This window comes from Streptomyces sp. NPDC040718 (assembly GCF_055593565.1).
The window spans coordinates 1-41,742 of the sequence record NZ_JBVIXO010000027.1 but is presented as its reverse complement, the minus strand read 5'-3'; the positions used below and the strand labels follow the sequence as shown (position 1 = coordinate 41,742).

The following is a 41,742-nucleotide window of genomic DNA, read 5'->3' as shown; positions in this document are numbered from 1 at the left end:
GAACTCGCCGGCATCTACGACCTGACGCTCCTCAACAAGGTCCTCAAGGCCGCCGGCAAGCCCGAGGTCCCCGACGCCGGTCTCGGCGCCAAGTAGCCTCCCCCGGCACACCGCCCACAGCATCACCGGCTCCGCCGAGGCAACGGCCTCCGCGGGGCCGGTGCCGTCGTGCGTGGCGGACGAGTCGACCTCCTGCGCGTGTGCAGTGCGGCCCTTGCGGCCCCATCAGGCCAATGCGCAGGGTCTTGGGCTGCTTCCCCGCTACCTCTGCGCCCCCGTCCCCGTTGTCCCCAGCGATGATCACCGCTCGCCCCGTCCATCCGGTGCGGGTGGTGCCACGCGCCAAGAAGGGACACCCCCGCCGCATGAGCACGCACCACCTCGGCCGAGCGGCCGTCGTACTGGCCGCCACCCTCGCCCTGGCCACGTCCACGTCGGGGCTCGCCGCGTACGCCGCCCCCACCGACACCACCCGCGGCGGCGGTGGCGCGGCACAGTGCGAGGCCGGCCCGGGCGGCTGGAAGGGCGACGGACTGTGCCTGAACGCCGCGGACAACCGCAAGGTCGACGCGTACGTTGCACGCGCCCGCGCGGCGGAGCCGTCGATCAGCAGTGACGTCCGGGCCGCCGCCGGCCTCAGCGGGGCGGAGCTCGTCGGCTTCGACCACCGCCTCAAGTCCCCCGACTCCCTGAAGCGGAAGGTCGCCACGGACCTCGGGGAACATCCGGAGCGCAACACCGACGACGTCCTGGCGCGGTTCGGCGACGCGGTGCGCTACACCTTCCAGTGGCCCGACGAACGCTACGCCGCCGGGGTCACCATCGCCTCGCAGGTGCTGTCGGCCTGGGGCAGCGACTCCACGAAGTGGTCCAACACCTGGGGCCGCGAGAAGGGCTACAAGGGTCTCAACACGGGCTGGCGTGCGCCCGGGTCGCGGCAGCTGTTCGAGGTGCAGTTCCACACGCCGGCGAGCAAGTACGCCCAGGAGGAGACGCACAAGCTGTACGAGGAGCAGCGCCTGCCGTCGACCGGCCCCGAGCGCAAGAAGGAGCTCCAGGGCCAGCAGGACGCGATCTTCGCCGCGGTGCCCGTCCCCGACGGGGCTCCCGCCCTCGCACCCCCCGCCCCGCCCGCTCTGACCCCGGCCGCCTGACGCGCACCGAACGGACACGGCTCCCTCGACCACCCAGCGGTGACGCCCCAGGCGCTGTGAGGAGTCTGTGCGCCCTTCGGGCGCGGGCCTGCGCGACGGTGCGAGGTCGCGCCCCGGGTGCGCCGGTCCGGCCGGAGGCGGTCAGTAGGGGCCGGAGTCGTGGTAGCTGGTGGTGGCGGTGAGGCCGGAGGTGCGGCCCACCGCGCGGACGTGGATGGTGCTGCCGGCCTTGATGGCTCGCAGGACGCCGTAGTCGATCCTGCCGCCGCTGTCGGCCCGCCTCGGGCCGTACTTCGTCTCGCCGTGGCTGTCGGGCCAGGTGTAGTACAGGTCGACCAGCTCGCCGGGCGCGAACCCGCTGCCGTACACGCCGCAGCTCGCCCCGTTGCTGCACGGCAGCCCGTTCGGAACGAGTCGGGCCGGGCCGACACGCGGGCTGGGGCTGCCGTCCTCGGCCGGCTCGGGGGTGGCTCCGGACCCGGTGCCGCCGGTCCCGCCGCGGCCTTCGGCGGAGCCCGAACCGGCACCCGGGTCCTGCCGCGGCAGGGCGAACGTGCCGTTCCGCACTGCGGTGAAGGCGAGGGCGGCGAGCAGCAGCGCCGCGAGAGAGACCAGGAAGTTCTTCACGGCCGTTTCCTTCCGGGTGAATGTGAAGTCCGGGGCGGCGGGTCGCTCCGGAGCGCCTAGGACGGTGCCTGCTTGTAGATGTGGTGGAGGCCGGCGCACATCACGTCGGAGGAGCCGATCCACATGATCGTGAAGGTGTGTCCGCCGCTCTTCCTGGTCACGGCGTCGGCGCAGTAGGCCGGCTTGATCCCCTCGGGTGCGATGCCCTGGTCCTGCGGCGGGAACGGCAGCCGCTTGGGCAGCCAGCAGGCCCCGACGTCGACGATCCCCTTGAGGTCCTTCCGTACGACCGCCACCATGCCGATCGACCAGCGCGTGGCGGTGTGCTGGTACACCCCGACGGCCAGGCGGTCGGTCTCGTAGGCGCACTGCGCGAGGTCGTTGGCCGCGTCCAGCTTCCCGACGAACCGGCCGATCCCGCTGCGGAACTTCGTGTACTGCGGGCTGCCGCTCGTGGGGACGAAGCCGAGGATCCGGTCGGCCAGCCCGGCGAGGGGCAGGCAGGGGTTCTGGTTGATCCTGCCGACCCCGTCCGCCGGCGGGAAGGCCGGCAGCTGGGACCGGGTGAGGGGTCCGGGGGTGGGACAGGTACCGGCGGCGCCGCTCCGGCCGGACCCGGAGGAGGGCTCCGGGTCGGGGGACGCCGCGTCGGGCTGCCGGCTCTCGCCGCGGTCCGGGCCGGGATCCGGCCGCTGCGTGCATGACGCGCCCGTCAGTGCGACGACGACCGCCAACGTCACGGCCGCGACGACGGTGCCCTGGCGTGCTCGCATCATGTTCTCTCCCTGGGTGTCGCGAGGTGTGCGTCCGGCCGGGGCGGCGGGTTCTCTCCCGAGCCGCCTCCGGGTGGTGCGCGGACCACAGTGGCGTGCGCGGGTCGCCCGGGGCATCAGTACTGCCACTGAACCGTGGTACGCAGCCGCCGCCACCGGCGCCCACCGGGTGCGGCTGCGGGATACTGCCCGGGTGGGAAGCGAACTCATCGGCAGGGCATCCGAGTTGGCGGTCCTTGCCCAGCGCCTGGAGGCGGCGGCGCGGGGCTCGGGATCCGTGGTGCTGCTCGCGGGGCCGGCAGGCGTCGGCAAGAGCACGCTCGCGGCCGAGGCGCTGCGCCGGCACGCCGACCGCGAACGCGTCACCGTCGTACGGGGCCACTGCCCGCGGGACTCGGTCGCACCACCCCTGTGGCCGTGGCAGCAGGCACTGCGCTCGGCCGGGGTCACCCTCGGGTTCCCCGGACCGCGACAGGCCGAGCCGGGTGCGACGGAGCCGGCCGACGCGGCGGCGGCGCGGTTCCTGGAGCTGGCCCGTCTGGGTGAGGCGCTGGCCGCGGCGGCCGCCGAACGCGCTCTCGTCGTCCTGTTGGAGGACCTGCACTGGGCCGACACCGCCAGCCTCGATCTGTTGCGGCAGCTGACCGGTGAGGTCACCGGCCGCGGGCTGCTCGTCATCGGCACGTTCCGGGAACCGGCCCCCGAGGAACCCGCCGGAGCGCTGGCGGAGCTGGGCCGCTACGGTGCCGAGACACTGCTCCTGGCTCCGTTCACCCCGGCAGAGGTCGCCCAGTGCGTCGGGGAGGCGGACGCGGCGCAGTGCTACAGGAGGACGGGTGGGCTGCCGCTCCTCGTCAGCGCGCTGCGCACCCGCGCGGGCGGCCTCGGCACCGTCGTCAGCGGCCTGCTGAGCGGACTCACCTCCGAACAGAGGGACGTGGTGCGGGCGGCGGCCGTCCTCGGCGAACCGCTGGACACGGACCTCCTCGCACCGGTACTGCCGCAGCTCGGCGCTGCCGTCGTCACCGGGGCGCTGGAAGCGGCCTGGCACGCCGGGATCCTCACCGCGGAGAACGGCACCGGCGGCGGACGCGCCTACCGCTTCGGCCACGACCTGGTGCGCGAGGAGCTCCTCAGCCGGACCCGCCCGGACGCCTCCCGGGCTCTGCACCGTGCGGCCGCGCGGGTACTGGAGCGGACCGGGGACCCCGGCGAGGCGGCCCGTATCGCGGCACACTGGCGGCACGCCGGCCCGGAGCCCGCGCACCGCGCCGCCGCGGCGCGCTGGTCGCGGACCGCGGCGGATGTGGCCCGCCGCCGGCACGCCTACGCGGACGCCGCCCGGCACATGGCCGACGCCGCCGCCGTCCTCGACGCGGCGGACCCGGGGCGGGCGTCGGCGCTGATCGACCTGGCCCGCGCCGAGTACCTGGTCGGGAACTATCCCGCCGCCCTGCGGCACTGCGACGAAGCCTCCGACGCGGCGATGGGCGACGGCCGGCCCGCACTGCTCGCCGAGGCCGCCCTGGTGGTGCAGGGAGTCACGTACCCCCACGCCTCACGGGCCATCGCCCGGCTGTGCGAGGCGGCCCTGGCCGTCGAGGACCTGCCCGACGCGCTGCGTGCCCGGGTGCTCGCTCAGCTCGCCACCGTCTCGGCCGATCTGGGTTCGCTCGGGGCGGCAGCCGAACAGGCCCACGCCGCACTCGAACTGGCCGGGGCCAGCGGTGACGGCCGGGCCGAGCTCGACGCCGCCCGGGCGCTGCAGATGATCCTGGCCCATCCCGACGACACCGCCGAACGCCTGCGCCTGGGCGAGTTGGCCGTGTCCAGGGCCGAGCGGCTCGGTGACCCGCTGGCCTCGGTCCTGGGCCACCAGTGGCGTGTTCAGGCCGGATACCTGCTCGGCCGGCTCGACCTGGTGGACGACGCCGTCCGCGGCATCGAGGCGATCGCCGACCGCTCGTCGCTGCCGTTGACCCGCTGGCACCGGCTGCGCGTGGGTGCGGCTCGGGCGGTGCAGGAAGGACGGTTCGCGGACGCCCGCGGCGCCAACGAGGAGGCCACCGGACTCGCCCGCGCCGGTGGCGACCAGTACGCGATCATGATGGGTTACGTACTGCAGCTGCAACTGGCACTGGTGCGCGGCGACGCGTCGGAACTGTGCGAGGAGATGTGGCACGACCTCGACCGCGCGCCGAAGAACCCGCTGATCCAGTCCGTGCGGGCACGCGCGCTGTTCGCCGCCGGGCGGCCGGACGAGGCGCGGGAGGCCTACGGCCGGCTGCGCCCGCTGCTCCCGGTCCCGACGGCGAACCCGACGTGGCCCGCGCTCCTGCTGAACCTGGTCGACCTGATCGAACCGGCCGGTGACGCCGCCGCCGCACGGCTGGTGTACGACCAGCTCGCGTTGTTCAGGCCGTACCCCGGAGCGCTCGGCACACCCACGGCGTACTTCTCCGGCACGGTCAGCCGCGAACTCGGCCGGCTGGCCCTCACCGCCGGCCGGCCGGACCGGGCCGAGGAGCTGCTCCGTGAAGCACTGGTCCGCAACCGGTCCCTCGGCGCGATCCCGTACGTGGCGCTGACCTGCCTGGACCTCGCCACCGTGGAACGCGACAGGGGCGCCCTCGCCGATGCGGCCGCCCTCGCCGGGGAGGCCCTGGCCGTCTCCGACCGGCTGGACCTGCCCGGCCCCTCCGCCGCCGCCGCACGCCTCATCGCCGAGATCGCCGCCCTGCGCGACGACGCCGGGCCGCTCACCCCGCGCGAGCGGGAGATCGCCGAACTCGTCGTGCTGGCGCGCACGAACCGTCAGATCGCCGACGACCTGGTCATCTCCGTGCGTACGGTGGAGAGCCACGTCCGCAGCATCCTCGCCAAGCTCGGACACTCCAACCGGACCGAGATGACCGCGCGGTACGAACGCGGCCACGCCGGTCCGCCGCCGCCCTGAGGGACGGGCCGACACGGTGTACGGACCAGCCGTCCACCGGAGGCCGGCCCGGCTGAAGGCCGCGTACGATCCCGCGAACACGTTCCGGGTCAGCCACAACATCCGGCCGGACCGGGGATCACGACGCCGCTAGCACCGGCAGGTCCCGCGGTCCGTTGGCGATGAAGGGTTCCGGGCGAGGGGGCTCGCGCAGGTGACCACCCGGGTCATGGACGGGCAGGTGCCGGACTTCCCGGCCCACCGGTTCGACGCGGTGATCGGCAGCTTCAGCGTCTTCATCTGGACGCACGGCGCCGCCGAACTCCGTCCCTACCGTACGCTCCTCCGCCCGGGCGGGACCTTCGCTGCGAGCGCCCCTTCCTTCTTTCCGACCGGCACGGGCAAGTGGGGATTCCTTCCCGAGGCCGTCCACGACCTGCTGCTCCCCCACCTGACCCAGCCCAAGGACGGCGATTCCTACGACTGTCCCTTCACGAACATCCACAACAACTGGCTGGTGACCCCCGACAGCGTCGGGACGACCCTGACCGAGGCCGGCTTCGTCGACGTGACCGTGCAGGAGGAGGACCTGCCCATCGTCGTGGACTCGGGTGCCGAATGGGTGAAGTGGACCCGGTCGCACGGGATGCGCCGGCTGTGGGACCGCATGGACGAGGGTGAGGCCCGGGAACTGGCCGCGGAGGTGGCCGGACGCCTGGACGGACTGCGCTCCGCCGACGGCACCATCACGCTGCCGACGCCGATCGTGTACATGCGTGCCCGAGCCCCTCGGGCCTGACCGTCATCCCGCGGACGTCACCCGCCGCAGACCGGCGTACTCCAACGCCGCGTACACCGCCACGACCAGTGCGCCGATCAGCATGAACACCACGCCGAAGCCCGTGAGGGGCACGAAGTCGGCGGCGGCCACCACCAGGCAGGCGACGGCGGAGAAGAGGTTCACCCCGATCACGGCGCGCACGAGTCCGGCCGGGATCACCGGATAGCCGGCGATCAGAGCGAGTGCGGCCGCCCCGCCGAGCTGGTAGAGCCCGAAGCCCACGGAGAAGGCCACCGGCATTCCGGTCGCGCCGCCGAGGGGGCCGCTCGCCGCGATCAGCACCGCCGCCATGACCGCGGTGCTGATGCTGTCGACACGCAGGACCAGCCGCAGGAAGTGGTCGGACGGCCGCCGGCCGGCCGTGCCGGTCTTGGCCATGGGCATGGTCTGTGTCATCGCGAGACTCCTTCACTGCGGGATGTGCCCCCACCGTGACACGGGAGAGGTCGCGGACTCCATGACCTCCGAGGTCATGGAGTCCGCGACCCCGCGGGTTACCGTGTCGGACATGAAGACGGATGACGTGCCCCGCATCGGGCTGTTGTTGCGCGACTGGCGCCGGCGTCGGAACTACAGCCAACTCGACCTCGCCCTGCGCGCCGACACGTCCACCCGGCACCTCTCCTGTGTGGAGACGGGCCGGGCCAGGCCCAGCCGGGACATGGTGCTGCGCCTGGCCGAACACCTCGACGTCCCGCTGCGCGACCGCAACGGCCTGCTGCTGGCGGCCGGTTACGCTCCCGCCTACTCGGAGAGCCCCCTGGACAGCGACCGCATGACGATGGCCCGCCAGGCACTCACGAGCATGCTGGCGGGGCACGAGCCGTACCCGGCGGCCGTCGTCGACCGGGTCTGGGACATCGTGGAGTGCAACCGGGCCATGTCGGTCCTGATGGGCAGTGTCTCCCCGGCCCTGACCGGCGGGGGAGCGAACGTGATGCGGCTGATCCTCCACCCGGACGGACTTCCGCGGCACTGCCTCAACTTCCCGGAGGTGCGGGCCCACGCGCTCGGCCGCCTGCTGCACCAGGTCAATGCCACGGGCCACCCCGAACTACGGGCCCTGTACGCGGAAGTGTCCTCCTACCCGGCCCCGGAGGGCGCGGTCCCTCCGCCAGGCCCGGTCGACCCCACGGGCATGGTCGTCCCGCTGCGCATCCGTACGCCGTTCGGAGACATGGCGCTGTTCAGCATGATCGCCACCTTCGGAGCACCCGCGGACGTGACGCTGTCCGAACTCGCGGTCGAGACGTTCTTTCCGATGGACGAGGAAACGGCCCGGATCCTGCACGAACACGCGGCGGCCTCCGCGGCGGGGACGGCACCGGCCGTCCCGCAGGACGGCGTCACTGCTCCTGCGGCGGCTTCCCCTCCGCCGCCGACACCTCGACGAACTCGACCTGGCCCTTGCCGTTGAGGCGCAGGATCGGGACGGCCTTGTTGCGCGGATTGCCGTTGTTCTGGAAGGAGATGAAGCCGCCGGCCCCGGCCACCTGCTGGGTGCCGTCCATCTGGTGGAACATCCGGGCCACCGCGTCACCGGCGACCTGCCCCTGCCAGCGGGCGGCCATCTGGATGCCGTGGGCCGCGGTGAGGACCGCGTCGTGACCCATCAGCGCCCCGCCGTCCGCACGGGGGTCGTGCGGGAACCACTGGTCCAGCAGCCCGCCCGGCTGGAAGTTCTTCGCCGACGGCGCGGACACCGCCTGCGGCGCGGAGCGGTACATGTCGGGGTGGGAGAGGCCCGTGTAGAGCACCTCGATGCCCGTCTCGGCGGCGTGGGCGAGCTGCTCGGCGCTCAGGTTGGTCGTGTCGTCCCCGGTGAACACGGTGAACTGCAGGTCGGTGCAGCTGCGGTTGGAGAGCGCGTCGAGGAAGTGGGTGAGGTGCCTGCCGCGCCCCGCGAAGTAGACGAGCTGCGGGCGCTGCTGGCACAACTGCCCCGGGATGTAGCGCAGTTCGTTCTGCCAGGCACTGCTGACGGAGGAGTCGTAGGTCATCCGCTCGGAGACGAGCCTGTGCTTGTCGCCTTCCTGGAAGGCCTTGGTGAACGCGGTGCCGAGGGTCGAGGCGTAGAGGTTTCCCTCCGCCACGTCCTGGAGGACGACGGCGGTGGCGACGCCGCGCCGTTTGAGGTAGCCGGCGGCCGCGTACGCCTCGTCCTCGTTGGTGGGGGCGATCCGGACGAAGCCGTTGATGCCCTGGATGTTCGTGGCCGTCATGGTGGCACCGACCATGGCGATGCCGTTCTCGGAGAGGCGCTGGATCGCCGCGAGGTTCTCCTTGGTGCTGGGGCCCAGGCCGGCCACCGCGACGAGCCGGTCCGGGGTGTCCTTGCGGGCGATCAGCTCGTCGACGGTGTGCTTCCACCGCGTGGACCTGCTGCCCGGGTTGGCGATCAGCAAGCGGATCTTGGGGGTGGCGGCGAGGTCGCCCTGGTTGTGCCGGTACTGGGCGAGGTAGGCCCCCTGCAGTTCGTGGCGGACGCCCTCGGCGGAGTTGCTGTCCTCGGCCGTGGTGGTGAAGGAGGTGAAGTACGCGACGCTGACGTACGGTTCCTTGTCTGCGTTGGCGAGGACCCTGCGGTTCTCCTCCTCGATCTTCTTGCTGACGGCGTCGAGGTGCGGTGCGAAGACGTAGGAGCCGTCGGTCACCCCGACGCACTCGTCGTCCGGTCCCTGTTCCACGACTCCGTCCCCGCACCTCGCCTGGCGTTCCTGGAGCCAGCCGGCCCCGAACCAGAACGCCGCGGCCAGTACGACGGAGGCCGCGGCGGCGAGGGCGACGCGGCGCACGACGTGCAGGGGCCATTCGAGTCTGGGCACGCGCTCAGCCCTCCCAGCCCGTGGTCTGGGGATCGCGCCAGTGACGGTACCGTTCCGCCTCGTTGAACAGGGCCACGATGTCGTTCCTCCGCAGTTGGGACAGCTGGGTGTAGCCGTCGGCCATCAAGTCGCCCAGCCGCATGGCGGGGTCGGCGAGCGGATCGCTCCACACCCAGCGGGTGGTCACCAGGGTGTGGATCACGGATTCGGTGTCCATGACGCGCCCGGGCCCGCGCTGGACGAGCCCGGCGAGGAGTTCCAGCGGTCCACTGCCGGCGGGCAGGCGGTTCGGCGCGGCGGTGACCGTGTCGAGCTCGGAGATCCACTGCGCGGCCGGTACGGCGGTGAAGCGCCGCGCCAGGTGGGCGGTGACCTCCTCGGTCCGCCCGCGGGCGAGCTGGTGGTACATCTCCTGCACCGGTTTGCCCTCGTCGCGGTAGTACTCGGCGAGGAGTTCGTGCACGGCGTCCCACCTCTCCGGACGTGCCGCGAGCCGCCACAGCAGCAGACGGCGCAGCCAGGGGTGGAGTACGGGGACGACGGCGACGGGCCCGTTCAGCAGCCAGCGGGAACGGATGTCGCCGAACAGTGAATCGTCCGGGCTGAGCAGCCGGGTGGCGACGGAGAAGTCGCGGGCCGCCGCGCATTCGGCGAGGGTGGCGCGCTGGGTCCCGTCGAAGTCGCGCAAGAGGTGCCCGAGGGCGGTGTCGGCGAGGGAGGCGGAGTCCTCGCCGGCACGCAGCGGCCGGTCCGGCAGGGTGCGCAGCCAGCGGTCCTGCTGGGGCCCGGAATCCCGAGGGGGCCCGGCCTGGCGGAGTACGTCGAGTACCTGGTGGACGGCGCGCGGCAGTCCGCCGGTGAGGCGGTGCACGAAGGGGGTGAGCCGGGTCAGCGGGGCCAGCTCGCTGTTCCCGCCGAGCTGGAGTTCTATCCGGATCCGCACCTCGTCCAGGTTGAGGTCGCGCAGGCGTAACGGGTACCACCAGGAGTCCTCGCTGTCGCGGGTCGGCCGATGGGCGTTCCAGTCGGCCAGGGAGGCCCGGTCGGGGCCCCGCAGCTGCCAGGGCCAGGACTCGCCGGTGGCCGGGCCCCAGCGGGGCAGCCAGCGGTTGGAACTGGCGACGACGGTCAGCGGGTCGCTCGCGTGGCCGGCGACGACCGTCTCGTCGTGCCGGGCACGCAGCAGCAGGTCGAGGAAGCGGCGGCCGTACTCGGTGTGGGAGTTGTCGAGGAGCAGCAGGTAGGAGCGGGGCATGAAGTTGCGGGCGGTGTTGCGTCTGAGGTCCTCCAGGAAGGCCTGGAAGAGGACGAGGTCGAGCCGCTCCTGCTCGTTCTCGTCGCCCTCGTGGCGCCAGAGGTTCAGCTCCACGAGGGCCTCCATGGGGTCCGCACTGCGGGTCATGGGGTGGCGTCCGTACCAAGTGGCCCCGGCGGTGAGCCGATTGCCCGGCCTGCCGCCGAACAGTCCGGGCATGGTACGGCGGCCCCGCCGCAGGGCGTCCTGGAAGAGGGCGTGCGCGGCGGTGGAGGCCCCTTCGGGCATGCCGACCGCGCCCATGGCCACCTCGAAGAAGGCGGCCAGGTAGTCGCCGTGGCGGGCCTCGTTCTCCTCCTGGAACCGGTCGAGCTGCCGCCGCACCGCTCGCCGGCCGTCGGGAAGGCTGCGCATGCGCAGCTCCTGGTCGGAGGCGAGCAGGCCGAGGCTGAGCAGCGGGAAGTGGGAACGGCCGTAGCGGGGCAGTTTGCGTTCGAGCTGGCGGGCCAGGAGTCCGAGGGCGTAACGCGGCAGCAGGGACTGGGCCCCGCCGAAGTTGACGAAGGCGAAGGGGTAGTCGGGCCCGAAGTGCTCCATGAGGGCGCTGTGCGCCTCGCTGGCTCCGCTGCCCGCGGGCCCGAGGAGTACGGTCAGGGGCCGCTCGGCCGCCGGATCCTCCTTCAGGCATGCGTCGACCAGCGACAGGATGCCGCTGCGGCCCCGCAGTCCCATGCCCGTACCCGGCTCCATCACGCGTGATCCCCCCCGGGACGACGTTTCCGAGAAGTAGAGACTGCCATCCGAAGCCGGAGTCAGACAGGGGTTTCGGCCACTGGAATCGTTCCGCTCCGCGACGCCTGCCCCGCGCGGGCCGCGGGACCCTGGCATCGGCAATCCCCCGCCAGGGTGACAGGACCCTGTTCGAGCGAGTTTCAGCGGCGTCACCACAGGCCCGCCAAGCCCCGCACGACGGACCGGAACATCCGTTCACCATCCGCCCCCGATCCGGGCGTGACCGGCCCGATCGGGCGCCGTTCATGGAGCACCAGTACCAGCCGTGCGCCCATCCGGAGGACTCCGTGGATCCGCTGCCGAAGCACCCCGACGCTCCTGCCGCAATCCCGACCGGCACCCCAAGCGCCGCCAGATGATTCGGCAGCGGCCCTGGGCGTGCCCAGGGGGCCGACCCTGACCCAGCTCATGATCGTCGCCGCGGTCCAGGGAGCCGCAGGCGTACTGCACGACGCGGCGGCGATCAGCCTCCTTCCCCAACGCCGCCTTCGCCCGTCCCGCCCTGTCCACGGCCCGGCGCCCCGGTGGAGCGGCCGGCCGAACCTGCGCGCCGCGTTCCTCGACGGCTACGGCCGCCACCTCACCCCCGTCGAGGAGCTGCGGCTGAACGGCGGGGCCGCCTTCGACGCCGTCTCCGGCATCGCCTGCGCCGCCTGCACGCCACCCACCACCCTTGGTCCGTGGACCCCGCCCGCCCGTTCGAGAGAGGAACTTCCGTGTCCGAACCCCGCCCCGCCACCCCCGAGGACGCTGCGGAGATCGCCCGCCTGCGCTCGGAGAACATCCTCGGCGAACCCCTCGACGCAGCCTGGCCGGCCACGTGCGCCGACCAGCTGGCCTTACGCCTCCAGGACGGCGGCGACGCCCGCGCGTACGTCGTCGACGCGCCCGACGGCGGCCTGGCCACCTGCGCCCCCGGCCTGGTCCACCCCGTCCTGCCGGCCCCGAAGTACCCCAAGGGGCTGGCCGTGCGGATCCACGCGGTGGCCACCGACCCCGCCCACCGGCGCCGCGGCCACGCCCGGGCCGCGCTCGCCGCGCTCCTCGACCACCTGGAGCACGAGGGGGTCACCCTGTACGACCTGTACGCCGGCGCCGGATCCGCCCCGCTGTACGAAGGGCTCGGCTTCGCGGCCGACCCCGCGCTCATGCGCATGACCCGCTTCCCCGCCGAAGGGACCGCGTCGTGAGCGGGAAGTGGCTTCCTCCGGAGGAGTTCGCCGCGACGCTGCCGAAGGCGGCGGTCTTCGGAGCGGTGTTCTTCACCGACGAGGACGACCGGCCCGTCCAGCTGCGCGCCACGTACTCCAGCGCCCACCCCTGGCAGTGGCCCGGCGGCGTCGCCGAGGCCGGCGAGCGGCCCTGGGAGACCGCCGTGCGCGAGTGCCGGGAGGAGACCGGACTCCACGTGGCGGGACCCCCGAAGCTCCTGGCCACGGTGTTCGGACTGCCGGGCAAGGCCTGGCCGCTCGCCTCCGTCGGGTTCGTCTTCGACGGCGGCCGGCTCTCGGCCGGTCAGCTCGCCGGGATCGTGCTGGACCCGGACGAGCACGACGAGGTCCGCGCCCTGACCGTGCCGGCATGGCAGGAGCTGATGCCGGGACGGGACCACGCACGGCTCGAGGCCGTGATGGCCGCCCGCGACGCGGGGATCCCGGCGTACTTCGACACCTGGGACTGGGAGGCCTGATGGGCATCGTCTTGACCTCCGGCCCACGGATCGCCGCGGTCCCGGTCGCCGACGACGGCCTCTCCCTCCACCGGGCCCACCTCCCGGCACGGCCTTTCGAACCCGCTTGAGCAGCCCCGACGAACAGGGAGCCCCCACCGCCATGAGCACCACGCACACCGCCCAGGACTGGCACGCCCACTACGAGGCCGGCCGCGACTTCCGACCGCTGACCGACACCGAGAAGGCCGTCCTGACCGCACGCCTGGCCCTGGCGGAGGACGCCCGGGGTGCCCGGGCCCTGGACGTGGCCTGCGGGACCGGTTGTTTCTGCAGAGGCCGTGTCCCCCGCTGGTCGTGTCGCTTTACGAGGCGGCCCATCCAGAGCTATGACGAAGCCCACACTCTACTGGGTGTGCCTCCCCAGCCTCGATGAAAATCCGCCCAACTGCTCGGCTGTGCAGGTCGGTTGCGTCGATGTGGCTCCTCCCCTCCCTTGGCGTGCGTGCGGGGAACCGTCAGAATCTGAAGGTGACAGAGATCTCAGAGGATGCAGCAGTTTCGTCGGTTTGGGACCAGCAGAGCATCTGGTCTCAGAGTGCGAACCGACTCAAGGTGTCGGTCGAGCGGGCACGCGTGTTGGCATTGGCACTGGGCATTGCCGCAGCAGCCATGGGGACGGCGGCGTCCCAGATGATGAGCTGGAACTCCCTACTGGGCAAGACACTCGCCTTTGCCGCCGCGGCGGCTGCTGGAGCGGCTCCCCTGGTGGCACAGCGCGGCGGCCCGAATCGGTTGAGCGATTGGACGCGCCTGCGGGCCGTATCCGAGGCGCTCAAGGCCGAGGTGTATACCTATCTGGCGAGAGTTGGTCCTTACCGCACGGCGACGTCGCCGACAGCACTGCTCGCCGAGCGCAGCCGCAGCTACCGTTCCGACGGCATCGACCTGGTGCGTTACACCACCGGGATCGCAGCACGGCCGCGATCGGTCCCGGCGGTAGTCGATGCCGGCACCTACGTGGAGTATCGCCTGCGACAGCAGATCGCGACGTACTACCGGCCCAAAGCGGAGGCGATGCATCGCAGGGTCCGATTCGTCGAACGGATCGAGTTGCTACTGGGGGGCTTCGGGGCGGTACTCGCTGCTGCCGCGGGTGTCTTTTCCGTGGAGCGGGCGGCAGCGTGGATTGCCGTTATCGCCTCGGTCTCGATCGCGGTAACCGCGCATGCAATCGCTCAGCGGTACGCGTATCAGCAACTTGAGTTCACGCGCACCGCCGAGGAACTGGAACGTCTTCTTGAACGATGGAGCACGACGCCTCATCACTCTGCGGAGTTCGCTGACGCATTCGTCGCCGAGTGTGAAGGTGTCATCTCCGTCCAGAATGAGGCATGGATGATCCGCTGGAACGTGGGGTAAACCGTTCCGTGAGCGGGGCGGCTTTCAGCATGGTGACCTGTAGTGCTCCCTCGGTGCCACGTCTTGCCAATCGGAGTTGCTGAGTGGGCCCGTGAGTATTCCGCACAGAGCCGCCGACCACGCCGAAGGGTCTACACGGATCCTCGTGATGCCGTTTCCGTCTGCGACGTCAACCCGGGTGGCATCGGGGCTGAAACCGACAGCCGCGTCGCGGTGTGTCACGAACAAGTCAGGACCAACCTGTCGTTGACCTGCAACGTCCCACAAGGTTAGAGCCACATCGGAAACATCCCCATCTCCGATCACAACCAGCGTGAGACCGTCGGGACTGAACAGCACACGAGAGGCGCCTCCTTCGGGTACGAGGCTTTTCCCGATCTTCTTTTGGGTAGTGACGTCCCACAACGTCACGGAGCCACCACCAAAATCGTCATTGTTGTCCTCACCGACTGTCGCGAGGACGCGTCCGTCAGGACTCAGCGCAGCGTTCCTGGCGTTGCGGACTTTGAAGGAGAGCTGGTTTCCAGAGTCGGTATCCCACAAACTGACGGTCAGTTGACGGTCGGTGAGAGTCAGCGTCGCCCCGTCCCCGCTAAGTGCAGCCTGATCAGCGAATCCGTTACTGGCGGGATCTGGGCCGTAACTATGGGTCTCATGTCCGGTTGATAGATCCCACTCTGCAACCCTGGATTCCCCCTGTAGCGTGCCGTACAGCTCTTTACTGTCGGGGGAGAAAAGCAGCGTCGGGAGACCGCTCTTCAGACCGGGCGTGTAGTGCATTTGGGCTACACGATGACCACTAGGCACCTCGAAGACTTCGACCGGGGAGCGTTGGGCGGCGCCTGCACGTTCGGCCACAGCGAGCAGTGATCCGTCCTCGTTGAACGCCAGGGTCGTGCCTGTCTCGGCAAGGCGGATCGTGCCGGTGAGGGTTCCTGCGCGGCTATCCCGCAGTTGCACCACGGGCTGTTGAGAGTCCGCCGTGGCGAAGGTGTTCGTGCTGGGACTTACGGCGAACGCATTGAATGGGGTCTTGGCCTCGGGGAGGGCGTGGTGCTCGGCGAGCCGTCCGGTAGTCGTGCGTTCCCAGATGACCACTGACCCATCCTTGGTCACGGTTGCAACCCGTTCTTCATCAGCAGTGGCCGTTTCGCGGGCACCGTGCGTGTCGCTGTACTGGGGCTCGACAGGAGCGTCCGCTCGGACGGAGTGGGCAGCTTCCTTTTGGTCGGTCGTGGTCCGCAGCCTCTTGTGTGACTTCAGGTCCCACAGCTCCCAGCGACTCATGTCTGGCGAGTGGACTACCGCATGCCGACCATCTTCCGTCAGGAGACCGTAGTTCAGCGACATATTCTTTGATGGAATCCAAGGTTGGGAGGATCCTGGCTCATAAACCCTGGCCTCACCTACAAGGTCCGCCGTCTCACCGTAGTTCACCACCACACCGTCATCTGAGGTGTAACCTTCGAAACTCCAGCCCGACGTGGAGATCGTTTGCCGAGTCCCCAGGTCTGGCAACCCGAGCACTTGCACACTCTCCTCCCTTCCGCAGGTGACACTCTCCCCTGAGGGCGCCATTTCGGCCACATCGCACGAAATAGTTTTTAAAGTGCGATGGTTGGGAACGTCCCACACGGCAATCGATGCTCCAGCGCCGAATGATCCTCCAGCCATGAGAATCTCGCCATTCGGACTCAGCCCGCCACCGCTGTCACCGATTGAACCTGTGCCTCCGGTCCTCGGGACTGAGAAGCTTTCCTTGATTCGCAGATTACCGGTGTCCACTAGGTCGACCTGCTCGCCATGCTGTCCGGTCCGCAACGCCAGAGTCTTGCCATCGGCGGTAAGGGAACGCGCCCCGCCGTCACTCCAACTGAGCAGAGTTCCTTGCAAAGTTCCTCGACTGCGTGCCGTATTCGCATCCCAAATCTGGACGTTGCCGTAATCCCGCTCGATAAAGAGAAGTCCTCCATCGGGGCTGAAGGACAGCCGTGACACCACACCCTTCTTAGGCGGAATGATGGTGCGTACCTTGTTGAGGCTCGCCAGGTGTGAGGCCAATGCGCTCCGAGCCTCGGCCGTGGACTCCTGCCCGTAGGCGGCCAAAGCCAACTGAACGGCCTTCTCCGGTTCGGTCTTGGACAGACCTAACGAGGCGGCGGCGAGCTTCCGAGAGAGCGCCGTACGTCGCTGGGTCTCAGCGTCCCCCTGTGCAGATACGGCCAGCGAGCTTAGGCCGACCACGGCCGCAGTGACGACGGCAACGCCCGCCCGGAGCCGCCTAGCACGCCGCTTGACCGCGCGCCGACTATCACTGAGATATCGGATCTCTCGCTCGGTCAGGCCAATTTCGTGTTCTTCACCCCAAGAGTGCTCTTCCCATTTTTCAGCAAGAGCTAGCTCCTCGGCGCGGAGCAACAGGCCGTCTTTGCAGCCACTCTGCCACCATTCGTGAGCTAGATTACCCAGGCGTGTGTGGAAGGCATCCCAGCGATGGCGTTGCGTGACGAAGGAAACGATGCGGTGAATCCCTCGATCAGAATCTTCATCGCTTCCCTCAATCATGTGGAAGCTCTGGTACGAGCGGAGCGGTTCCCAACCATGCTCGTTCATTGCGGCCGTGACGCCCGTGGCCAGGTTCGGGTCGATGATGACAGGCAGAATCCGCTTGTGTAAATCGATTGCCTTCATGCACTCGTCCCGACAGTAAGGGGATCGCAGTGAATCCTCGCTCACGAGAAGGATGAAGGCATCGGAGGTTCGGATTCCCTCGTCGATAGCCTGCCGCCACTTCTCGGAGGGCTCGATCGCCTCCCAGTCCACCCAGACGTGGCGCAGCTTGCCTTCCAGACTCTCTCGGATCCCACGGGCGACGGCGCCATCCTTGCGTGAATAGCTAAGGAACACCTTGCCCGTCGCTTCCGGCAACGGGGCGTCCGCCCGCGGCTCGGAGGAGGCGTCGCTGAACGGGTCCGATGCTGTGCCGAGCCGTGATGCGAGATCCCGGAGGAGAGCCGAGGAGAGAGTTGCAAGCAGTCCGGCGCCGGCAACCAGCCCCACCCAGTACTGCTGATGTTCGTATGTCGGCCCGAACAGGCTGGCGGAGAACTGCGCGTCGAGCCAACGTACCGCGTCTGCAACTTGCTCCTTGGCTGGAGCAACTTCGGCTGTGCCGAACGCAAGTGGGCGGCCGACGGTCCGCAGGACCCAGGCGCCGCCACCCGCTATCCCTGCAGCAACGAGGGCGTGGGTAGCGAGAAACCAACCCGAGGTGCGTACAGACCGTCGGCCTCCCCGTCCGATGTCCTCCTGCCCGCGGGGAACACCTTCCACCGTTATTTGAATCCCAGCCCACCAGGCGGTGCCCACGATTCCGAGGGGCAGGAGCGTCACGGCCTCCCAGAAGTAAAAGCTTCCGGACGGTGCCACGGTGACCTGCCATGCCAAAGCGACGGCAGTGGCGAACGGCACCGCGAGGGCCTCCGGCCGCAACAGACGTTGCCAAGCCCAGGAAGCCCCAAGCTTGCCGATTTTCCCGGCCCTCCATATGGCTACCGGCGAGGGACCTGGGAAGTACACAAAGAACGGCATGTACAGCCCTAGGAGTGCAGCCGATGGCCCGAAGAACGGGTATAGGAGCACCCAACTGACCAGGCAGGAGGCAAGCCAGGCCGCTGTCCTCTCGATGCCCGGCCGACGCTCCCTTGAAGTCGATTCGTCTGGTGAAGAATGCGCCTCGCGCGCCACACCTGCCCCCATGTGCGATCGTCCACCTGCAAGACGAAGCGCAGCCTACCGATGCTGGCAACCGGTTGGCGTCGTGTCCGTCGATCCGACTGGCCATACGCACAAGCGGGTTACAGCACTGAAACCGAACGAGGAGTGTGTCTGGAAGCCGCATGGCGGGCGTGGTCGATGAGACCGCTGAGCTGCTCGGGGCGCGGGCAGCAAACCTCCCATGCGGGGAGGGCTTCAGCTGCATGACCCGTACGGCGCCGTTCCCGCCCTGCCCGGAGGGAGCCTGCGGACGTTGCCGACAGCTGCGGTTTGTTCCCGTAGACGCTCGATCTCCAGGTGCTGGGCGGCAATCTGAGAGAGGGCACGTCGCTTGAAGTCCTTGAGCGTCTCCAACTCGGCATCACGCTGATCCAGCCGGGACTTGAGTGTGGTGTTGGCCTCTTTGAGCCTTTCGATCTGCGCAGCCCGGGGATCAGGGACCGAGCCGGCGTCGCGCAGGGCGGACAGGCGTCGTTCGAACTCCTGGGCCAGGTGCTGATACGGCCCTGGCCGGGTGGTGCCGTCGCGGTTCTTCTTGGCGTAGAAGGCTGTGCGGGGCACACCGGCCTCGCTCGCAAGCGTCCGCAGATCGCATTTGCCCCCGGGCGGCAGGTCGCCACGCAGTAGCCGGTCCATCGCGGCTCGGATCGCCTCCTCGTTGCGGGCTCGGGTGTCCTCGCTGATACGTCCCATGTCACGCTGCCGGTCTGGTTGCGGCGTCGATCTCGGCCAACACCCGTAGGTCGCGATCGAGTTCCCTCTGCAGGCGTGCCTTCTCGTCCTTCTGTCCACGCCCGATCTTGCCGATGAACACCTTCTTGTTCTCCGCGCTGGAGGCCCACACCGGCCTGTGTGCGCGATGATGGGTGGCCTGTGGGCAGCGGGCCGAGTCGCACATGCCGACCAGCGGCTTGTCCGCTTTCGGTGTGCCGGCCAGAAGCAGGCACAGCGCTCTGGAGGGATCGGCGAACCAGCAGTAGTTCGCGATTCCCAGGTGCAGGGTCTTCGCCCGGCGGGCCAGGAGTTGGATCACCTCCTCGTCCCCGGGACGGGTACCGGGTGACGATGTCTGCATCGCGAGGATCTCCTCATCGACGGATTTGAAATGGTCAACCAGATCGCGGGCACCAGGCCCGGCAGGACGGATCCCGTTCTGGTAGTCGCGAAACGCCGCCAGGGTAAGGTTCTTGTTGCGGGCCTGCTCCTCCGCGCTGACCTCCGCCATGAACTTGGCCTGGGAGCCGCCAGGGCTGGCGGCGTAGCCCTCGGTCGTGACGATCGAGACATGCTTGAGGTGGATCTTGGCGGCCAGCAGGCCGCCGGGCCGGTGCGCGAGTGCCACGGCCAGGGTACGGCGAGTGATGCGCATATTGATCTTGTCCTCGGGAATCGGCTCCAGGCCCAGGCGCTGTCCCTCGGGGCCGTTGACCCACCGGCGCAGCTTGGCGCAGCGGTTGGCCATCGTGGTGCGGCCGAAGACGTGCTTGGTGGGCCGACGGGGATCCACCAGTTGCACGGCGAGGGCGACCGCGTCGTAGGCGGGGGCCACGGTGACCCATTCCTCCCACACCCCGCCCAGTTTCTCCTGGCCCTTGATCAGCTTGGTCCGCAGGCGGTAGCGCATGCGTCCGGCGCCGAGGTCCTGCGGGGGGACGCACGCGTCGAGCGGCATCGCCGCCAACTCGCTGTTGCGTACGCCGGTGAGCAGGGCGACGACGACCTGGCAGGCGGTGCGGATCCGCTCCACCATGTGGCCCGCTTCTTCGGCGGTGGCGAAGCCTTCGGTCCACGGAACTGTTCCGGTGCCGTCGGCGCGGTCCACCTGGGCGGCGTTCCACGCCCATCTCGGCCGCAGTCCCACCGCCGCTAAGGTCTGTTCCAGCAGGGGACGCAGCGGGGGCAGGTACTGGTAGGCGAAGGACGTTATCCCCGCCTCCCGGGCGATGGAGAGCACGTTCACCGCGAGCAGGGGGTCCTCGGCGGACCAGCCCTCGTCGGTCCGCGAGCTGACCTCCCTGGCGCCGACCGGCTCCAGGGGGACGCCCTGGTCGAGGTGGGTACGTATGGCCGCTTCCAGGCGCTCCAGTTGAGTGCCCTCGCTCTTCCAGGGCGCCCCGTCGTCGTACTGCCGCACGGTGCGGATCAGTTCGAGCATGTGGGGACCGAGCGTCTGTACGATGTACAGGGCGGCGGCCAGCCAGGGCCGCAGTGCCTCGTCACGCAGCGGCTGGGCGATGTTCTCTCCGGCCCGCTTGCAGCCCGCGATTTCGTAGGGGCTTCGGCCGGCCCACGGGACGAACCCTTCGGCGAAGCGGTCCGTGGTGAACAGTTCGCTGTAGAAGGCAGGTTCCTGTACGACCTGGGCCGCGGCCATGCGTGTGCTCTGGCCGGACGGGCGCAACGGGCCTTTGTGCGTGCCCCGGGTATGCCGACGGGACTCGTAGAAGCCCTGGCAGTGCTCCTGTGTCACGTGTTCCAGTGACGTGACGCCGCGCTCGGTGAGCCAGTTGAGCCACCGCCTCAGCTCGTCCAAACGGTTTCCGCAGGTCTTGAGGTGGAGCGGGATACGGAACGCGCTGGGCAGGCGCCGCACTGCCTCGTGCCCCGGGGCCATGCGCGCGAACATGTACTCCTGGGCAAGGGTCCGCCACTTCGGGCTGTGGATGCCGGTGAAGTCCACTCGGGCCTGGGCCGGCTGCAGGTGGGCGGGCAAGTCCTCCAGATCGGCGAAGTCCCAGATCAGCTGGCCGACCAGCGGCCGGATCCCGCCCGGACGAACCGCCAGGCCCACGACCTGGCAGATGTCGACGTCCGCCAGCGGACTGGCGTGATGGTGGCCCTGGGACAGGACAGTGGTTGTGATGCGGCTCATCATCGCGTCGCCTCTTCCGGCCGCAGGGGCAACTCGTCGTCGGTATCGGTCACTTGAGCGGCAGCCTCCAGCAGCGTCGCGGAGGGGAAGTGGACATCGGGGGCGAGAATCTCGGCTACCCGCTGGTCGTACGGGCCGAAATTCCGCATGAACTCCTCGGCAGTCCTCTGGTCCCACTGGCGGGCAAAGAACGCGCGCAGGCGCATCAGGTTCGGCAGGTGCCGCGGAGTGAACAGTGCCAGCGGGCAGAGCAGGCAAACCCATGGACGGGCGGGACACGGCTTGCCCTTGGGCCCGTGCAGTCCCGACAGGTGGTCGCCGCAGGCAGCGCTGAAGACATCGCGTTCCCCGCGGACGAGCTCGGCGAGCGCCGTGTCGTCCAGTCCGAGAGCGGCGACCTGCTCGGGGTAATCCCGCACCAGGGTTGCGGCGTCCTCGGTGGCAATCACCATCGGCGTCTCGGCCTTGCGCAGCATGTCGTTCTGCGCCTCGATGATGATCTCCTCGACCAGAGCCTGCTGCTCGGGCGTGCCGGCGCCGAGGTAGTGGTCGGCTTCGACCTGCGGGCTGCGGTTGGGATCCAGCGTCGCACGTCGGCTGCCCGCCCAGGCGCGGCGGTCCCGCATCGAGTCATAGGTCGTCCGGATCCGGTGCAGATGCAGTTGCAGCGGTCCGCCGCCGTCGGCCAGGAGCCCTTGCGAAAGGACCCACTTCTGGCTGGTCTCGTTGGTGGTCGCCGTGGTCACCCAGTGGTGCACGCCGCGGGGTACGTAGCGCACCCACAAGGCGTCGCGCATGTGCGCCGGAGCGAACCTCCGGGTTACAGAGGAGTGGTCCAGCCACTGCTCCAGCAGCCGGCTGGCCCGCTTCGTCAGAGTCCGGCTCTCCTCGGCCGTGCGGCCCTTGATGTAAGAGAGCAGGACGGTCGACTCGCCGGCCCAGTCCACATCACCCAGCCCGAGGTCGTCCAAGCCGTCGGGCACGATGCCGGTGTAGATGCCCAACAACAGTCGGTAGGCCAGCACGGTGGAAGCATCGGGGAACAGCATCGCCGAGACGGCGACCTTGCGGTACGGGAACTGCTTCTCCGGCAGGCCGGAGAAGTGGCCCGGCGACCAGTCGGCATATGGCGTCGCCTCCACCGGTCCGAACTGCGCATAGGCCCAGTACACGTTGGCCTCGCTCCATCCGCCCTTGAGCGGATCCTGTCCGTCTTCAGCGGCTCTCCTTGCTCTGCCATAGGCGGAGTACGAATCCGTGACGACCGTCTCGCATGCCTTGGCGAGTCGGGCCCACTCGCTCTCGGTGTACGGAGCGAGCGTGTTCTCGGACTGGCGCTGGATCTGGAAATGGCGGCCGTCCACCATTGCCCGAACATCCGCTTTCAGCAGTCCGTGGAGATCGTCGGCGCGGGCGAGCATCCGTCGGCTGAGGGACTCCAGTGCGGCACGGTGGGCACCTCGCAGCCAGTGTTGGGCCAGGTGAGCACGTGTCAACTCGGCCGCGCCGCCGGTAAATCCCTGGTCGGCCAGACCGTTGGTCAGTGCGCGGATCGCCGCGGTGTAGTCGTTGAGTGTGCGCTTCGCGTCGATGTCGCCGTGCGGGTGTACGAGATCGGCGAGCCCCAGCAGCATGTCCTGAGCGAGGGCAGGGTTCCGTGTGGCGTAGGTCTTGCCGCCCGCCGTGACGTTCACCATCATCGACACGCTCGTCCCGTCGCTGAACACGGCCGCGATGCCCAGTGGGTCCTCGAGTACGGTGGCAGGCATCAGATGTCCTCGCTGTCGTCGTCTGCGTCGTCGAACTCCGCTTCGGCCTCGCGGACGGCCGACGCTGGCAAGAGCCCGGTGGCCTCGCCGACCCGCTGGTGCAGTTCGGCGAAGATTCGGGTCGTATCCAGGCGATTGAGATAAACTTCCGTGGTCAGGACACTGGAGTGGCCAAGAAGGTCGCGCAGGACCAGCAGCGGCTCGGTGGTCTTGAGGTACAACGCCAGTCCCGCGTCCTCATCGCTGTCCTTGACCAGGCGTGCGGCCCGTTCGTAGTAGCCGCGTACCAGCTTGGCCATGGTCTGCATGGCGAAGGTGTGGCGCCCGCGGTGGGGGGTGACATGGGGGAATCGCGGTTCGTAGCGTTCACGGATCCGGTCCGACGCGCGCTCGAACACGGTGTTCCAGTCGGTGAACGGGCGCCCCGGGCCGCACACGGAGAGCAGCATCGACCCGCCTCCGGGCGCGACGAGGCGGCGACGTTCGGGCGGGCCCAGCGTTTCCCAGGTCGTCCAGGTGCCGTTGACCCTGCCGCCCAGGGCCGTCACCTCGGTCACGACGAGCGGTTCGCCCCAGCGCCGCGGCGGCATCCAGGTTGATCCCTGAACTGCTGCGGCCCGCTCAAACTCCAGGTAGTTGTGCAGCTCAGCCAGCGCGTCGTAGTTGATCCATGCGTTTCGGAACTTGCTGCCCTTGGTGATGCCCTCTGGCAGCGGGACGAGCACTGGCACCTCGCTGCGACGGCTGGGCAACTTCGGTACCTCGCAGGCCAGAAGGTAGGAGAATTCTTGCTTGCGCGGCCCGGAGGAGAAGACAAACCGGCCAACCGCCGCGTTGCGGGCCATCTCGCGGCCGCGGTAGCCGCGTTCCACCGATCCATCGGGCTGCAGCCGGGCCAGGCCCTTGTGGAACAGGTCGGCGAACTCGTCTTCCAGGTACTTGATGGTCACGTGGGGCTTCGGCTGGCGGCGCCTGGCGGAGTTCCGGCGGACCTCCCGCCGCTGCCCGGAGAAGACGGCCGTGGCCTGCCGGTAGGTGAACGGCAGGGAGGTGGTGTAGCCGTTCTCGATCGCCCAGGCGTAGAAGATGCTGAGCATGGTCATGTGCTGGTTCCAGGTGGTGACCCTGAACCTCTGTCTGCCGCTGATGGGGCCTTGCGAGCGGTAGACCGCGTAGGCGCTCAGCAGCGCCTTGAGCCGCTCTCGACTGTCGAAGAGGCCGACCCCGTGTTCTTCTCCGAACTCCGACCACTGGCGTACGGCGCCGACATACGATGTCCAGGAGTTCGCCGCGGGGCATCCGTTAGTCGGAAGCTCGCAGGCCCACCGGTTCACGATCGCTGAAGTACGCAAGCCGTGCTCGTCTTCAAACCGAAGGTCGTCATTGAAGACGAGCACCATCCCCTCAGGAATAACCGGCTTGAACTCCAAGCCCCAACTTTCCCAGCCCTCTGATGAGTAGAACGCCTGTTCCATGCCGGGGATGCTAGCCAAAGAGACACCCCCGGCTCCCTCACAGCTGCTGGCCAGCGGGAGGCTCGGCCATCAAAGAGACACTGCACTTATGTCGAAACAAGACCGGCGAGCTCGCCCGCCTCCTGGCCACGGCCGGGTACATGGTCGACGCGGTGGACTGGGCCGAGTCCGCCATCGAGCGGGCCGCCGCCGCACCGTCCGACGGAATCGCCTACCACCGGCTCGACATCACCAGCGGGGACATCACCGCCCTCGCCCCGTCCGCCGGGCCCGGATACCGGGCCATCACCATGCGCAGGGCCCTGGCCCACCTGCCCGACCGCACCCGCACGGTCACCGAACTGGCCGCCCTGCTCGACGAGGACGGCACCCTGTGCGTGATCACCCCGCACGCCGACCGGCACCGGCAGGAGCTGCGCGGAATCTGCCTGGACGACGCCGAGATCGACCTCCTCACCGCCGGCTGGCAGCACACCGACCGCATCGAGGCCGGCGACACCACCATCCTGCTGCTCAGCAGGCCCAAGACCGACCCGGTCGCCTACAGCGAGAAGCGAACCCCGAAGCCGACCGCGATGGCCGGTGTCGCGGTCGTCGTCACCAACGACCGCGGGCAGGTCCTCCTCGGCTGGAACCACGCCCGCGCCATGTGGGAACTCCCCGCCGGGAAGGTAGAGCCGGGCGAGGCGTTCGAGGCCACCGCCGTACGCGAACTCGCCGAAGAGGCAGGCCTGAACGCCCGGCCGCAGGACGTGCTCCTGCTGGGCACGCTGTGTGACGCCACCCACGGCTTCACCCGCATCACCGAGATCGCCCGCATCACGGACCACACCGGCCGGCCCGCGGCACGGGAACCCGAGCTGGTCAGCCGCTGGGAATGGCACAGCCCCTCCGCCCTGGGTCATCTGCCGCAGCCGCTGTTCACGGCCTCCGCCCAGGCCCTGAACGTCGCATGGCCGGGCCTGCTGCCCGAGGTCCCGCCCGCACACCACACCCCCAGGCCCGTCGGCCACGTACCGCCGGCCTCGGGCGAGCCGGCTGCGGCGGTCCGGCTCCGCGAGCAGTCGGTCCGGAACCTGCCGTCCGCCCTTCCGGCTCCTTCTCAGGGAGACCGACGCCGATGAGCAGCACCACCCCCACCGACCACCCCCACCGCCGAGGGCCGGCTCGGCGACACGTCGCACTGGCCCCCGTGCCCCTGCCCAGCCTGCTCGGCGTCTTCGCCCACCCCGACGACGAGTCCCTCGTAGCCGGCGGAGTCCTCGCCCAGCACGCCGACTCCGGAGCCCGGACGGCCGTCGTCACCACCACCTGGGCGCCCGACAGCCACCGCGCCGCCGAACTCGCCGCCGCCACGGCCGCCCTCGGCGCCGGCGAACCCCGCATGCTGGGGTACGCCGACCACCGCATCCCCCACTCCGCCCCCGGCCGCCCGCGCCTGTGCGACGCACCACTCGACGAAGTGATCGAGGCCCTCGTGCGGCACATCAGGCAGTTCCGGCCCGACCTCGTGGTCACCCACGACGCCTACGGACAGCTCACCGGCCACCCCGACCACCGCCACACCCACCGCGCCACCACCCTGGCTTTCAGCGCCGCCGGGTTGGAACACCTCTACCCCGAGGCCGGGCAGCCCTGGCAGCCCGCGGCCCTGTACGCGGCCACCCACCCCCACTCCGCCCTCGGCTACCTGGGCCCCGTACTCACAGGCGTGGACAAGTCGCTCCTGAGCGTGCCCGACGAAATGATCACGGCGACGGTCGACGTGCGGCCGTGGCTCGCCACGAAGTGGGCCGCGATCCTCTCCCACCGCAGCGAAGTCGCCAAGGAACGCCCCCTTCCCGCCCTCCTGTCCCGCCTCCCGGACACGATCCGGAACAAGATCATCGGCACGGAGCACTTCTACCGGCTCCACTCCGAGAGTGCAGTCAGGGGGCTCACCCAGCTCGCGCCATAGGGCGAACTCCGCAAGGCCATCCCGGCAGGAGTCATCCACCGCGACCGGCGATGGGGGCACAGCCCTTTCCCCTAGCCTGGGTACCGGTTGCCTACCCGGCCACATCGACCAGGAAGAGAGCATGGTGACGACCGTCCTCATCGCCGGAGGGGCCGGCTACACCGGTAGCACCGTCGCCTCTGCCTGGAGGCAGGCATCACCCCCGTGATCCTCGACGACCTCAGCCGAGGGCGGAGGGAGTTCACCAAGGGATTCCGGTGCGCGACGCACTGCTGACGGACTGACCGTCCCGCGCCGCCTTCACCCCTCCTGCACGTTCGGGGTGGGGTGGAGGCCGGCTTCGAGGGCGAGGAGGCGGCCCGGGACCGGACGCGCGCGGCTCGCCCGCATCAGGGGCGCAGCCAGATCGGATTGTCCGGGCCTCTGGCCGGGCTCGTCCGTACCGCGGAGACGGGGCGCCGCTTGCTCCGTGTGGGCCACGGCGGGCCGTCCCATGGCTATCGGAGGCCCCGACGGGGCACCTGTGGGGCCGTGACAGAACGAAGGAACCACCGGTACGCGGTCGCCGTAGCCCGCCAGGACGGCCGCCGGCAGTGCACCCGACTGGACCGCACCGCGCTCACGGGCCTGGCCGAGGCGGTCGCCGCGGTACGCGGCGCGGGGACCTCGGACGCGTCGTTCGGGTTCTTCAACGCGGACGAGGCGTTCTTCCTGATCCTGCGCGTCACGCCGGCCGGAACGGCCCTGCTGCTGTCCGACGCACGGGCGGCGCACCGGCACACGCTCGCCGCGCAGGCACTGGACGCCCTGGGCTCCGCCCCGCCCGACGAGGACGCGCGGGGCGGGCTCCCGGTCGGGGACCTGGGCATCGTCTCCGACCTGGGGCTCACCGCCGACGGAATGACCGCCGTGCTGGCGGGGCCGGACAGCCTGCCGGACGACCAGCTGCGGGTGATCGCGGAGCGGTGCGGGTTCGCCGCCGAGTTCGACCGCGTGAAGGCATGAGCGGTGGTGCCGGGCGACCGCGGCCACGACCACGACCACGACAAGTACCGCCGCCTCGTCCGGGACCTCGGCGTGAAGCCGCTGATCGCCCGCCGGGGCACCGAGCACGGCTCGGGCCCGGGCACACGCAACGCTGGGTCGTGGAGCGAGCATTCGCCCACCTGCACTGGTTCCGCCGCCTGCGGATCCGCTGGGAGATCCGCGACGACATCCACGAAGCCTTCCTCCCCCTCGGATGCGCACTGATCTGCCGGCGACGCCTGCACTGCCGATGGAAGTTCGAAACAGGCCCGGCCGACGTTTGCGGCCCGGTGGCCGACCTCAGGCCGGCTTGCGCCACACGGAGACGTGCTTCGCGGAGTCCTGGGTGAACGGAGACCCGTCCCAGTCCGCAACGCGACGTTCCAGCTCGAGCCCGGCGATCCGCGCCATGAGGTCGAGCTCCGCCGGCCAGGCGTACCGGTGCCGGGAGTTTTCGCGGCGGTAGCGGCCGTCGTCGCCGTCGCGGGTGAGGTGGTGCGAGACGAGCATCTGCTCGACCAGGTCGAAGGTGTCGAAGCCGAGATGCTGCTGAGAGACGTCGAACGGCACCGCGACCTGGCCGGGAGGCAGGAGCCGCAGCGGCGGCACACCCAGCTCGATGACGAACCGGCCGCCGGGCTCCAGATGCCGTGCGGCGTTGCGGAAGCACTCGACCTGCTCGTCCTGCGTGAGCAGGTTCGTGATGGTGTTGTAGACGAGATAGACCAGGGTGAACCCGCCGGGAACGACCGTGGTGGCCATGTCCCCGATGACCACCGGCAGGGTGCCCTCGTCGATCTTGCGCCGCAGCACCGCTGCCATGTGCTCGGACAGTTCGACGCCCACCACCGGCACGCCCCGTTCTCGGAGCGGGACGCCCACCCGTCCGGTTCCGATGGCGAACTCCAGCGCCCGGCCGTCTCCGGCGAGCTCGGCGAGGAAGGCGAGGGTCGGTCCGAGAACGGCGGCCGAGGACGCCTCGGCCTCCTCGGCGTCGTAGCGGTCGGCGGTCGCGCGGGTCCACAGTTCACTGCTCGTCACGGGTAGCCACTGTGCCGCGTGCCGCGGCGCGCTGTCGACGCATTTGAGTTCTCCGCGGCTCAGCGTGCACCGCCCGCAACTCGTCGTCGCCTCGCCAGGGCTTCGGCCGTACCGCCCCGCACCCCGGAGTGGAGAAACGGGGCCGAGCGGCCCTGGACAAGCCTGTGCAGGCAGCCGCCGCTGTCGCGCAGCTCAGCGTTCGCAGACCGAGGAACCGACCGTTGGCTGAACGTCAGGCTCAGAGGCTGTCCCACAGCTTGCGCCAGAAGTTGTCGCGGACGTCGCGCAGCCAGTGGTCGGCGGAGCAGGTCAGCCTGGCCGCGCCCGGGAAGGGCTGGGGGACCGGCCGGCCGCACCACTGGCACGGGCGGACGCGGCGGGCCTCCGGGAAGCGGGACCAGGACCAGGACCTGAACCGGTCCCAACGTCCTCGCTCCTGCTCGGGGTTCGATGTGGGCATGACCCCAGTGAACCCGTGCCCCCGGCCCGGCGTCACGGTCGGAATACTCACAGCGCCCCGTACCCGCTACTCATTTCGGGATCCGCACCTGGGGCCGTTGATCCGCGCGACGAGATCCGGCGCCAGGACGCGGCCGGATCCTTTTCGTCCTCTTGACGATATGACGGCAGCCCTCTTATCGTCGCCTTGACGAGATAGAGGGGGTTCCCATGGCCGACATCACCCGGCGCCTCGGCTGGCGCCATCTGCGATCCGCACCCACCGCTCACATCCGCCACCACAAGCGCGGCCGGCTGGTCCACGACGGACGGGGGCTCAGCTTCTGGTACCGGTCGCTGTCGGCGGCGCTTTCCGAAGTACCGGTCGACGACCGGGAGCTGGCCATGGCCTTCCACGCCCGCACGGCCGACTTCCAGGACGTCACGGTGCAGGCCACCGTCACCTACCGGATCAGCGACCCGGCCTCAGCCGCGGACCGGCTCGACTTCTCCGTCGACCCGGACACCGGCAGCTGGCGCGGCGCGCCCCTGGAGCAGATCGCCACCCTCCTCACCGAGACCGCGCAGCAGCACACACTGGACGTACTGGCCCGGACCCCGCTGGCCGCCACCCTGGCGGACGGCGTCGCGGCCGTGCGGCAGCGGGTCGCCGACGGTCTCGCCGCCGAGCCCCGGCTCCCGGCCACCGGCATCGACGTGGTGGCCGTACGGGTCGTGGCGATCCGCCCCGAGGCCGAGGTGGAGCGCGCCCTGCGCACCCCGGCCCGCGAGCAGATCCAGCAGGAGGCGGACCGGGCCACGTACGAACGGCGGGCCGTCGCCGTCGAGCGCGAGCGGGCCATCGCCGAGAACGAGCTGGCCAGTCAGATCGAACTGGCCCGGCGCGAGGAGCAGCTGGTCGACCAGCGCGGCACCAACGCCCGGCGCGAGGCGGAGGAGAAGGCGGCGGCGGACGCCGTACGGACCGAGGCCGAGGCGGCCCGCAAGGTCCGGCTGGCCCGCGCGGACGCCGAGGCGGCCCGCGAGACGGGCGCGGCGCGCGCCGAAGCCCAGGCAGCCTGGCTGCGGGTGCACGGCGAGGCCGGCCCCGGCACGCTGCACGCCCTGGCGGCGACCCGGCTGGCGGAGAACCTGCCGCGGATCGACAGCATCACCCTCTCCCCCGACGTCCTCACCGGACTCCTCGCCCGGCTGGGACGTCCGGACGGCGGGGCGGACGAGTGAGCCTGGCCCCGCGTGCGGTGCTCGTGCACCGCACGACCGAGTACGAGGAGCTGCTCGCGCGGCACGGGACGCACGGGCAGGCCGCGTTCTTCCTCTCCAGCCGGGGCCGCTCGATCGACGAGGTGGCCCGCCGCCACGACCGCGCGCAGCGGGCGCTGCGGGAAGTGGCGGCGGCGGTGCCGCTCACCTGGCGCACCACCCGGGTCGAGCGGGCGGACCTGGACCGCTTCCTGTTCGGCCCGGAGGACGTGGTGGTCGTGGTGGGGCAGGACGGGCTGGTCGCCAACACCGCGAAGTACCTCCTCGGGCAACCGGTGGTGGGCATCGACACCGACCCGGGGCGCAACCCGGGGATCCTGGTCCGGCACCGCAGCGCCGACGCCGCCGCCCTGCTGGGCGCCGCGGTTGCCGCCGGGGGCCGGGCGGAGGAGCTGACCATGGTCGAGGCCGTCGCCGACGACACCCAGCGCCTTCTCGCCCTGAACGAGATCTACCTGGGCCCGCCGGGCCACCAGACCGCCCGCTACCGTCTGGGCCCCGACGGCGAGGAGGGCCCGGGCGAGGCCCAGGCGTCCTCCGGTGTGCTGGTGGGCACCGGCACGGGAGCGACCGGCTGGCTGCGCTCCCTGTGGCTGGAGCGCGGCAGCACGGCGGCGCTGCCGGCACCGTGCGACCGGCGGCTCCTGTGGTTCGTACGCGAGGCCTGGCCGTCGCCCGCGACCGGAACGACGAGGGTCACCGGCGAGCTGGGGCACGGGCAGGGGCTGCGGCTGACGGTGGAGTCGGACCGGATCGTCGTGTTCGGCGACGGGATGGAGGCCGACGCCCTGGAACTCACCTGGGGCCAGAGCGTACGGCTGGGCATCGCGGCGACGTCGCTGCGCCTGGTGACGTGAGCGGCCTCCCGCCGGTCAGGTCAGGTTTCAGGTCAGGTCAGGTTTCAGGTCGATGCGACGATGTCGATCCGGACCCCGCTGGGATCGGTGACGACCAGGTGTTTCCGGTCCGGGTCTCCCGCCGCCCCCAGCGCTGCGAGCCGCGCCCACTCCTGCGGACGGTCCTCCACGGTGAGGGTGAGCCGTACGGCGCGCACCGGCCGGCGGAGGGCTTCGGGCAGGTCCGGATGCGCGTGGTCGAGCAGGGCGAGCTCGTGGCGCGGCGAACCGGGCCGGCTCAGGCCGGCGTGCCACGGGGTCACGTGGGTGGCGGTGAAGCCGAACAGTCTGTTGTAGAAGCTGCGGGATTCCTCCGGCCGAGAGGTGCAGATCACGGGACAGAAGCTGCTCAGCATGGAACGCCATCTCCGTTCGCGTACCAACAGTGTGCGAACCGAAGCTAGTGACGCGCCGTTCGGCATGTCAACACGGCCCCTCCCCCTCAACTCGGCCGCTGTGCACAGGACATGGCGGCAGCCGGACCAACGCCACGCAGGGATCGCCCGCCGGGGCCGGCGAGCAGGACCGGGCGTGACGCACGGGCGGGCGCGTCGTTGTGATGAAACGACCGCATACCCGCCCCAGAACGGTGCCGCGATGACCTCCTCCGCCCTGACCGGCTTCTATCCCGTGCTCTGTACCGAGCGGCTCGGCGAGTCCGTGGCGTTCTACACCTCGCTGTTCGGATTCGAGACGACCTATACCAGCGACTGGTACGTCAGCCTGCGGCGGCCCGAGCCGCCGCACTACGAGCTCGCCCTGGTCTCCGCGGGGCACGAGACCGTGCCGGAGGCCTTCCGCCGGCCGGCGCGGGGGCTGCTCCTCAACTTCGAGGTGGCCGACGTGGACGCCGAGTACGCGCGCCTCGTGACCGGGGCCGGACTGCGACCGGAACTCCCGCTGCGCAGCGAGGCGTTCGGCCAGAGGCACTTCATCGTGGCCGCCCCAGACGGCGTCCTGATCGACGTCATCACGCCCATCGCCCCGACGGCCGCCTACGCCGCCGGCTACCAGGACGGTTCCGGGGCCGGGGGCTGACGGGTGCGGCCCGCGTCGTGGGACGCGGGCCGCACCGGCCTCCGGCCTGCCCCGGCAGGGTCGGTGAGGCGCGTCACGCCTCCACGTTGACGGCGGGGACGGCGCCGTCGGCCGGACCGTCGGAAGCGACGGGGTCCCCGTCCGTTCCGGTGGCCGGCGACTTGATGACGACCGCCACCAGCACGGCGGAGGCGAGCGCCACGAGCGCCCCGATGCCGCCGATGAGGTTCAGGCCGTCGGCGAAGGCTTCCCGGGCAGAGGCCAGCAGGGTGGTCGCCGCGTCCCCCGAGAGGCCCCGCGCCGCCTCGACCGCTCCGGCGAGCGTGTCACCGGCGGCCTCCGGCGCACCCGCGGGGACGTCCACCCCACCGCGGTACACGGCGGTCCCGAGGCTGCCGAGCAGGGCCACGCCCAGTGCCATGCCGAGTTCGGTGCTCGTCTCGGAGAGGGCCGCGGCCGAGCCGGCCTGCTCGGGCCGGGCCGATCCGACGACGATGTCCGTGCCCAGGGCGATCAGCGGACCGCCTCCGGCGTAGACGAGGGCGAAGCCGGTCACCACCTGGGCGATGCCCGAGGAGCTGTCGGCGGTGCTCAGCACCAGGTGACCGACGCCGGACAGGGCCAGGCCGGCGGCGACGACGTACGCGGGACGGTACCTGGCCGCCGCCATCGGGGACACCACCGCCGTCACGATCAGCGCGAACGCCGCGGGCAGCAGGTACAGGCCGGCCTTCAGGGGGGACAGTCCGCCGACGAGCTGGAGGAACTGCGTCACCGTCAGGTAGGTGCCGCCGGCCACGAGCATGCTGAGCAGCAGTGTCACCAGTGCGGTGCGGAACGTCCGGCTGCGGAAGAGGCCGAGGTCCAGCAGCGGGCTCTCCAGCGTGCGCTGCCGGCGGACGAACACCGTGCCGAGGAACAGCCCCACGACGAGCGCCCCGAGCGGGACCGGGCCGAGGCCGTCGTTGGCGATCTCCTTCAGCCCGTAGATCACCGGAAGGGTCGCGGCGAGCGACAGCAGCACGCTGGCCAGGTCGAGCCGGCCGGCCTCCTCGTCGCGGTACTCCGGCAGCAGGGCGGGGCCCGCCACCAGGAGCAGCGCCATGATGGGCACGCCGAGCAGGAAGACCGAACCCCACCAGAAGTATTCGAGCATGGCGCCTCCGACCACCGGGCCGAGGGCGATGCCCACCGAGAACATGGTGACCCAGACGGCGATCGCCACGCCGCGCTGCCGCGCGTCGCCGAACATGTTGATGATCAGGGCGAGGGTCGAGGGCATCAGCGTGGCTCCGGCGATGCCCATCGCCGCCCGCGCCGCGATCAGCGTGGCCGGGTCGTCGGCGAAGACGGCGGCCAGGGAGGCGAGGCCGAACGCGGCCGCGCCGATGAGGAGCAGCTTGCGGCGGCCGATGCGGTCGCCGAGCGTCCCCATGGTCACCAGGAAGCCGGCGATCAGGAAGCCGTAGATGTCGATGATCCACAGCATCTGCGAGGCGGAGGGGTTCAGGCCCTGGCTGATGTGCGGTACCGCCAGGTGCAGCACGCTCACATCGATGGACAGCAGCAGGGTGGGCAGCGCCAGTACGGCCAGGCCCAACCACTCCCGGGGTCCGGCCTGTAAGGGGGTTTCAGCGTGGGTGCTCACGGTAGTTCCTTTCGGGGTGGTGCTCATCGGTGCCCGACACGGTCGTAGGGCGGGGGTGCGGGGGCGAGCGTCCTCGACCGGGGGTCGTCGAGGCCGGGCACGAGGTGCGCGGCGACCGTCGCCGCGTTGGCGGGTGTGTAGAGGTAGAAGTGGCCGCCGGTGAAGGTCCGCCGGCCGAAACCGCCCGAGGTCTCCAGCGACCACAGGTGCATCCGGTCGTCGATGACCACCGGATCGTCGACCGCGCTGAGCGCCAGGATGGGGACGCGGGTGCCGGACAGGGGCCGCCGGTAGGTTTCCATCGCCTCCAGGTCGGCACGGATCGCGCGGAGTGACGGCCGCATCAGATCGGCACGCTCCATCAGCCCCGGGGACATCCCGCCGATGTCCGTCAGGTGCCCCATCAGCTCGGTGTCGTCGCGGAGGTGCGCGAACGGGGGCTCACTGGGGAAGCACGGGGGCTGGCGGGCCGAGACGGCCAGCAGGGCGGGGGGCAGTCCCTTCTGCTCCATGGCGCGGGTGAGTTCGTAGCCGAGCACGCTGCCGAAGCTGTGCCCGATGACCGCGTACGGCAGCGGCTCCAGCTCCGCGAGGTCCCGTGCGAGGGCCTCCACCAGCGGCTCGACGCGGGTCAGCGGCTGCTCGTTGATCCGGGCGCCCCGGCCGGGCAGCTGGGCGATCACGCACTCGACGTCCTCGGCCAGCACCTGCCACCAGGAGCGGAACGCGGAGGGCCACCCGCCGGCGTGCGGGAGCGCCACGACCCGGAACCGGGGGCGGGCCGGGCCCGGCACCCTGCCGGTGCCGGCCACGCGCCGGGCACCGCTGCCCACCGTCATCCACCAGCCGCCCATCACGGCCCCCCGTTGGAGGACGCGGCCGAAGGCACGGGCGCGGCCCCCGGCACGGCCCCGGCCGGGGAGCCCGCCAGCAGGGGGTGGTGCTCCTCAAGGTGGGTGATCACCCGGTCCTGGTGCCGCTGGAGGCGCTGGCCCGGAAGGTGCTCCAGGGAGTGCAGGAACGGGTCCTGCGGGGCCGGCAGGCCGGCGATCGCCGCCGCCGTGCCCAGGACCAGCATCGGCTGGTACCACGCCGAATAGCCGCCTTCGTGGGCGAAGACGATCCTGCCCCCGGTCAGTTCGTCCGCGAGCCGGCACATCGCCGAGGTCATGCTGTGGAAGGTGCGGCTGGTGCACAGCATCCGGCCCATGGGGTCGTGGCCGCTCGCGTCGACCCCCGCCGCCACCAGGATCAGGTCGGGGCGGAACGCGCGGGCGGCCGGCTCCACGATCCGGTCCATCACGGCGAGGTAGGCGCCCTCGCCCGAGCCGGCGGGCAGCGGCACGTTGAGCGTGCTGCCCGCTCCCCCGCCCGCACCGGTCTCCATCACGAGACCGGACGCGGCCGGGAACAGCCCGTCCTGGTGCACCGATACGTACAGCACGTCGGGGTCCTCGTAGAACGTCCGCTGGATGCCGTTCCCGTGGTGGACGTCCCAGTCCAGGATCAGCACCCGGCGCGCCCCGCGGCGCTGCGCGGCGCGGGCGGCCACCGCCAGGTTGTTGTACAGGCACAGGGCCATCGCCCTGTCCGGCTCGGCGTGGTGGCCGGGCGGCCGCACCAGGCAGTACGCCCGGTCGAAGCGGCCCTCCACGACGCCCGTGGCCGCCTGCACGCAGGCCCCGACGGCGAGCCGTGCGGCCTGCGCACTGTGGTAGTTGACGTACGCGTAGACGCCCGCGTCACCCGCGCCGGCGGCCGAGGCCGCCTCGACCCGCTCGATGTGTTCGGGTACGTGCACGAGCAGCAGGTCCTCGTCGGAGGCCGGCGCCGGGGTGACGCCGGTGAACCGGTCCATCACGCCGGACGCCTTCACCAGGCCTTCGGCACGCCGGAGGTCGGGGTCGACCGCGAACTGGCGCAGCGGCTCGACGCCCGGTCCGACCGGCACGTACCCCGATCCGGGACCGGGGTCGTGCCAGAAGCAGATCTCGTGGCTGTACCACGCGAGACGGGAGGCGCTCATCAGCCGGACACGCCCAGGGAGGCGCGGCTGAGCCCGGCGACCTTCTCGATGTACTGGAGGTAGTACTCGCGCTCCTCGTCCGCCGTGCGCTTGGTGCGCAGGGTGGTCTCCAGCAGGCCGAGCACCTCTCCGGCCTCGGTGGTGGTGAGCCGCCGGTCGCCGACCTCCTTCTCGAAGGTGCGGATCCGCGCGGTGGGCTCCACCACGCCGGACGCGAACTCGCTGAGGTCGGTGCCGTGGTTGCGGGTCGAGGCGATGGTCTTCAGAACCGCTCCGAAGAACGCCGTGGTGTCTATGTCGGTCATCCCGGTACCCCCTTCGTCGCCGTGCGCGCGGTCGGCGCACGGTGGTGTCCGTCCGGTTCGGTTGCTCAGTGGATGAGGCCGCAGGCGCGGCCGGCCTTCTCCAGCGTCACGACGGCCGCGTCCAGGTCGGCGTCCGAGTGGCTGAGGTTGACGATGGTCCGCAGCCGGGGCAGCGTGCGCGGCACGGCCGGGTAGACGATCGGCTGGACGAAGAGGCCGTCGAGCTGGCACAGCCTGGCCATCGCCCCCGCCTGGTCGGCGGTCCTGCAGATGATCGGCACCACCGGTGTCTCGCCGGCCAGGGTGTCGAAGCCGAGGGCGCGCAGCTGCTCGCGGTAGCGGGTGGTCCTGGCGCGCAGTTCCCGGGTGAGGGACGGAGCGGCCGCCATCACTTCGAGCGCGGCCTTCGCCGCCGCCACCTGGGCCGGGGGCGCCGCGGCCGAGAACATCCAGCCCCGGGCGTTGTTCTTCAGCGCGAAGACGAGGTCCCGGGACCCGGCGACGTAGCCGCCCGCGCTCGGCACCGTCTTGGAGAGGGTGCCCATCTTGACGTCGACCCGTGCCGGGTCGATGCCGAAGTGCTCGGTGATGCCGCGGCCGGTGTCGCCGAGCACGCCCAGGCTGTGCGCCTCGTCGACCATCAGCGGGGCGTCGTAGCGCTCGCAGAGTTCCACGATGCCGGGCAGGTCGGCCACGTCGCCGTCCATGCTGAACACGGCGTCGGTGACGACCAGGCGGCCCGCGTCGCCCGCCTTGCGCAGGGCGCGTTCCAGGTCGGCGAGGTCGTTGTGGGCGTAGGTGATGACCGAGGCGCCGGACAGCCGGTACCCGTCCAGGATGCTGGCGTGGTTGTAGACGTCGCCGATGACGAAGTCCCCGGGGCCCACGAGGGCGCCGACGGTCGCCACGTTCGCCATGTAGCCGCTGGAGAAGACGATGGCGTCCTCGGTGCCCAGGAAGCGGGCCAGGGCCAGTTCCAGCTCGCGGTGCAGGTGCAGGGTGCCCGCCAGCAGCCGCACGCCGTGCGCGCCGGTGCCGTGCCGCTCGACGGCGCGCAGGACCTGGTCGTCGATGTAGTCGTGGCCGATGAGTCCGAGGTAGCTGTAGGAGGCGAAGTTCAGGAACCACCGGCCGTCGAACTTGATCCGGGGGCCCGTCGCCTCCTCGATGACGGGCTCGTAGAAGTACTCGTCCTTGGCGACGATCAGGCGGTCCTCCGCCGACAGGGCGTCGATGCGGCGGTCGAGGAACCTGCCGTGGGGGGCGTCGGCCAGCCGGCCGGGCAGGGTCCGCCGCGGTATCCGGTCCGCCGCCGGCGCGGGCACGGACGCGGGTGCCGCGGCCGGCGCCGGGGCGGGCGGGGCCTGCGGCACGTCCCTGAAGCGGTCCCAGTCGGGGACGAAGGAGTCGGCGGGGACCCGGCCCGCGGCGGCCGGCGGGCGGTCCGCCGGCACGGCCGGCCGCGGCGGCGGCACGGGGAGCGTCGCGGCCGCCGGAGCCGCCGAGGGCACCTCACGGACCGGTGCGGGGACGGGCCCCCGCACCGCTGCGGTGACCGGGGCCGGGGCGGCTGCCGGTACGGTCCGGGACGTCGGGGCGGGAACGCTGCGCGGGAGCGATTCGAGGTGGGTGAGCAGCCCGCCGACGTTGGTGTGCTCGAAGAACACCATCGGGTCGATGTCGAGCCCGTCGGGGGTCAGTTCCGCGGCCAGCTCGACGGCCATCATCGAGTCCAGGCCCAGCTCCAGCAGATCGTCCTCGGCGGCCACGCCGTCGACGAGCAGGACCTTGCCGATCGCCCGGGTGAGCGACGGCCACAGTCCGGTTTCGGACGTGGGAGCAGTCATGGGTACATCCCTCGCTTTCGCGGCGGCGGACAGAACGTAGTGGGCGGGTGGCCGGCCCAGGGCCGTACGGAGCAGGTCGATGCCGTCGTCGGCGGTGAGGGCCGGGATGCCGTGCGCGGCGGCCTTCGGGGCGATGGACTCGCCCATGCCGACGGTCCACAGGCCCCAGCCGAGGCTGTACCAGGGCCGGCCCTCGGCACGTTGGCGGGCGGCGTAGCCGTCCAGGTAGGCGTTGGCCGCGGCGTAGGCGCTCTGGCCGAGGTTCGCCCGTACCGCCGCGACCGAGGAGAACAGGGCGACGAACGCGGGCCTCTCGTAGCCGGAGACCAGGTCGGCGAGCGCGTGCGCTCCGCCGATCTTGGGCCCGAGTACGGCGTCCACCTGCTCCGGGGTCAGGCCGCGCGCCAGTCCGTCGCGCAGCACGCCGGCGCTGTGGAACACCCCGTCGTAGCGTGCGTCGGCGGGCAGTGCCTCGCGCAGGGTGCGGACGTCCGCCGCCACGACGGCCAGGTCGCAGCGTTCCGCGAGCCGGTCGAGGCGTTCCCGGGCCCCTCCCCGGTCCGGCACGGTGCGTCCGGCCAGGGTCAGGTGGGCGCAGCCCTCCTCCGCGAGGAACTCCGCGACGCGCAGTCCGATGCCGCCCATGCCGCCGGTCACCAGGAAGCGGCCGCCCCGGTAGCGCTCCGGGCCGGTGGCGCCCTCGGGCGCATGGGGCCGCAAGGAGGGTTCGTACCAGGTGTCGCCGCGCCGGGCGAGTTCGGGCCGGTCCCCGCCGAGCGCCGTCCACACGGCCGCGGCGTCATCGCCGTCCGGGCCGGTCCGCTCGCCGGTGCCGAGGTCGAGGAGGCGGACTCCGCTGCGGGGGTGCTCGACCCGCAGCGTGCGGCCGAGGCCCCACAGGGCGGTCATGAAGGGGTCGACGAGGTCCTGCGCCGTCACCTGATGGGCGCCGGCGGTGACGATCAGCAGGGCGGGCATCGGCCGGCGGGCCGCGAGTCGGCGCACCAGCGCGAACACCTCCCGCAGGGCCCGTGTCACCTCGGCCCCGCCTGTGAGCGCGCGCGGTGCCACGTAGACCACGTCCCGGACGTCGGCGCCGGCCGGCAGGGCGTCCTCGTCCTCTGCCGAGAGCTGCGCCGGGGTCAGGTGCAGGAGGCGCCGGCCCTCCGGGCCGCGGAGGGCATGTGCGGACACGACCAGCACGGGCCCCCCGGCCGCCTGCGGCGGCGCGGAAGCGGGGTCGCCGGTCTCCCGCCAGACGAGGGTCTCGATCGACGGAACCGAGGCCGCTACCGCCGGCGGCGCCGGCCTCGGCTCCGCCGCCCCGGCGGGCGCGGCGGCCGCGGTGGGGGTGGTGGGCCCCGCGGTGGGGGTGGTGGGCCCCGCGGTGGCCGCCGACGCCCCGGGGGTCGCCGGCGTCCCGATGCCCCCCGGCACCGGGGATCCGGCGGCCTTGAGGGTGATGCGGTCCAGTTCCAGCAGCACCTCCCCCTGCTGGTTGCAGACCATGGCCCTTCCCCGTACGGCACCGCCCCGGCTCCCGGCGTCGACCGGCTCCTCCCGCTCGACCAGGGCGATCACCGTGCCGGAGATCCGCCGGCGGGCCACCAGCCTGCCGATGTACCAGGGCAGGCACGCCCCGGCCGCACCGCCGTCGAGCATGCCGAGCGCCTGGAAGACGCTGTCGAGCAACGGCGGCGGCACGAAGGGGGACGCCGACGCCGTGTCGGGACCGTCGGCGGCCCGGAGCATCAGCAGCATGCGGTCCGGGCCGCGGTGCGCCGACCGGATCACCCGGTAGGCCGGCCCGTACGCGATCCCGCTCGCCTCGCGCCACGCCGCCACGGCCGACAGCGGCACCTGCTCCGTGCAGCCGGCCCGCAGCGCCGCCACGTCGACGTAGCGGGGCGGCCGGAGCGGGCTGCCGGCCGCCCGGGCGGTGCTGTGCTCGACCGGCCCGCCGTCGTCCTCCGGGAGCACGGAACGGAGCGCGCACCGGCCGTCCTCGCCCGTACGGACCTCGATCTCGGCACCGGCCCCGGCGATGAGCAGGGGCGCCCGGAAGGCGACCTGCGCCAGCGTCCACTGGCAGTCGGGGCGTCCGGCGTCACAGGCCGACAGCATGGCGTCGATCTGCGCGGCGGCGGGGACGACCGGGACACCGCCGATCCGGTGGTCGGAGACGAGCGGATCGGCGGCGCGCAGGAACGACCCGGGGCCGCTCATGTGCGCAGGCCGAATCGTTCGGTGGCCTGGACGAGGCCGTTCACCTGGATGTCGATGCTGTGCTCGCCCGGGTAGTAGCGGCGGGTCTGCACTTCCCTGATGGCGTGCGCCTTCTCCAGGGACCGCTTCTCGCCGGCGCCGAGTTCGAGGGTGGTCAGCTTGAAGACCTTCGGAATGGTGCGTCCGTTCTTGCGCACGTGGTGCACCACGTAGTCGACGGCGATGCTGTGCGGCCGGTCGTCGGTGTTCTCGATGTCGAAGCTGATCAGGAGGGTGTCGCCGATGGTCACCGACCCGGGGGTGATCCGCAGCCGGGGCACCCTGACGTGCTCGCCTCCCGTCGCGCCGAGCAGGGCCAGGGCCTGCTGGTCGCCCTGCTTCACGAGGGTGCGCAGCCCGTGCTTGACGACCCATTGGGTCTCGGGGGTCGGGCTCTCCTCCAACCAGCGCAGCGCGGTCCCGAGCGCGACGTCGGGGTGGTCCTTGGAGATGTCGTTGAGGTTGTTGGCGACGGACTTGCGCACGTACTCGGAGGAGTCGCTGCGCAGCGGTTCGAGGATCTCCAGGACCGGCATCGGGTCCTTGACGAACACGGTCAGGGTCCGGGCCCAGGGCAGCCGGGAGCGGACGCCCTCGGTCGCCAGGCGGCGCACGTTGTGGCTCGGGCTCAGGGCCCATTGGGCGACGCGCTGCATCGTCGGTCCGTAGTGCTGTTCGAGGTAGGGGCGGATCGCGTACTCGCCGGTGTGCCGCTTGGTGATCGCCTCGATGGCGTCGAGCGACTCCTCGGGGTGGTCCAGCCCGTACTCCTCGACGAAGCGGGCGACCGGCATGAGGTACCAGCTGGTGTTGAACATGCCTTCGCCTTCGGCGAGTTCGTCGCCGAGGACGGACAGGAGGATCGGCAGGGCCGCGCAGTAGTCCGCGGGCAGGCGGGTGCGCAGCCCCTCGGCCAGGACGAGGACTCGGTCCTTCAGCTCCTTGCCGGGAATGCGCGCCTCGACCTCTGCCGCGTATCCCTCCACGTCGAACCCGGGGTGGACGGCGCGGATCCGGTCGCCGATCAGGCGGGCCGCCTCGCCGTTGAAGTGTCGCTTCAGTCCGTATTCACTAGCCATGGTTCAGCTGCCTCTTCGTCTCGTTCTCGTGGTCCGTCGTGGTGCTCGTGACGTGCGGGTCGGCGGATATCCAGAACCGCTGGCGTGTGAAGGGGTAGGTGGGGAGGGTGATCGTGCGCTGTCCCTTGCCGGTGTGCAGACCCGACCAGTCCAGATCGGCCGGACTCCCGTTCACGTACGCGGCCAGGGCCGCGTGCAGCTCGGCCTGGTCGACACGGTCGCGGCGCAGGGTGCTCAGCCACACCGGCTGCGCCTCACCCCACGAAGCCCGCGCGAGCGCAGTCAGCTGCGGATGGGAACCGATCTCCCACACCGCACCCGCACCCAGGGTGCCGAGCGTCTGCACCGCCTCGCCGAACCGCACCGGCTCCCGGATCGCCCGGCCCCAATACGCCGGGTCCATGGCCGATTCGGGTGAATGCCAGCCGCCCGACACCGACGATGCGAACGCGGGCACCGGAGCCGACAACCGGGTGCCCGCCACCGCGTCCGTGAAGGGGGCGACGGCCCCCTCCATCAGCGCCGAGTGGAAGGCGTGGCTGACCACCAGCGGCGTGGTCCGCAGCCCCGAACCCTCACGGAAGGCGGCCACCGCGTCCGCCGGCCCCGACACCGTCACCGCCCGCGGGGCGTTGAAAGCCGCGACCTCCACCCCCGGATACGCGGCCAGGGCCGACACCACCGCATCCGCGTCCGCGTGGACCAC

34 protein-coding genes and 1 pseudogene are annotated in these 41,742 nt (G+C 71.0%); 15 read left to right on the top strand and 20 right to left on the bottom strand.

Translation table 11 applies throughout. The annotated features are described in order from the left end of the window. The first annotated feature begins 365 nt into the window (after positions 1-365). Positions 366-1,154, top strand: coding sequence for an ATP nucleotide 3'-pyrophosphokinase (locus tag ACZ597_RS34855; protein WP_471339280.1), 789 nt, complete (start codon positions 366-368; stop codon positions 1,152-1,154). Positions 1,155-1,295: 141 nt separating this feature from the next. Here ACZ597_RS34855 and ACZ597_RS34850 read toward each other — a convergent pair whose 3' ends face one another. Both ACZ597_RS34850 and ACZ597_RS34845 read right to left on the bottom strand, forming a co-directional pair. Beyond that, positions 1,296-1,781 carry a hypothetical protein gene (locus ACZ597_RS34850; protein WP_471339278.1) on the bottom strand — a complete coding sequence of 162 codons (486 nt, stop codon included), beginning with the start codon at positions 1,779-1,781 and terminating at the stop codon, positions 1,296-1,298. A gap of 56 nt (positions 1,782-1,837) precedes the next feature. Beyond that, complete coding sequence (locus ACZ597_RS34845; RefSeq protein WP_471339276.1) at positions 1,838-2,557, bottom strand: hypothetical protein; 720 nt, start codon at positions 2,555-2,557, stop codon at positions 1,838-1,840. Between the two features lie 190 nt (positions 2,558-2,747). Here ACZ597_RS34845 and ACZ597_RS34840 point away from each other — a divergent pair, with 190 nt between their 5' ends. Genes ACZ597_RS34840 through ACZ597_RS34830 form a run of 3 tightly spaced genes read left to right on the top strand, consistent with a single transcriptional unit; the run spans position 2,748 to position 6,288 of the window. Beyond that, complete coding sequence (locus ACZ597_RS34840; protein ID WP_471339274.1) at positions 2,748-5,510, top strand: helix-turn-helix transcriptional regulator; 2,763 nt, start codon at positions 2,748-2,750, stop codon at positions 5,508-5,510. 16 nt (positions 5,511-5,526) lie between these two features. Further along, the gene (locus ACZ597_RS34835) at positions 5,527-5,643 is read left to right on the top strand and encodes a BBE domain-containing protein (RefSeq protein WP_471339272.1); all 117 of its coding nucleotides are present in this window, start codon (positions 5,527-5,529) and stop codon (positions 5,641-5,643) included. A gap of 60 nt (positions 5,644-5,703) precedes the next feature. Further along, positions 5,704-6,288, top strand: coding sequence for a hypothetical protein (locus tag ACZ597_RS34830; protein WP_471339270.1), 585 nt, complete (start codon positions 5,704-5,706; stop codon positions 6,286-6,288). Positions 6,289-6,291: 3 nt separating this feature from the next. Here ACZ597_RS34830 and ACZ597_RS34825 read toward each other — a convergent pair whose 3' ends face one another. After that, positions 6,292-6,726, bottom strand: a complete 435-nt coding sequence (locus tag ACZ597_RS34825) for a hypothetical protein (protein ID WP_471339268.1) — start codon at positions 6,724-6,726, stop codon at positions 6,292-6,294. Between the two features lie 112 nt (positions 6,727-6,838). On the opposite strand from ACZ597_RS34825, the gene ACZ597_RS34820 reads away from it, so the two are divergent. Beyond that, positions 6,839-7,747 carry an MmyB family transcriptional regulator gene (locus tag ACZ597_RS34820; protein WP_471339266.1) on the top strand — a complete coding sequence of 303 codons (909 nt, stop codon included), beginning with the start codon at positions 6,839-6,841 and terminating at the stop codon, positions 7,745-7,747. On the opposite strand, the gene ACZ597_RS34815 is transcribed toward ACZ597_RS34820, so the two are convergent. After that, on the bottom strand, positions 7,677-9,155 hold the full coding sequence (locus ACZ597_RS34815) for an ABC transporter substrate-binding protein (protein ID WP_471339264.1): 1,479 nt from the start codon (positions 9,153-9,155) through the stop codon (positions 7,677-7,679). The two genes, ACZ597_RS34820 and ACZ597_RS34815, sit on opposite strands and share 71 nt — an antisense overlap. 4 nt (positions 9,156-9,159) lie before the next feature. After that, a complete protein-coding gene (locus ACZ597_RS34810; RefSeq protein ID WP_471339262.1) occupies positions 9,160-11,160 on the bottom strand; it encodes a hypothetical protein in 2,001 nt (666 codons plus the stop codon). 758 nt (positions 11,161-11,918) lie between these two features. Here ACZ597_RS34810 and ACZ597_RS34805 point away from each other — a divergent pair. From ACZ597_RS34805 to ACZ597_RS34795, 3 genes are all read left to right on the top strand, one after another. Beyond that, positions 11,919-12,392, top strand: coding sequence for a GNAT family N-acetyltransferase (locus ACZ597_RS34805; RefSeq protein ID WP_471339260.1), 474 nt, complete (start codon positions 11,919-11,921; stop codon positions 12,390-12,392). Continuing rightward, positions 12,389-12,892, top strand: a complete 504-nt coding sequence (locus ACZ597_RS34800; protein ID WP_471339258.1) for an NUDIX domain-containing protein — start codon at positions 12,389-12,391, stop codon at positions 12,890-12,892. The genes ACZ597_RS34805 and ACZ597_RS34800 overlap by 4 nt, the downstream gene beginning before the upstream one ends. A 510-nt stretch (positions 12,893-13,402) precedes the next feature. Beyond that, positions 13,403-14,293: a DUF4231 domain-containing protein gene (locus tag ACZ597_RS34795; protein ID WP_471339256.1), complete on the top strand. Its 891-nt coding sequence runs from the start codon at positions 13,403-13,405 to the stop codon at positions 14,291-14,293. 24 nt (positions 14,294-14,317) lie between these two features. Here ACZ597_RS34795 and ACZ597_RS34790 read toward each other — a convergent pair whose 3' ends face one another. From ACZ597_RS34790 to ACZ597_RS34770, 5 genes are all read right to left on the bottom strand, one after another. Beyond that, entirely contained in the window at positions 14,318-17,740 is a 3,423-nt protein-coding gene (locus ACZ597_RS34790; RefSeq protein WP_471339254.1) for a toll/interleukin-1 receptor domain-containing protein, read from the bottom strand. 525 nt (positions 17,741-18,265) lie between these two features. Next, a complete protein-coding gene (locus tag ACZ597_RS34785) occupies positions 18,266-18,763 on the bottom strand; it encodes a hypothetical protein (protein ID WP_471339252.1) in 498 nt (165 codons plus the stop codon). 1 nt (position 18,764) lies between these two features. Next, a complete protein-coding gene (locus ACZ597_RS34780) occupies positions 18,765-20,945 on the bottom strand; it encodes a site-specific integrase (RefSeq protein WP_471339250.1) in 2,181 nt (726 codons plus the stop codon). Then, complete coding sequence (locus tag ACZ597_RS34775; RefSeq protein WP_471339248.1) at positions 20,942-22,711, bottom strand: hypothetical protein; 1,770 nt, start codon at positions 22,709-22,711, stop codon at positions 20,942-20,944. Before ACZ597_RS34775 ends, ACZ597_RS34780 begins: the two co-directional genes overlap by 4 nt. Further along, complete coding sequence (locus tag ACZ597_RS34770) at positions 22,711-24,186, bottom strand: site-specific integrase (protein WP_471339246.1); 1,476 nt, start codon at positions 24,184-24,186, stop codon at positions 22,711-22,713. Before ACZ597_RS34770 ends, ACZ597_RS34775 begins: the two co-directional genes overlap by 1 nt. 68 nt (positions 24,187-24,254) lie before the next feature. Here ACZ597_RS34770 and ACZ597_RS34765 point away from each other — a divergent pair, with 68 nt between their 5' ends. The 4 genes and pseudogenes from ACZ597_RS34765 to ACZ597_RS34750 all read left to right on the top strand — a co-directional run. Beyond that, positions 24,255-25,310, top strand: a complete 1,056-nt coding sequence (locus ACZ597_RS34765) for a bifunctional class I SAM-dependent methyltransferase/NUDIX hydrolase (protein WP_471339282.1) — start codon at positions 24,255-24,257, stop codon at positions 25,308-25,310. Next, positions 25,307-26,143 (top strand): PIG-L deacetylase family protein, encoded by an 837-nt coding sequence (locus ACZ597_RS34760; RefSeq protein WP_471339244.1) that lies wholly within the window; start codon positions 25,307-25,309, stop codon positions 26,141-26,143. Before ACZ597_RS34765 ends, ACZ597_RS34760 begins: the two co-directional genes overlap by 4 nt. 531 nt (positions 26,144-26,674) lie before the next feature. Continuing rightward, complete coding sequence (locus ACZ597_RS34755; RefSeq protein WP_471339242.1) at positions 26,675-27,148, top strand: tRNA adenosine deaminase-associated protein; 474 nt, start codon at positions 26,675-26,677, stop codon at positions 27,146-27,148. 3 nt (positions 27,149-27,151) lie between these two features. Further along, a pseudogene (locus ACZ597_RS34750) lies at positions 27,152-27,399 on the top strand (IS5/IS1182 family transposase); the annotation flags it as partial. A 70-nt stretch (positions 27,400-27,469) separates the two neighbouring features. Here ACZ597_RS34750 and ACZ597_RS34745 read toward each other — a convergent pair. Continuing rightward, the gene (locus tag ACZ597_RS34745) at positions 27,470-28,210 is read right to left on the bottom strand and encodes a class I SAM-dependent DNA methyltransferase (RefSeq protein WP_471339240.1); all 741 of its coding nucleotides are present in this window, start codon (positions 28,208-28,210) and stop codon (positions 27,470-27,472) included. A 238-nt stretch (positions 28,211-28,448) separates the two neighbouring features. Continuing rightward, a complete protein-coding gene (locus ACZ597_RS34740; RefSeq protein ID WP_471339238.1) occupies positions 28,449-28,670 on the bottom strand; it encodes a hypothetical protein in 222 nt (73 codons plus the stop codon). A 209-nt stretch (positions 28,671-28,879) separates the two neighbouring features. On the opposite strand from ACZ597_RS34740, the gene ACZ597_RS34735 reads away from it, so the two are divergent. Then, positions 28,880-29,893 carry an SPFH domain-containing protein gene (locus ACZ597_RS34735; RefSeq protein WP_471339236.1) on the top strand — a complete coding sequence of 338 codons (1,014 nt, stop codon included), beginning with the start codon at positions 28,880-28,882 and terminating at the stop codon, positions 29,891-29,893. After that, positions 29,890-30,789, top strand: a complete 900-nt coding sequence (locus ACZ597_RS34730; protein WP_471339234.1) for a hypothetical protein — start codon at positions 29,890-29,892, stop codon at positions 30,787-30,789. The genes ACZ597_RS34735 and ACZ597_RS34730 overlap by 4 nt, the downstream gene beginning before the upstream one ends. 44 nt (positions 30,790-30,833) lie before the next feature. Here the strand turns inward: ACZ597_RS34730 and ACZ597_RS34725 are convergent, their stop codons facing one another. Beyond that, entirely contained in the window at positions 30,834-31,163 is a 330-nt protein-coding gene (locus ACZ597_RS34725) for a VOC family protein (protein WP_471339232.1), read from the bottom strand. A 262-nt stretch (positions 31,164-31,425) separates the two neighbouring features. Between ACZ597_RS34725 and ACZ597_RS34720 the strand changes: the two genes are divergently transcribed. After that, complete coding sequence (locus ACZ597_RS34720) at positions 31,426-31,866, top strand: VOC family protein (RefSeq protein ID WP_471339230.1); 441 nt, start codon at positions 31,426-31,428, stop codon at positions 31,864-31,866. 73 nt (positions 31,867-31,939) lie between these two features. On the opposite strand, the gene ACZ597_RS34715 is transcribed toward ACZ597_RS34720, so the two are convergent. The 7 genes from ACZ597_RS34715 to ACZ597_RS34685 form a co-directional block, all read right to left on the bottom strand. After that, complete coding sequence (locus tag ACZ597_RS34715) at positions 31,940-33,541, bottom strand: MFS transporter (RefSeq protein WP_471339228.1); 1,602 nt, start codon at positions 33,539-33,541, stop codon at positions 31,940-31,942. After that, positions 33,538-34,368, bottom strand: coding sequence for a thioesterase II family protein (locus ACZ597_RS34710; RefSeq protein WP_471339226.1), 831 nt, complete (start codon positions 34,366-34,368; stop codon positions 33,538-33,540). Before ACZ597_RS34710 ends, ACZ597_RS34715 begins: the two co-directional genes overlap by 4 nt. Continuing rightward, the gene (locus ACZ597_RS34705) at positions 34,368-35,540 is read right to left on the bottom strand and encodes an arginase family protein (protein WP_471339224.1); all 1,173 of its coding nucleotides are present in this window, start codon (positions 35,538-35,540) and stop codon (positions 34,368-34,370) included. The genes ACZ597_RS34710 and ACZ597_RS34705 overlap by 1 nt, the downstream gene beginning before the upstream one ends. Beyond that, positions 35,540-35,845 (bottom strand): hypothetical protein, encoded by a 306-nt coding sequence (locus tag ACZ597_RS34700; protein WP_471339222.1) that lies wholly within the window; start codon positions 35,843-35,845, stop codon positions 35,540-35,542. Before ACZ597_RS34700 ends, ACZ597_RS34705 begins: the two co-directional genes overlap by 1 nt. Positions 35,846-35,910: 65 nt before the next feature. Beyond that, entirely contained in the window at positions 35,911-39,918 is a 4,008-nt protein-coding gene (locus ACZ597_RS34695) for a bifunctional SDR family oxidoreductase/pyridoxal phosphate-dependent aminotransferase family protein (protein ID WP_471339220.1), read from the bottom strand. Continuing rightward, positions 39,915-41,036, bottom strand: coding sequence for a DNA alkylation repair protein (locus ACZ597_RS34690; RefSeq protein ID WP_471339218.1), 1,122 nt, complete (start codon positions 41,034-41,036; stop codon positions 39,915-39,917). Before ACZ597_RS34690 ends, ACZ597_RS34695 begins: the two co-directional genes overlap by 4 nt. Further along, the coding region (locus tag ACZ597_RS34685; RefSeq protein ID WP_471339216.1) for an acyltransferase domain-containing protein at positions 41,029-41,742 on the bottom strand (714 nt) is incomplete at its 5' end. The genes ACZ597_RS34685 and ACZ597_RS34690, both read right to left, overlap by 8 nt.

Coding starts and splice junctions, on each gene's coding strand:
- ACZ597_RS34720 (WP_471339230.1), top strand. CDS start 31,426: ATGACCTCCTCCGCCCTGACCGGCTTCTATCCCGTGCTCTGTACCGAG.
- ACZ597_RS34760 (WP_471339244.1), top strand. CDS start 25,307: ATGAGCAGCACCACCCCCACCGACCACCCCCACCGCCGAGGGCCGGCT.
- ACZ597_RS34855 (WP_471339280.1), top strand. CDS start 366: ATGAGCACGCACCACCTCGGCCGAGCGGCCGTCGTACTGGCCGCCACC.
- ACZ597_RS34690 (WP_471339218.1), bottom strand. CDS start 41,036: ATGGCTAGTGAATACGGACTGAAGCGACACTTCAACGGCGAGGCGGCC.
- ACZ597_RS34845 (WP_471339276.1), bottom strand. CDS start 2,557: ATGATGCGAGCACGCCAGGGCACCGTCGTCGCGGCCGTGACGTTGGCG.
- ACZ597_RS34820 (WP_471339266.1), top strand. CDS start 6,839: ATGAAGACGGATGACGTGCCCCGCATCGGGCTGTTGTTGCGCGACTGG.
- ACZ597_RS34715 (WP_471339228.1), bottom strand. CDS start 33,541: ATGAGCACCACCCCGAAAGGAACTACCGTGAGCACCCACGCTGAAACC.
- ACZ597_RS34740 (WP_471339238.1), bottom strand. CDS start 28,670: ATGCCCACATCGAACCCCGAGCAGGAGCGAGGACGTTGGGACCGGTTC.
- ACZ597_RS34710 (WP_471339226.1), bottom strand. CDS start 34,368: ATGGGCGGCTGGTGGATGACGGTGGGCAGCGGTGCCCGGCGCGTGGCC.
- ACZ597_RS34825 (WP_471339268.1), bottom strand. CDS start 6,726: ATGACACAGACCATGCCCATGGCCAAGACCGGCACGGCCGGCCGGCGG.
- ACZ597_RS34770 (WP_471339246.1), bottom strand. CDS start 24,186: ATGGAACAGGCGTTCTACTCATCAGAGGGCTGGGAAAGTTGGGGCTTG.
- ACZ597_RS34705 (WP_471339224.1), bottom strand. CDS start 35,540: ATGAGCGCCTCCCGTCTCGCGTGGTACAGCCACGAGATCTGCTTCTGG.
- ACZ597_RS34775 (WP_471339248.1), bottom strand. CDS start 22,711: ATGCCTGCCACCGTACTCGAGGACCCACTGGGCATCGCGGCCGTGTTC.
- ACZ597_RS34780 (WP_471339250.1), bottom strand. CDS start 20,945: ATGATGAGCCGCATCACAACCACTGTCCTGTCCCAGGGCCACCATCAC.
- ACZ597_RS34695 (WP_471339220.1), bottom strand. CDS start 39,918: ATGAGCGGCCCCGGGTCGTTCCTGCGCGCCGCCGATCCGCTCGTCTCC.
- ACZ597_RS34700 (WP_471339222.1), bottom strand. CDS start 35,845: ATGACCGACATAGACACCACGGCGTTCTTCGGAGCGGTTCTGAAGACC.
- ACZ597_RS34735 (WP_471339236.1), top strand. CDS start 28,880: ATGGCCGACATCACCCGGCGCCTCGGCTGGCGCCATCTGCGATCCGCA.
- ACZ597_RS34810 (WP_471339262.1), bottom strand. CDS start 11,160: ATGGAGCCGGGTACGGGCATGGGACTGCGGGGCCGCAGCGGCATCCTG.
- ACZ597_RS34785 (WP_471339252.1), bottom strand. CDS start 18,763: ATGGGACGTATCAGCGAGGACACCCGAGCCCGCAACGAGGAGGCGATC.